This window comes from Colwellia sp. 6_MG-2023 (assembly GCF_030547765.1).
Lineage (GTDB): Bacteria > Pseudomonadota > Gammaproteobacteria > Enterobacterales > Alteromonadaceae > Colwellia.
Map to the genome: position 1 here is coordinate 1 of NZ_JAUOPP010000012.1, position 57,671 is coordinate 57,671.

Below are 57,671 nucleotides of genomic sequence, written 5' to 3' on the forward strand. Positions count from 1 at the left end.
TTTCTTGGTCGAAAGATCGGATCGTGGAACGGGCACTTAGTTCAATTTAATTAATTCTTATCCCGAGCTGAGGTTAACTATCTATTTCATTGAGTGTGGAATAAGTATAAGACTCAATTTATTATTAATAAATTATGCCAAGTAGGTTTATTTTTATATATCACTGATTATTATATTTGATATAGATCAAATAAACCTTTTTTTTCGTTTTGTTAATCGTTAGACTACGCCTGTTTTTTTTCCTATTAAGGGTATCCTCACAATGTCACAGAATGAAGATTTTAAAGATAGTACAGGTTTCGGTTTAATTTCGTTAATTTTAGTAGCGTTTATTGCTTTCCCTCTACTGCCTATGCTTATGGGCTGGTTTACAATGTTACGTTAAATTGTAAAGATGAAAGTAGTCAAAAGGATTGACTACTTCAACCTAATTCCATCTTTCTCTATCGTTAATTTACCATTTTTCAGCAAATTACCCACTGTAGCCTTGAATGTTTTCTTACTTACCCCAAGCGTTCTTTGTATTAATTCTGGTGCACTTTTGTCGTGCAGTGGTAGAAAACCATTATTCTTTTGTAAAGCGTCAACAAGTTTATCTGCAAAGCTCTTTACTGTGTTTTTACTACCACGAGTTAGAATAAGATCTAAGCGACCATCTTCGCGAACTTGTTTGATGTAACCATCTATTTTCTTACCAATACGTAATGGTTGAAAAATTTCATTGTCGTAAAGTAAGCCCCAATGTAAATCGTTTACTATGGCTTTGAAGCCTAGGTCAGTTTTTCCGCCTATAATTAATTTTACCTTGTCACCTTGTTGATATTCTGCGGGCCAAATATCAATAAATTTATCAAGTTTACTTGATGCAGCAACACGCTCTGTACGTTGGTCAAGAAAAATGCGTACTAAGTAATACTTTCCAACTTCCATTTCAGAATGTTGTTGATTATAAGGAACAAGTAGGTCCTTCGGTAATCCCCAGTCCAAAAAGGCCCCCATTTTATTTACTTGTACTACTTTTAAGGATACGAACTCACCTACTTGCCCAAGTACTTTTTCAGTGGTTGCTGTAATTCGCTCTGCCGAATCTAAGTAAATGAAAACCTTAATACTATTACCAATTTTACAATCACTTGGTACATGTCGGTTCGGAAGTAATATTTCACCTAAATCTCCACCGTCTAGGTAAACTCCGGTTGGCGTTACTGCAACAACAGTAAGTGTATTGTATTTTCCTATTTCAACATGAGGTGAGTTGCTAGGTTGTGCTGTTGAATCTGTCATTAAAAATGCCGTTATAAGTAGGGAAAATATTGATGAGTATAATAACCGATTCTCTTACGCATTAATAAATTATTTTGGTGGTAAATCTATTCATTTAGCAAACTGTTCCGCTGCAATTTTAGTTGCAATATATTCACTGTGTCGTAAATGAAGTAAATCAGCGATTTTTCGAATGATATGTTCTTCAATACTTGCTAATTCACCATCAGCATAGGCAACTTTCCATAATAATGACACAATTTCGATCCTATCATCTAAGGAGAAGTGTTGATTTAATTTAGACGTAAATTGATAAAAATCACTAGCATTTTCACTTAACTCAAGTGCTTGTTGTAAAACAGTACTGACTTCTTGCTCATTTAGGTTGAACTGTTTAATTAGGATCTTGCTAAGCGTATCTTGTTCACTTTCAGCAAAAACGCCATCAGCACGCATAACCTCACAAAGTAATACCGCAGAAGCAATTTCTATAGAAAGTTGAGCTTGAGCATTGTTAGTTTCGGTATCGAGTAAGTTATTAAAAAAGTCAGTTATTTTATTAAACATGATTAATCCTTGCTGTATAAAAGTGGTTAATTTAACAGGTATTGTTTGTAAAAAATTAAAAAATGGTGAAATAAGCCAATAAGTAATTGGATTTATCAGTGTTTGAGAGTTTTGTTGAAAATATCCCTTTTAAATTGTTTTAGTAAGATTATGATAAATAATGATTTTTTATTATTTGTTATGTTTTTTTTATTTTTATTACAAATAGGCGTGTTTTTTGTAATAAACAGTAACATGTATGATAAATTTCGTTATACCATATTCGTTATTGTTCATGCAGATCATCAGAGAGTTGATATTCATTTTCTGTATAAAAATAAAATCAGATTATTAAAGGGATAAAACAGTGGCTCGTAAAAAACAAATTATCATACCTATCGCCATTTTAGCTATTGGAATTGGTGCTTATATTGGCTTTTCTAGTATGAAAAAACCACCAGAAGAAAAAGCTGAAGTGGATAATACACCAATCGTTGAAGTTAAAAATATTACTGTCATGCCAATGACGATGAAAGTAAGCTCTTATGGCGTTGTAAAACCCAAATATGAAACAACGATTGTTGCGCAAGTAAGTGGTGAAGTTGTTGAACTAAGTGATACATTCGTTCGTGGTGGTTTGGTTAAAAAAGGTCAATTGTTAGCGCGTATTGACCCTAATGATTATCATGCTGCGCTTATTGACGCTCAGGCAAATATGGCATCAGCACGTGCAGCATTAGAAACAGAAGTTGCACAAGGGAAGGTTGCTGAAAAAGAATGGCAACAAATTACAGATACCTCGCCTACTGAACTAAGTCTACGTAAACCTCAACTTGCACAAGAGTTAGCCAATGTTAAATCTGCACAAGCAGCTATTTTACGTGCTGAGCGAAATTTACAACGTACTGAAATCAGAGCTCCTTATGATGCTATGATTAATAGTCGAAGTATAGGTTTAGGCTCCTTTGTCGGTGTGGGCAGTGAAATAGGTATGCTATTAGGTACGGCTGTTGCGGAAGTTCGTTTACCTGTTGCCGATAATCAGCTGCAATACCTTATTAACCAAGGTTTACAATCTAAGGTAAATTTATCCGGTACATTTGCTGGTGAAGCGATACAGTGGCCAGCGGAAATAGTAAGAAGTGAGGGGGTTGTGGATGACAATAGCCGAATGACCTACCTCGTAGCTGAAATTCAAGATCCTTATTACCTGAATGATCATAATCAAGAATCTGCTCTGCCGTTACGTTTTGGCGCTTATGTAACAGCTAAGATTTTAGGTATTAATATTGAACATGCGAGCATTGTTCCTCAATATTTAGTGGTAAACAACCAGGTTGCTCTTTTAGATAGTGACTCAAAGCTTCATTACGCTGATGTTAATATTGTTCGTCAAGAGGGCGGGAATGTGGTTATCAATAAAGGATTGCTTGATGGCGATCAGTTGATCGTGTCTTCATTAGATTACCCTGTAGAAGGAATGAAATTATCTTTAGTAACTGATGTACAAGACGAACAAAATGATAATAGCAGCACATCAGCAGAAAAAATTGATGTTGTTAATAATGAAAACGAAGGGGAGTAATGATGAGTTCTCTTTCGGATAGTAGCGCAAAAACAGAGAAGAACCCCTCAAAAATTGATGAGTCTATTGATACTAATACCGGTATTATTGCTTGGTTTGCCCGTAATACTATAGCAGCTAACTTGTTAATGGTTTTTATTTTGATTGGTGGCTTTTTAACCATAAAAACTATTGACAAGCAAATGTTTCCACAAGTAAAAATCAACTGGGTTTCCTATGTTGCGCAATATCCTGGCGCAGCCCCGCAAGAGGTAGAGGAAGGTATTACCATTAAAATTGAGGAAGCATTGAAAACAGTGCAAGGCCTTAAACGTGTTATTACTTACTCTAACCGAAATTTTTCTAATGGTTTTTTTGAAGTAGAGCTCGATTACGATCCTCAAGTGGTACTCGAAGAAATTAAATCAGCGATTGATTCCATTTCAAGTTTCCCTGATGGCATGGAACGCATTAAAGTTGAAAGAGAAAAGTATCGTCAAGAAGTTATGTACCTTAGCTTATATGGTGATTTAACGAATAGTGAATTAAAGGAGCTAGGGCGAAAAATTCATCACGAAATTCAACAGTTACCTAAAATTAATATTTCAGAAATTTATAGTGGTTTAGATTACGAAATATCTATTGAAGTCAGTAAAGACAAGCTCAGAGAATACGGTTTAAGTTTTGTTGATGTAGCCAATGCTGTACGTGGCTCATCTCGAAATATGTCCGCTGGGCAAATTCGTGCCGAAAATGGTTATATAAACCTTAGGGTAGAGAATCAAGCTTATCGTGGTCATGAGTTTGAACAAATCCCTATTATTACATTGGCTGATGGTACTAAAATATTATTAGGGGATGTTGCTACAGTGATTGATGGCTTTGAAGAAGGCATTCAATACTCTAAGTTTAATGGTAAGAACTCAGTTACTTTATTTGTTGGTGCTGCCGATAATCAAAGTATTACCGATGTTGCTCAAGTAATTAATACTTATGTCAAAAATAAAGATAACGAATTACCTAAAGGTGTAAAGTTAGAAACGTGGGTTGATATGACTTACTACCTTGAGGGACGTTTAAACATGATGTTAAGCAACATGGAAAGCGGCGCGGTATTAGTGTTTATTATGCTAGCACTTTTCTTACGTGTACGTTTAGCGTTCTGGGTGATGATGGGCTTACCGGTGTGTTTTTTAGGTACCTTATTAGTAATGCCAATGGAATTTGTTGGTGTCACCATTAATATTATTAGCCTATTTGCTTTTATTCTTGTACTCGGGATAGTTGTAGATGATGCGATTGTCATGGGGGAAAGTGCGCATGATGAAATAGAAGAGCATGGACATTCAACCGAAAATGTTATTCGTGGTGTTAAGCGTGTCGCTATGCCCGCTACCTTTGGGGTGTTAACTACTATTGCGGTATTTGTCCCTTTCCTTTTTGGTGAAGGGCCTTCTTCTGCATTTGGGAAAGCGATTGGTGCGGTTGTTATACTTTGTTTAATTTTTTCTCTGATTGAATCAAAACTTATTTTACCTGCACATTTAGTTAAAATGAAAATAAAGACATTTAACCCTAAAAATCCGCTAGATAGACTTCGTTCTTGGATTGATATTAAATTAAAAGCTTTTATTGAAACAGTGTACCGACCTGCATTAACGCTTTGTATTGAATATCGTTATGCGGTATTAATGTTTTTTATTAGCTTAATGTTGTTAAGTGCCGGCTTATTCGGTGGTGGTTTTGTTCGGTATATTGGCCAACCTCAAATTCCGCACGATTTCCCTAGTGTAAGTCTTGAAATGAATGTTGATGCTGCAGAGAAATCTACCTTGGAAGTATTGTTGAATATTGAGCGTATTCTCTATGCCGTTGATGATGATATTCAAGCACAATATGGCAGTTCGATGATTGCTGATATGCAGGTTGATTTACGTAGCCGCACCAGTGGTAATGTGATGGTTAAGTTAGTTATTCCAAAAGAAAGGGCGATTAATACTTTTGAATTGGCTGATTTATGGCGAAAAGCTATTCCTGATTTCCCTGGTGTTAAATCGTTATCTATCAGTGATAATTTATTCGGCGGTGGTCGTGATGATGGTGATGTTGCTTTTAAATTAGAAAGCACTGACGATGCACAATTACTTGCAGCAGCAAATGACTTAAAAGCTAAGCTTAATTCATTAAAAGGGGTTGGTGATGTTAATGATTCTCGCCAAACCAGTGCTAAAGAGGTTCAGCTAGAACTTAAGCCTTTAGCTTACAGCTTAGGGTTAACCTTGGCTGAAGTAGCGTCACAAGTTAGCTATAGTTTTTATGGTCTTGAAGCACAGCGTATTTTACGTGAAAGTGAAGAGATAAAAGTGATGGTTCGCTATCCACTTGAGCAACGTAGCAGTATTGGTCATGTTGATGATGTGATGATTCAAACGCCTAATGGTGCTGAATTACCACTATCGGAGCTTGCTGATATATCATTAACGGATGGGGTTACACTTATCCGTCGTGAAGGAGGTAATCGTACCATTAATGTCTGGGCGAGTGTTGATTCTGAACAAGTTGAACCATTTGAAATAGCTAAAGATATTAGAGATAACTATATTCCTCAATTGTTAAGACAGTATCCGCATGTTCAAAGTGAACTTTCGGGTACTATTCAGGAAGAAATGGATAGCGCAGATGATCAATTCAGAGATTTCATGATTTCATTAATGGTAATCTTCTCTTTACTTGCTATTCCGTTAAAGTCTTACTCACAAGCGTGTATGATTATGGTGGTTATTCCTTTTGGTGTTATTGGTGCTGTATTTGGGCACTTTATATTAGGGATGGATTTAAGTGCATTATCCATTATGGGAATTTTAGCGGCATCAGGGGTTGTGGTGAATGATTCCTTGGTAATGGTTGATTATGTCAATAATGCGCGTAAACGTGGAGAGCGTTTAAAAGACGCTGTTATCCATGCAGGTACTAAGCGCTTTAGAGCAATAATGCTAACCTCATTAACCACTTTTATTGGTTTAGTGCCTATCATCTTCTTTGAAACCAGTGCTCAGGCGCAAATTGTTATCCCAATGGCAGTATCCTTGTCGTTTGGTGTGCTTTTTGCCACTGTAGTTACGTTAATCTTTATTCCAAGTTTATATGTGATTATTGAAGATTTACGTGGTATTTTTAGTCGTAAAAAGAAACAAAAGTCAGTTAATAATCCGGTTACACAGGCTTAAACAAAGTCTCAACTAGTGTATATATTTTGCTACATTGAGTTTTGTTAGCAAGTTTTAAAGTAAAGCCACTGCATTGTCAGTGGCTTTTTTGTTCTATACTCGTTAATCTTAGCGCATAGGATAAAATCTTAATTAATGATATCAAGCGTTAATTAAGCCACAGTGGCAAGAAGATTAAATCGAGTCGTATGCTTTCCAACTAAAAACATCTTTTGATGACAAATAACTATTTTACTATCGAGCGGTCAGTATGAATTTACAGAAAAAAGCAGAACTATTAAAAAAGGTTACTTTTGGGTGTGTATTAGCATTATGTACTCAAAGTGTATTTTCAACATTGGTTCATGCTCAAGAACCAACCGTGAAAGCTAAAAGCATTTTTCATCAAGATACTAGTTCTGGCTTATTAACGCTCAACACACCAGAATTACAAACCGCTTTGTTTAGTGATGATAAGGCGATAATCATTGCATTACCATTACCTAGCGGCGCACTCGTTAATTTTGAATTAACGCCTGAAAGTGTGATGTCTGAAGGGCTTGCTAAAAAATACCCGCATATTCGAACATTTTCGGGGGTAGCGGTTGATAATAGCAACAATACCGGTCGTTTTGATATTACATCCAATGGTTTTCATGGCATGTTTTATTATAATGGAGAACGGGTTTTTGTTGAGCCTGAAAATATTTATATTGAAGAAAAAGCAGCCCAGTCTTTAGCAAAAACCCAATCATCAATAGTAACTTCAGAAAATTCTTCTCCTGTAAAGGTGCAACGCGTCTTTAATAGTGTGAATGCTAAATATACAAGTTACATTAAAGAAAATAGCCGAGTACAAGATAAAAAATTACTTACCTTTCATCAACCCAAAAATATTACGCAGTTATCTACCGCTTTAGAAAGCTTATCACGAAATAAAATGAGTAAAGAAGAAGGTGCTAACAACACTGAAAGTGTCTTAACAACATATCGTATCGCTATATCTGCAGCGGCAGAATATACAGAATTTAATGGTGGTACAGTTGATACTACTATGGCAGAGATAATCACTTTAGTTAACCGGTTAAATCAAATTTATCAGCATGATTTAGCGATAAAATTAGAGTTAGTCGAAAATAATGATTTGTTAGTTTTTACCGACGCAGAAACAGATCCCTTCAATAATAACAGTGATGATGGCGGGCTAAATACCGGTGTTATTAATAGTATTATTGGCAGTGATAATTATGATATAGGTCATGTGCTTAATACTGATGGTGGCGGTTTAGCTGTGCTTGGTGCTGTGTGCCACCCAATATATAAAGGTGATGGCGTTACTGGCGACTTAAATCCTACTAATGATGCTTTTTATATCGATTATGTCGCTCATGAGATAGGCCATCAATTTGGTGCTGAACACAGCTTTAATGGTACAGGAGGAGCTTGCTCTGGTAATCGTGTACAACGCTCAGCTTATGAAGTGGGTAGTGGCTCAACAATTATGTCTTATGCAGGGCTTTGTGATGATCAAAATCTACAGTCGCATTCTGATGCATTTTTTCATGCAAGATCAATCGATCAAATACATGCTTATTTAGAAAGTAGCGTTGGTGACAGCTGTGGTATTGCTTCTATTGATAGCAATAATGTCGCTATTGTTGACGCCGGTTTGGATTATACCATTCCGGCACGAACACCATTTAAATTATCAGGTACCGCTACAGATGTTGATGGCGATGAGCTGAGTTATAGTTGGCAGCAATTTGATTTAGGGGAAAAAAGTGCTTCGCTTGCCGAGCAAGTGGACGATGGAACACGACCTTTATTTCGAGCTTTTCTACCAAACGATCATGCCACTCGATTCTTTCCACAATTATCAAACGTACTTACGGGCACTCATACTATCGGGGAATCATTACCCACCACAAATAGAGACCTTAACTTTCGTTTGATGGTTTTTGATCAAAATGGCGGTGTTAGTTATGATGAGACTACATTAACGGTTGTTGATTCAGGAGAAGCTTTTTCTCTTAATACCCCATTAGCAGAAGATGTTTGGACAGAAAGTGATAATAATATAAGTTGGCAAGTTGCTCAGACTGATACCTTACCTATTAATTGTGCGGCTGTTGACGTTTTACTTTCAAAAAATAATGGGGAAAGTTTTGATATAACGCTAGCTAATAATATAAGTAATAACGGTAATGCTACGCTATCAATAGACAGTTTTTGTCCGAATGACATTAATACCGCTGAAGCTAGAATTAAGCTTGTTTGTAGTGATAATATTTTTTATGCCGTAAACCAAGGAGCCTTTAATATTAATAAGGCATTAGCTGCTAAGGATCTTGTAATTACTAGCCAACAAGCTATCTCGCTTGTTCAAGGAAACAGTATTGAGTTAACCAATGCATTATTTACTTATGCATGTGAAGCGGCAGATTCAATAACAATTCAAGCGGGTGATAATTATTCTTTCCTAGGACAAACGGTTACGCCAAACAGTGATTTTTCTGGCGAGCTTGTAGTGTCTGTTGTGATAAGTAAAGACAATGTCAGTAGTTCCGTACAGCTGGTTAATCTTACCGTTGAAGCAAAGACAGAGCCTACCTCAGAGCCTGAAGCAGGCAATGATAAATCATCTGGTAGTATGTCTTGGTTATTATTATTCACCTTTGCGTTACTATGGCGTCAAAAAAGGAGTTGTAGCAAATGAAATGGAGCATCCTAACGTTAGTCGTGGCTTTTTGTGCGAGTTGTACAAATCAAACTTTTGTTGATAGAACAGCCACAACTGACACTAATTTAGAAGAAACAATGCAAGAAAGTACACAGGAAAGTAATCAGACACCGGCAAGTATCTTGGAACATACTGATGAAGAAAAGCTAAACCAAGCACTGGCGTTAGCAATAGAAAATAAAGACTATCGGTTACAGACTACGTCAACAAGAAGTATCAATATTCCTGGCGTACACCCTAAAGATTATCAAGCAATGATTGCATTATGTGGAAAAAAATATAACTCTAATACGGGGGATGTTATTCGCTCTGAAGAGGAGCGATTAGCGCGTAAAAAAGAGCTCAATTTTATGCGCCAATATAACGAGAGAATGATAACTATATGTCAGGAAAAGAGCAGCCAATAGTCAATTAATTATTCATCAAAAGAAAATTCAATGTAGGCCTTACCCAGTTCGCCTCGTAGTGCGATAACGACGATAGGTCCTTTGGATTTATGATGAATGCTATGATTTTTTCCAGAAACAACAATAGGGGTTGCCATATCAAAATCAAAGCCCTTTTCACTAAGTAAACGTTTTGCGCCACCAGTAACCATATTAGTGATCTCACCCACTAAATCTGTTATTTCGTCATTTATCTCATCGGGTGCTTCACCAACCATTCCCTTCATTGTTGCTAGTGCTAAAGGAGCATCAAATGTAATAGATAGAGAGCCTTTAGCTTCAGGACTGATCATACCTATTAACCCTGATACATCACCCATCGAGGTTTCATCTTTTTTCAACGTTGGCTTTTCTGGAATTAATTCCATATGTGCCATTGTTGACATTACATTAAGCATTGATGATAAAAATGGGTTAATAAACTCTACTCTCATGTAGCTTTCGCGCCTTTAGTTATTTGCAATAGCTTGATTTTGCACACTTCTGAAACAAATGTAAATCAAACTGGACTATTTATTTATATTAATCGATTATTCGAAAGTAAACATAGCCACTTTTGGCGATTTATGGTGATGTTAGATTAAATATTAGACTCGCCTAGCCTATACCTTATAAAGGTAAACTTGAACGATGCAAGCTCTTTATCGCCATTAAATTAAGAACTAACCTTAGCTCAAGTTTGTATTAAGTATTTAATTAGCCAAAACCATGATGATCATTTACATTAACTAAATGATAGCGTTGTCATTTGAGACAAACTTTACTTTAACTACTTTAGGATTTTGATTTATGACTCGATATCTTGCTCTTGATGCTTTTAGAGGTATCACGATTGCCTTAATGATTTTAGTTAACACGCCTGGTACTTGGGGACATGTGTATGCACCACTTTTACATGCAGATTGGCATGGTGCTACGCCAACAGATTTAGTGTTTCCATTTTTCTTGTTTATTATCGGCTCAGCGATGTTTTTCTCTTTTAAAAAAAGTGATTTTACTGCGAATTCAGAACAATTTTTAAAGATCCTTAAACGTGGCTTTATCATGTTCTTTATTGGTTTTATGCTAAATGTAATACCTTTTGATACGCCACTGGAAGATTTACGAATTATGGGGGTATTGCAACGGATTGGCATAGCATATGTGATAGCCGCCAGTTTAGTCTTATTGTTAAATCGTCGTGGTATTTTTATTTTCTCAGGAGTTATTTTGCTTGCTTACTGGGGCTTATTGGTAAGCGTAGGAGAGGCAGGTTTAACGCTAGAGGGGAATATTATTCGACAGTTCGATTTAGCTATCTTAGGTGCCAATCATATGTATACGATGCGTGATGTTAGTTTTGACCCTGAAGGCCTGCTGAGTACTATTCCTGCAGTAGTGAATATGTGGCTAGGGTTTGAATTAACACGTTATTTAACCAGTATTAAAGAGAAAAAATCGAGTGTTATTAAACTTATTATTATTGGTAGTCTTGCGATAGGGCTTGGCGCTTTGTGGCATCTTGTACTACCTATTAATAAGCCATTATGGACGAGTTCATATGTAATATATACGACCGGATTTGCATGTCTTTTATTAGCCATATTTATTTGGTTAATTGATATAAAAGGTCATGAAAAACTAGTGTCGCCGTTACTTGTGTACGGCACAAACCCTTTGTTTGTTTATGTATTGTCATTTGTATTTGTAACGACTTATTTGATAATACCTGTAGGAGATAGTAGTTTGTATCGTTGGTTATATGAACAATATAAGCTTTTTGCTGAACCTACATTAGCGTCATTTTTGTTTGCATTGTCGCATGTGATTTTATTTTGGTTCGTGTCGTTGAAGCTTTATCAACATAAGATATTTATTAAAATATAAGTTTTGAATTAAGCCTTTGCTTTATCTGAAGTATTAAGGTTAGTATGATTTAAATAAAAGGGATAAAACGTTAGTAATATTATTATCAAGAGAAGTAATAAAGAGTGAAGAAAATTAAATTATCTCAAGATGAGAATTTATCTATTAAAATCAGTCATCAGCTGTCGCCACAGGCGTTACAGCGTATTGATCTTTATTTTTCATTACCTGTTGAAATGGGCATAAGTCCAAGCACTTTAAACGCTGAAGATTATTTCTATAGCAATATTACAAGCCATAGTGCTTATCATTCAGATCAAGTGCATCTCCCTTTAGTGCGAAGTCGTTTTATCAGTCAACGTTTTGAAGGCGAAGATGATGGTCAGAGCGACTATCGCTTGAACCTGAATTTATACTCTTATCAGTTAAAAATAGCGCTTGATACTGACATCAAACAAACCTTGAAATTGAAAAATGCAGAAGAGTTTTATCCCGCAGCTATTGAAGTAGCAGATCAAATCGCAGGTTTAGTGAAAAAGTTACGTCGCTATACCCCCTCTGATACTAAGCTAAGTTCTTTTTTTGAGAATGCCGATAATTACTTAAGTTGGCATATTGAGCAGTCATTCTTAAAATTACTGTCTAAAGGTCCAAAAAGTAGTGAATTTACGGCTGAACGAGAGTATTTATTTGCTTTTTGCCGCGGAGAGAATGCTTACCGTATCGAATGTAAATATAACTCTCAAGTAACACTCGAAGATCCGAATCGTATTACCAATAAAATGAGGTTATTACAGCGTTTAATTGAGTACGGTATTGTATTTCAAAAGAAAACTCGTTATTTGGATTTACATTTAAAACGTTTAGTTCGAGGTACTGTTACCGCTGTGATTATGGCGTTTGTGATGGTATTAGTTCTTAATGCTCGTTCGAGTTTTACAGAAGTAACCGTTGCGTTAATTGCTTTTTTAGGCGTTATTTATGGCTTACGAGAAACATTTAAAGAAGATGTTACCAGTTTAATTTGGCGTAAAATACAAAAAGGCCGACCCAAATGGCAAAACTTATTTCGTCATAGTGTTAACCAAAAGCGCATTTTAAGTCAGATATTATGGCTAGAATATATCAATACCAAAGATTTGCCCAAAGGCGTGAATGAATTACTTCAACAACGTCGGCAACAAAATAAACAAGCTGCGCGTTTACTGCACTTTAGGTGTGATAATAAAGTATTGTCTAAAGAATTTTTGCCCGGTTTTGATGAAATACAGCAGCAAGTGTTTTTTAATTTAACACCATTTGTTCGCTTTTTGAAAAAAGGGGCTGGCCGTTTATATAATTTAGAAGGGCAAAAAATATCAAGTCAGGCCGTTGAACGACGATATCAAATTAACCTGATTCTTCGCAATGTCGATCATGATGGTGAGAATATTCAGCGATTTAAAATTACGTTAAACCGTAGCGAAATTGTCAATATTGAAGCTATATCGGGTTCAGATACCTAAAAAATCTGATAATAAAAGTAAAGGTAGTAGGACGTAATGAAAGCTAATTTTTCTCTTGATGATTTGCGCTGTTTTTGTGCTGTAGCAAAGTTAGCGAGCTTTAAGGATGCTGCAATTAGTCTTGATATGCCTCTATCAACTCTAAGCAGGCGAATAAAACAGTTAGAATCCGATTTGCAATTAAGGTTATTAAACCGCGATGCACATCGGGTAACATTAACCCATACAGGGGAACAATATTTTTTACGCTCTAGTGCTTTATTTGATGAACTTGATGACATTGATCACGATCTCCATAAAGATAAACATCAAGCCAAAGGAAAAATAAGAGTTACAGCGCCTATTTATTCGGGCACACAATTCTTACGACCTATTTTTTATGATTTCTTGCAGGAAAACCCCGAAATTCAATTAGATTTGCGGTTTTCAAACAAATTAATTGATATAGAAGAGCAGGGTATTGATGTGGCATTTAGAATGGGCAATCCGGCACTTGAAAACTGGATTGTGAGACCATTAAAGTACACCCACAATATTTTATGTGCTGACGCCAACTATATCGCTGATGATATTACTCACCCTGAACAGTTATCCAATCACGCAACTATTATCAGTTATCCTTTGATACCTTGGCGATTACAAAATCAAGAAACAAATGAGGAGTTTGATTACCATCCTAATAAATCTGTTCGTTTAGAAGTAGATGAAATTCAAATGGTTACACATGCAGTTAAAGCAGGGCTCGGTATCAGTTATTTACCTGATTATTTAGCACTACCTTTAATAGAGTCAGGTGATATAAAGCGCATTCTTCCTCAGTGGCAGAGTAAAGATCGCGCGTTTTCTATGCTTTATCGTGATCGCAATAATATGCCACTGCGTGTAAGGCTATTTATTGAGTATGTTTTACACAATTTCCATTAAACTTTATTTCTACCAATAATAACGGTTGCTATACCGCCTAAAACGAGGGCACAAGCAATAATCAGCCGCATAGTTACCGATTCAGATAAAAATATAACACCACCAATAGAGGCTATAACAGGCACAGATAATTGTACTACAGCTGCTTCCGTAGCAGATAAACCTGCTAAAGCAATATACCAAAGTGTATAGCCAAGCGCTGAAGCCGCCGCTCCGGATAATATCGCTAAAATAATTCCTTCAGTAGAAATTTGTATATGAGGAAACATCACAAATGCCAGTATTACAACAAACGGGATAGTGTAGCTAAAATTAACCGTAGTATCTCGTAGTGGAGTAATAGAGCCGCGGCCAGTTAACGTGTAAATTCCCCAAGCCACACCTGATATTCCCATTAACACAAAGCCAAATACGCTAGGTGTTGTAACGGTTGGATAAATTAAATAGGCTAAACCAGAAAAAGAAACAATAATGCCGATCCATTCGGTTTTATGTAATTTATTCCCTGAAATGATACTCGCAATGATCATGGTAAGCTGAACAGCACCAAATAATACCAGCGCGCCTGTACCTGTATCTAAAGAGACATACGCCAATGAAAAAGTGATAGCGTAAGTAAATAGCATCAGTGCCGCTTTCCAACTACCTCCCTTTGTTAGTTGTGTATTGTTTTGTTTTTTTGATTTCATATTAAATAAAATATATAAAACGAATAACATTACTGCGCCTGATACCAGACGAATTGCTGTAAAGCTTGAGGCATCAATAGCGCTGTCTTTTAAAGCCATTCGCCCTAAAACTGAATTCGCAGCAAAGGCGATTAACGCTGCTACTGTATACACAATAGTCTTGAGGTTTTTATCTGATATCTTATTCAACTGAGTACCTACTTATTAGAATATAACGTGTTGCTAAATGATAAAATTTTTACAGTCATTATTTTAGCGAAACTTAATTAAATATAGATTAACTTCTTTGTTATAAGACTGCTAGGGCTTTAACGTTTTGTACTTTTAGCTTAAGTGAATTATTAGCACACTAACGTTTGGTAATCTTAAAAGGATTAAAATGTGTATATCTAATAGACCTGTATAGTTTTGATAAATTTCATGAAAAAAATTATAGATAACTTGTTTACGAGAACAATCAACTTTACTAGGCAATAATTATCACAATTATTGCCTAGTAAAGTTATAGCTGAATTTTTTACTCAATTAATTATTGTTATATTTTTGTTTAGCGACCATAAACCCCTTATAATTACTCTAATGTCTGGACGTTATTTTTAACGTTATAATTAAATTTAGATTAAAAGGTTTTATAGTTAATTTCATAGTTTCACATAAACTCTCTGTTGCCCCTATGCTTGATTGGACTGTTTGTATTTTTTGTGTGGGTTGTATGTAGCCTGGTGTACAAATGTAGTCCCACATATAATTTTTAAATCAATTATTAATGCATGTCACTTATTTGATAATTTAATATTATTAGACTAATGTTAAATTATATAGTACTTTATACATTATGTATAAAGTACTATATAAATATTAATAAGCTTCAAATGAGGGGGTTATTATGAATACTGAAGAGGTTGGAATGGTTGATAAAGTAAGTAATAAAATAGCTAATTGGCTAGTTCCGGGACATAAAAAAAATAGTGATAATCGAGAAATTCAAGTATGTATTTCTGATGAGGGGATGTATCTTGATAAATTATCTTTTAAATCTAATCCAGTTGTTCGTTCGCAATTGATTGCAAGTGAAAATTTATTAGAATAAGCATAATTATTCTTCAGAGAAAATTTAAATTATTTCATGATTAAATTACTATCATTACTAATTCTTGGAATAACAATATCGGGATACATTTTTGTATCCCGTTTTCATTTAACTAAACTGATAATAACAAAAGATGCAGGACAACATTTATTTTATAAATCTATTGCGAATGGCATATCCATTTGGATTATTAGTTTTATTTTATTTTTGTTATCTTGGCCACTAACTTCGAAAGCTACATGGATTTGGGATTTTTCATTGTGGTTCATAGGAACTGATAAACTTGAAATTATTGACTTTAGATTAGGTATTATTACTTTAAACTCCATTTTTCTCGCATTCTTCCTTCCTAGTTTTGCATTTTACATAGCAAAAATAATTCTTAAAAGATCAGCTCTGGAATCTTCTAGAGTATTTCGACTTAATCAAATATTAATTAAGTCGAAAAAAACAATAAGTTCTAAAGATAAAAAGAAGTACAAACGTTTATTAAACAGTGTGCTATCAAGTGATGTCCAAATGTTAGTTTTAAGGCGTATCGCACCATTAGATCTTTCTAGCGAGTTTTCTGGGTTATTTATAAGAAGTGCAGATACTGGATTTCCTATTGCTTTTACTTTAACAAGCAGGAAGGTTTATATTGGGTATATTCCAGAATTACCGCTTGGACATGTTAATGATATTACTATTATTCCTTTAATTAGTGGCTATCGTCGAAATGATGATTTGTCACTTATATATGTTACTCCATACAATATGGTTGATGAGGTTATGAATGATGGGAATAAATTTCAAATCACATTGCCTATTAGAGAAATTTTACACGCTAATTTGCATGATGTTAAATTGGCTAAGCAATTCAAATGTGTTGAAACAACATTTAAAAATTCATTAGAGAAACATGAACCTTAAATTAGCTTAATAATCATACTAATTTATTTAATTGATGTATTATATTAGTTTTTATTTATTGACCAATACAGGGGTAAAGTATTTCTGAACACTCCTGTTAGCTACGAATATAAAGGGGTGCAGAGATTTGGATTTTATCGCATTTCTTTTTCTTTTTCATCCCATAGTTCAGTGAATCGTTTTGCTTCACGATCTCTATCATTCAAACATGAAGCAAATTGAGAAGTCGTTTTAGGTTTAATACAATCTTCAGGAGTAACATAATACTTATTCCATTCTTCTTGTTTTTTACCTTTAAACTTTGTTTTCATTTTCACAGGACTATTTTCAAATGGGTTATTTGTTTCTCTATAAGTATAGTATCGTTTGTATTGTTCACTGTTAGTTGATTTTTTTATTTCTTTTGATTTTTTATTTTTATTTTTTCTGCAATTTTGATATTTAGTATGCTTTTCATGCTCCTTTTTTCTTAAATATTCATTACTTTTATTTCTCAATTGAGATTGAATTGATTTTAGTGCATTCCATTCGCGTTCACATATAGAGGTTGAATATACTTTATTTGAAAGTATTAGTAAGATTGATATTGAAATTACCTTTATTAGTCTGATTTCCATATTTTATCCCAGTATCTTTATTGCTGAGTGATTCTTCATATAATATAAGCTTAAACTAAATCCTAGCCAAAAGTATCTTGATTTACAAAAAATTGAAAATGAATTGATATAAAATGTTTTATATTTTTATAACAATATTTGATGATTATTTTTTAGTGATTAAATTTATAAGGGAAAAGTTGCGTATAAACTTGCCATAATATGTTTAAATTTCTATGGCTTGTAATTTGAGCTACTTTTTCAATAGAATAGCTTTATTCAAAGAGTCGACTTGAGGAATTAAAGGAACAATTAGAACCCCATGTACAGGAAGTAAAAGTTTCAAGAGTTTCTTCTAAAGTTAAAATATCGTTTAAAGATGATTATTTTAAGAAGTCAGTTTTTTTTGTAGACTTTTCAATTAAAAATAATTGTGTCTCTTTTCCTTATCAGTTAAATAATATTTTAAATTTAGGTACTGTTGTTTATTTAGACCCTATTGATGAGCAAGGTGATTTGGGGATGGATTTTATAATTGATGAGTTTATGAAATTTTTTAATTCGAGAAAAGATATAATGGAAGAGTATGAAGATATGATGGAAGTTGTTTCTTAAAGTAGGTATGTTTTTTAAATAATTATTGATTCAATATGTTTTTTTATTTTTAAGATTGGACTGTAATTAAATTTTATTTTTAACCTCGTTAAGGGGGCTTGTTTTTATCTGTTTTTAGCCCTTTTCACCTTGTTTTTCCTCCTTTTAAAATAATTAATATTTCGTTTTCTTACAGCCCTTTAAAATCAATACCTTCAAATTAACAACTAAAGTTGGCATGATTTTGTCTGCTCCTAGTTTGATTTTTACCTTGGTTTTTAATTTAGATTTCACATAGCACACCACTTTTAAATTTAAGAATCGTCTTCTATGTAAAATCTGAATAAAAATGTGGGGTTGGGCTCTCATTTTTTAATAATGCTCACAGAGAAAATCGCTCGTTTTTTATGCGAAGCATGCAGCGAAGCGGTAAAAATCTTTGTTCAATCGTATTTCGATTAGCTTGCGACGTTCGGGGAGTTTCTTCAGTTGCAGCACTGGAGAAAATCACGGGCTGATGAGAGTTGTTATTCCACTAAACTATTAATTGTTTCTGTTAGTCTTTTTAAAAATCCGCCCATGTCGTCCTGCTAAGCCGCTTTTGACCTTGTTTTTTTTAGCGAATAGCGACGACGACGGCGAAGCCTGAGCGAGAAGGAGAAGCGAGAGCAAAACCCTCGTCATGTATTACGGGGGTAGAATCCACTAAACTATGCGGCCTTAATTCATTGTCTTTGTTATTAGTGTTTTGTTTAAACATAATTTTCGATTAGCAATACGGATGTAAAGTATTTCTAAATACTCTTATTGGCGTTGAATATAAAAGGTTGTAGCGTGTTGTCTTTTTTAAATGTTTTTTAGTAGGGGACAACTTTACAAACCGTATTGTTTATTATTTTCTTATGATTAACCAATACTATATATAAAACTATACTTGTAGAAAACTAATAACATGTTAAAATCTATTGTAATGCGCTTTGTGACCATTATCTTCTCGATATATCACACAATAATGGATTAAAATATGATTATAGACTTTACTATTCAAAACTTTAGGTCTATCAAAAAAGAACAAACATTTAGCTTTTATGCTCAGAAGTCTCTTAACCATCATACGGATAATATTGCTTATCCTGACGGTGGAAAGATAGGTGTCTTACGAACCTCTGGTATTTATGGTGCTAATGCGTCAGGTAAATCAAATATGCTACTCGCTTTCGAAGCATTACGTTTTATGATTTGTAGAAGCGGTGAATTGAAAGAAGGCGATATTATAGAACCTCATGAACCTTTTCGTCTTTCTAAAGAAACTATAAATGCGCCTACTGTATTTGAAATTGAATTTTTTACAATAGAAAACGTAAGGTTTATTTATAAGATAGAGTATAATTCAACTGAAATTATTTTTGAGTCTTTAGATTTTTACCCTTCGATTAAAAAAGCTAATATATTTACTCGGTATGGTGGATTAAGCTGGAAAGATGTTAAATTTGGTAGTAGCTTCAAAGGAGGTAAGAAGCAGTTTGCTTTCTTTTCTAATAATTCTTATTTATCAAAGGCAGGTAATAGTGCCGACGCTCCGGATATTATCAGAACTGTATATAATTTTTTTAGAAAGAACTTATTACATTTAGAGCCAGACGAAAATTTTCATGATAATGAATGGAAAAATGATGCAGTATTAATTAATAAAATGGCTAAAATCCTCACAAAGGTGGATACAGGAATCACAGGGATTGAGTTAAAAGAGAACTCCCAAGTAAAAGGTTTAGATTTTCCTTCAGGCATTCCTGAAAGCTTAAAAAAACGTATTATTAGTGATTTAAAACTTCAGCCTTGGTTTAATCATAAAACTGAAGATGGTGATGTTGAATTATTTTCAGAAAATATGGAGTCATCAGGCACTAGAAAGTTATTTAATATGCTTCCATTGTTAATGAAAACCTTTGAAAAAGGTAGTGTTTTAATACTTGATGAAATAGATCAAAGCTATCATTCTCATTTAGCGGAATTAATAATTAAATTATTTAATAATCCTTTAATTAATCGTAATAATGCTCAGTTAATATTCTCTACTCATAATTTAAATTTAATGTCTCCTCAAATATTTAGAAGAGATCAGATTTGGTTTGCGGAAAAGTTAAAAGGAGCTACTACTTTTTATTCATTAGATCAATATGACAAAGATATTGTGAAATCTAATAGTCCATTCGGTAAGTGGTATGAGGAAGGCAGGTTTGGTGCGATTCCAAATATTGATATTAAAACTATTGCCAATATTTTGAAAGGAGTTTAGATCGAATGCCTAGACAAAGAGGTCGACAAAACAGATCTATAAAACCTGTATTACATATATATTGTGAAGGTGAAAAAACAGAACCGAACTATTTAAATGCATATTTAGATGACTTTCATTCTGGGAAGCGAACTCTAAAGGTTATTAAAATAACTGATACTAAGAAAAATACACCTAAACAACTTGTAGATGAGGCTATTAAGAAAAAAAAGAGTCATGATACTCCTTCGAGTGATGAGTTTTGGGTCGTTTATGATAGGGAAGCAGTTAATAAGTACTCAAATGATTTGCATGCTCAAAGTTTATTAAAAGCAAATGCTAATGAAATTAATGTTGCATTTTCAAATGTATGTTTTGAAGTTTGGATATTATTACATTTAACAACTAGTGTTGCGCCTTATTCTTCATGTGACGATTTATTATCTAACAGTCCTTTGAAAAGTAAATTTAAAGAAAGAGGGGTTAATCATTATAGTAAAGCTGATTCATCTATATATGACGTTATTTCAAAAGATGTTCATATTGCTAGAGCAAGGGCTAAAAAGATGAATACTGCAACGTTAAGTGCAGCAACTCAAGGGAAGGATGCACCTTATTTATTAAATCCATATACAAATGTTTATGAGTTATTGGATGCAATTGATGCATTTGTTAAATAAAGAATAGTTTTTCGATAAGCTTTATGTGAAAAATTGAATTAAGTCATTTATTTTTGAATTTATCATGTAGTTTGTGAGGAAATAACTGCGTATATACTTGCCAAAGTATATTCAAATTTCTATGGCCTGTTACTTGTGCTACCTCCTCAATCCCATACCCTTTTTCAAATAGCCTAGATGCGCCTTCTCGCCTTAAATCGTGATATCTAAGGTCAGTTATGCCAAGACTTTTTCTAACACGCTGAAAACCTGCTGTTACAGACCTAGAGTTATAAGGAAATATTCTTTCATCCGTTTCTGGTTGTTTTAGTGCTAAATCAAATGAACCGGCTAGTAACGGCACTATCATATGATTACCCTCTTTTTTTCTTGGATCTTTTCTATCCCTTACAATTACTGTTTTATGTTCATGGTTTATATCTTTCCATTCAATTTTACAAACTTCACCTATTCTCATACAGGTAAGTATTGAAAAGTTAAGAATATCGACAAATGGAATATTACTGCCTTGCTTGTCCTGCCTTTCAGTTAATGCGGCTGTTAATTTTTCTAACTCATCTTCTGTAGGTCTACGTGTTCGTTTTTGGCTTTTTCCTACTAGCTTCATTTCAATTAATACGGGTACTGCATCTTCAAATATTTTCCAATTAGCTGTCACATCAAAAACGGGTAGGGCTGTTTTCATTACGCTACGTAAATAAGCCACATCATGATAAATAGTTGCCCCTCCTGCTCCTGCCGCTCTACGCATTTTACAGTGGCTTATTAAATCGCTACTTTTAAGCTCGTTAGATAAAACTTTGGCGATTGGGCAGTCACGGAGCATTTGTATAACGTAGCGTTTTGTTCTGCCAGTGTTAGTCCATAAATCAGCATCATTGAAATACAGGTCTAATAGCTCGCCAATGGTAATTATTTTGTCTTGTTTGGTTATGCTGTTTAGCTCTGCTGCTTCTTTTTGTATTTTTCCCCATGTTTTTGCTAATTCTTTTTTACTGAATGTTCTTGATTCTCTATGTATAATTGCGCCATTCTTTTTTACACGCACAGTGCATCGGTAGCTAAATTCTCCGTTTGCCTTTTGGCGTTTATCAATTGTTACTGATGCCATTGTATTATTCCTTAATCGTCCTACTAAAAATGGGGCTCATTTGGAACACCTTATATGGAAACTCAACGTAAGTACAGGCGATTCAGAGCAGTTCAGGTAATAACTATATGTATGCAAACAAGGCTTTAAAGCCAGTAATTACAAGCAATACAGCGAATCATAAGCTTTCCGTTGCGCCCATGCTCGATTGGACTGATCGTCATTGTCGTTATTTTTATCGTGTTTTGTCGGCACATACCGTGCTTTATACTGAAATGGTGACCACAGGGGCTATTTTACATGGTCGAGGTGATTATCTTTCTTATAACGATGCAGAGCATCCACTGGTACTGCAGCTAGGTGGCAGTAACGTTAAAGATATGACGGAATGCGCTAAAATCGCAGAGCAGTATGGTTACGATGAAATTAACATTAATGTTGGTTGTCCGTCTGACCGCGTACAAAATGGACGCTTCGGTGCTTGTTTAATGGCTGAGCCGACGCTTGTGGGGGATTGTGTTAACGAAATGCAGAATGCGACTAATGTCCCTATTACTGTAAAGTCACGAATTGGCATTGATGACTTAGATTCTTATGAGTTTTTACATACTTTTATTGATGAAGTGGCGAAAGCCGATTGTAATCACTTTATTATACACGCAAGAAAAGCATGGCTAACGGGATTAAGTCCTAAGCAGAATCGTGATGTTCCACCTTTAGATTACGAACGTGTTTATCAAATTAAACGAGACTTTTCTAATTTAAATATTTCAATTAATGGCGGTATTAAATCGTTAACTGAAGCCCAAGAACACTTACAACATGTTGATGGCGTGATGATAGGGCGCGAAATATACAGTAGCCCTTACCTCTTGTCTGAGGTTGATCAGCAAATTTATGGCGTTGATAAACCACTTATTTCTCGTGAGCAAGTTATCAATGCTATGGCTGACTATATAGATGCATATATCAGTATAACGCCTGAACACGGTAGTAATAGAGCCTGGCACGTATTACGCCATATGTTAGGAATGTGTAATGGTTTAGCGGGCGCTCGACAGTTTCGTCGTGATTTAAGTGACTGCTCGAGCAATTCGAACGCTAACGGCGATAGTTTGAAACAGGCATTTGCTAAAGTTGTGCTACCTGAGTAAAAAAATAACTTATTGTTGTCCTACTGATCATTTGTTTGGATCAGTAGGGTGAAGCTCTCCACATTATTTATGATAAATATAGCCTATATTTAAAAAGCCCTTATACCTATTGGTATTTCCGTATAGCTATCATCTCTTATATTGCTAATATTTCTGCTACTTACTTGCTTTAACACCGCTCATTTCTTCGATTTAACATTGGTTATTTAATCGTAATATTGTTTTTTCAGAGCTCAAAATCATTGGGTAAATTATCGACTAAATTATCTAATAAGTCGTTGGTCAATTTAACCAATGGCTAGGTCAATTTGGCTATTTTTTAGTTTGACATATTATGTCTTGTTCTCTGGTGGATTATGGTTGTTTTTGTTAATTCCTTTTAAATCATCATTTTAAGTGTTTTTTATTATTTGGCACGGCACTTGTAATAGTTATTACATGAACACAACCTGACAGTAATTAAAATACGGTTAGGTGTTAATAACATTATTTAACCTGAACTAGGTTTACTTAACAATTACACAACACATAAGAAGGAATTTCAACATGAAACATTTTAACCGTAGAGCTATCAGCGTTGCTTTATTAATCACTTTAGGTGCAGCTTTTAGCGTAAATGCAAGTGCAACAGAGTCGGCTAGTATCGAAAAGTCATTAAGTGAAATGGTAATGCTACAAGGGCAAAAAGTGATGAGCGATCTAACCGTGCAATTACAAGAATCTATCATGGAAGAAGTTAATCGCTTTAGCGCAAGTTTTTCTTTTGATGAATCAATAGAGAAATCTATCGCTTGGTTAACAGAAGAAGAGATCACTAAAAATGAACAGCAGGTTAGCCAGCTAAAAAAACTTTAATAACTGATAATAAATAACTGAAATAGTAGGAGAAAAACAATGGGATTATTTACACGTTTTACCGATATTGTTAACGCTAATTTAAATAGTATGCTTGATAAAGCTGAGCATCCTGAAAAAATGATTCGCTTAATTATTCAAGAAATGGAAGAGACTTTAGTTGAAGTGCGCGCAACGGCAGCAAAAAATATTGCTGAACAAAAAACGCATAACCGTAGAGTAAAATTTGCAGAAGACAGTGTGGAACAGTGGCAAAGTAAAGCTGAATTGGCTATTGCAAAAGATAGAGAAGATCTTGCTAAGTCAGCATTGGCACAAAAGCATAAGTATCAAAATGAACTTAATACCCTTCAGCAAGAAAGTGATGCATTCGCTGAGTTTTCAATAAAAGTACAAGAAGATGCTGCACGTTTACAAGAAAAACTATCAGAAGCACGACGTCGTCAAGAAGCATTTACGCTACGTCAAGAGTCAGTACATGTTCGATTAAAGGTTCGTGAAAACGCTGCAATTTATAATATTGATGAAGCTATGAGTAAATTCGAACGTTATCAGCAAAAGATAGATAGAGCCGAAGCGCAAGTAGAAGCTTATGATTTAATGGCAGCAAGTAAAGAAGGGCAAAGTTTAGATGCTCAATTTGCTGACATGGAGAAAGAAGAAGCGATCACTCAAGAACTTGCAAAAATCAAACAAAAATTATCAGCTGCTTAGTCGTTATAAGAGTAGCGACTAAGCTAAAAAATAAATAGCTGTAGGGCAGTTGGAATCGGTAAAGTTGCTATAGGTTGACACTAATTGCCCTGTATAACAAATCAAATAATAAAGGAATAAACGCATGAAGTATGAAAGAGAGTTCTCAAACAATCAAAACATAGATGACACGTTGGCTAAAGATAGTGTTCATAAAAAAGTATCAGGTGTGTGTGCTGGTATTGCAAAGCATTATGATTTTCCTCGTATTGCTGTGCGTATAGCGACTCTTGGGGCACTGATCTTATTTCCTGTTGCAACTGGTGTTGCCTATGTCGTTGCAAGTGTTCTGTTACCTGAAAGTAAATATAGATAACGTTTGCGTTTGCCAGAGTATAAAAAGAGGATACACAATGACATTTTTTAAATCGTTATTATTAGCAATATTCGCAACCTTATTTTTAACCTATGTGTTAGGTGTGAGTTTTTTAGAGCTACTTGATATTAATGTGTACATGGATGGCGAACTAATTGAGCCATTAAAAGCAATAGGAGTTTCAGCTGTGACTACCGTTATTTTAGTATTAATTGCGTTAGCAATAGTTTTAAGTGTGTTTGGTTCATTGATTTTTGCTGGTCTTTTAATTGTAGGTTCGTTAATTATGGTCGCGGTAGGTGTTTTTTGGCCGGTTCTACTTATTGCTACAATTATATGGTTAATGACTAGAAATCATTCAGGAAAACAATATACTAAGGCTCAATAAAAAAGTTTAAAAAGCATTTTCACACAAGGAATAATCATGCAACAACGGAAAAAACGTTTACCTATGTTAAAGAGCCTAGTACTCACTACCTTAGTTTTAGGTATTAATTTTTCGTTATTCGCGAGTGATAATAGTGAACAGGGTGTAATAGAAGCACTTGAAGCAGGAAAAATTGTCGTAGCAAAAGAGCGTTTTTCTAATTTAACAAAAGTAGAAAAAAATACGATATCAGGAAAAATTTTACATAGCCGAATACTCTTTCGAGAAGATAACACAGAAGATTCCTATGAATTGTTAGAAGCATTAAGTGAAGACAATAAAGATAATGCTGAGGTTTATTATTATTTTGGTCGTAGCGCGATTGTGATGGCGCAAAAAGTTAGTATTTTTTCTAAATTAAGCTATGCAAGTGAAGCATTAGAGTCATGGGAGCATGCTTTAAGTTTAAATCCTGAGCATATTGAAACATTAGAGGGGCTTATTGGCTTTCACTTAGGTGCGCCAAGCATTGCTGGTGGTGATATTGAAAAAGGCTTAGCTTATGCAAAAACATTGCTAACCCTAGATTCTGAAAAGGGCTATGCAAATTTAGCGAAAGTTTACTGGCAACAAGGCAAAAGTGATTTAGCTGAAAAAGCTATTGCTGATGGTTTAGCTATTACCCCTAATAGTGTTGAAATTTATTTTACTCAGGGTAGTGTTTATAGCGGGCAAGCTAAAGAAAATAGTATGCTGTGGAAAGAGGCACGTGTAGCACTGAATAAGGCATTAGAATATGCTAAATCAGCACAAGAAAAACAACATGTTTTGTATCAGTTAGGTAAGATTGCGGTTAATTCAGGCGAAGAAATTCAAGCGGGTATCATCGCTTTAGAGCAGATGTTTGCTTTGCAGGCTGATCAATATCAGCAATGGGGAAGATATCGTTTAGCTCAACTTTACTTGAATAATAATCAACCTGACAAAGCTAAAGATGTTATTGCAAAAGTGGAATATCAAGATGATGATGAGCTAGAAGAGCAAGTTAAATCTTTAGCAAAAAAAATTAAGAAAGCAGTTAAGAAGCAAGCCAAGGTTAGTTAAAGAATTTTCCTAAAATAGCCTTGCATTCAGGTGTGTTAACTAAGCGTGAGAATTCTTGACCTTCGTTTTCTATGACTTGTGATAATTGCGATTGACTCGCTTGGCGAATAAGTTTTCTGCTTGTCATTACTGCATCGCTTGGCAGGTTTGCGATGGTATTTGCAATTTTTTCACTTATTGATAATAGCTCGTCAGGTGAACAAATTTGATTAGCTATACCATATTCTAATGCTTGCTCAGCTGAAAAAGTGTTACCAAGTACCATTAATTCAAAGGCACGATTTTGACCAATTAATCGTGTTAATAAGAAGCTAGAACCGGCTTCTGGGCATAAACCTAACTGTGTAAAAGGGAGTTTGAATTTGGCGTTATTTGCTGCAATAACCATGTCGCAATGTAGTAGTAATGTTGTGCCAATGCCAACAGCATCACCTGCTACTGCGGCAATAATTGGTTTATTAAACTCACTGAGGGTTTTGACAAAATCGAGGGCTACAAGCGCATCACCTTTAGCGTTCTCAATAAAGTCTTGTAGATCATTGCCGGCACAAAAGCATTTTTCATTGCCGCGAATTAAAATGCAGTTGATTTTCTCACTCTTTTTAGCATAGTCAAAGTGTTGGCAAAGCTCTTGATACATTACCTTATTTAGAGCGTTTTTTTTCTCAAAACGATTTAAAATAATAATAAATACACCATTGTTTTCTTTGGTTATAATGAAGTCAGTCATTTTGTTACTTTGCTAAGAGTGATAAAGTTAAACCTTAAGGGTTATCAAAAAGGATGTATAGCATCAAATGAAAAATATTTATTTATTTTGTTTATTACTAGTCTGTGGTTTGATGAGCTTTTTAAGTGCGGCGAACCTTATACCAGAAGATAAAAATTCAACCCTAGTGGTTGAACAGGCATATATACGTGCCACCATCCCTGGAACTTCAATATCATCATCTTATATGGAAATTGAAAATCAAAGCGACAGCACGGTTTCTCTATTAAGTGTTAGCAGTGATATTTCACCTCGTATTGAAATACATCAGCATATTATGACTGATGGTATGATGCGTATGCGTAAACTTGATTCACTTGCTATTGAGTCAAAAGCACGAGTGAAGTTACAACCCTCTGGTTTGCATTTGATGATTTTTGATGTTGCAACACCGTTAAACCCCAAGGAACAGGTTGAGTTAACATTACATTTTTCTAATAATGTATCTGTGACTATGGAAGTACCTGTTTATAGTCCTGTTCAAGAAAAAGCAGCACAAAAAACAATGTTAAAAATGCATAAGCATCATCATTAGGAGTAAAAAATGAAAACAAATTTTTCAGCTAAAAACGTTGGCTATATAACAGCGGGTATTTTCTTACTTTTTTATTTTATTGGTGTGTATTGGAGTTTCAGTGTTGAATCTTTTGATGTTAAAGAAGAAGTAACGATATCGGCAAAGGCAGATAATGTAGTACCTGTTGTTGGTTATACCACCACCACCACGTTGATTAAGGTAGCGACCAGTATTTTAGATAAACCCGGTGGTTATATCTCTAACGATGCATTACCACCAGGCTTATTTCTAGATAATATGCCAGCATGGGAATTTGGTGTATTAGAAATGGTGCGCGATATGGCATTGGTGCTGCGTAAAGATTTTAGTCGCTCGCAATCACAGTCTTTGGAAAACATTCATATTCAAAAAGCGCAACCTCAATTTAATATTGATAATAAAAGTTGGGCGATGCCAAGTGCAGAGTCAGAATATAGAAAAGCAATTGAAAGTTTACACCTATATAGAAATGCATTAGTTGGTTTGAGTAAAATTAAAGATGACCATGCTCAGTTTTATGCGCGTGCTGATAATCTAACCTCATATTTAGACGAAGTTCAAAAACGCTTAGGTAGCTACTCTCAAAGACTAAGCGCGAGTGTTGGCAAAGAAAAAATTAATACTGACCTAGCGGGTGATAATGAAGCAAGACAATCGAGCTATGAAAGCAATCACTCGCAAGTAAGAACCAGTTGGTGGAAACTTGATGATGTTTTTTATGAGTCGCGTGGTGCTGCATGGGCATTACTTCACTTTTTAAAAGCAATAGAAATTGATTTTGAAAGTGTGCTAAAAAATAAAAATGCAACGATTAGCCTGCAACAAATTATTCGTGAATTAGAAGCTAGTCAGCAAACTCTTTGGAGTCCTATGGTTTTAAATGGCGATGGCTTTGGTGTGCTTGCTAACCACTCTTTAGTTATGGCTAATTATATTTCGCGTGCCAATGCAGCATTAATTGATTTAAATGAACTACTAAGAAAAGGGTAATAAGAATGAAAAAAGCAACCATAGCAACCTGTTTGGCGACAGTGCTTTGTGCTACTAGTGTAAAAGCGGATACATTATTAGGGCTTTATATCGGTGGTCAAGTATGGGTAAGCCAAGCTGAAGGTTCATTTGGTGAGGGAGATACAGAGCAGGCGGCTGCTCAGTTTAAAGATCAAAATCAAGGAAGTTACTTTGTTGCGCTTGAACACCCAATTCCTTTAATTCCTAATATTAAATTGGTATCAACCACCCTTGATACATTAGGTGATGCCAATTTTAGTGGCAGCTTTGAATTTGACAATGTTGTTTATGATGGCAATACAAATTTAGCAACGACGTTTGATGCTAGCTATATTGATTATACTTTTTACTACGAAGTATTTGATAATGACCTGTTAACTTTTGATTTTGGTCTTACAGTTCGTGATTTAGATAGTCAGATTAATATTGTTGGTGATGTTACAGCCAATGGCGTGACTACGCCAACAAATAGCCAACTTTCAGTGTCTGGTATTTTACCTTTATTTTATGTTAAAACGATTGTTGGTTTACCTTTTACTGGCTTTAATGTGTTTGCTGAAGGCAATTTTGTTTCATATGACAGCAGTAGTGTACATGATTATCAAGTAGGTATTAGTTATTCAGTACTTGATAATCTTGCAATCGATTTTGATGTAACTTTAGGCTATCGTAACGTTCAATTAGACTTAAATGATATAGACGATTTATATTCTAATTTAACTTTTGATGGTGTATTTGCAGGTGCAATAATTCACTTCTAGCAATAAATAAAGGCACTTAATGATGTAGAGCCTGACTTAGTTTTGGTTAATCTTATCGAGAATGAGAATTGAGGTAATTATAAATCAAACACTTACTTTTACAGATGAGAATTTTAATTCTTGCTAATTCTCGATATAAATGAGAATTCATGATTTCTATCTATTTCTCTCGTCCTATTATAGACCTAGATTCATTCTGACAGACAGCTAAGCCACCAAAACAGTCATCGAGACAATCATTTAACATGGCTACATTCCGGCAAAGCGCCTACAAGCCCAAACTAACATTAATCATAATGTTAGTTTGGGCTTGATGAAATCTATAAATGCTTTAACCCTTTCAGAAGCTGCTGACGATTTATAAAATACAGCATTCACCAACTCGCGATCAGTACCCTGAACTCTATATGAGTCTATCAATGACATCAGTTTACCTGATTCGAGATCCTGATTAACCATAAAGCCAGATAAACATGTTATACCACTTCCCGATAAAGCTAATTGACGGATGGTTTCTCCATTGCTTGCCGTTATTGTTGGTATGATTATATCTCCCCCTCTAATCGGCCATTTATTAAGTGTTTTAATATTTGAAAAACCGATTAAGGTGTGATTTTTCAAATCTGTTGGTGTTTTAGGTAAGCCGTTTTGTGCAATATATTGCGGAGATGCCACAATAAAAAGTGAGCTTTTTCCTAAAGTTTTAGCATGTAATGTTGAGTCATTTAACTTCCCTATTCTAATTGCTACATCGGTACGTTTTTCAATTAAATCGACGATTCCTTCATTAGAATTAAGTTCAATTTCAATACTAGGGTAAGCTTTTTTAAAAACATTTATATGAGGTGCTATTTGATGAAATATAAATGGACTAGCAGCATCAATACGTAACTTTCCTTGAAGGATCTCTCCTTGTACGGTTATATCTGCTTCTGCATTTTGAATGTGCTGAAGACCAATACTTACTGCATCAACAAATTTTTTACCTTCATCTGTCAGCATAACTCGTCTAGTGGTGCGAATTAAAATAGTTGCGCCAAGCTCTTTTTCAATTTTCGTTACCGAGCGTGATATACGAGCAACTTGAATATTCAATGCGTCAGCGGCAGCAGAGAATCCGCCAAACTCAACAACGGCTAATAAAAGCTCTAAATCATCTGATCTTGTTTTTAAATTCAAATTAACCTCATTTATTACAATAGTATTTTGTAAATAACACTGTTTGTTACAACAGTTTATCAGGTAATAATTACGCCAACAAATAGAAGTAAGGGTTTCTTTAACTCCCTAACTTCATACCGCTGTATTAATTAAACTTGGAGATTATGATGCCACTAGCATTACTTGCATTAGCCCTCAGCGCTTTTGCGATAGGTACAACCGAATTTGTGATTGTTGGATTACTACCAACAATGGCACAAGACCTTAGTATATCAATCCCTTCAGCAGGCTTATTGGTTAGCCTATACGCATTAGGTGTAGCGATAGGTGCTCCTGTTTTAACTGCTTTTACAAGTAAGTGGAATAGAAAAAACGTCTTATTATCGGTTATGGGGTTATTTGTTATTGGAAACTTAGTCGCTTGGCAAGCACCTAGTTTTGAGGCATTGATAATAGCTAGAATACTAACAGGTTTGGCGCATGGCGTATTTTTCTCTATAGGCTCTACCATTGCTACAAGTTTAGTGCCGAAAGAAAAAGGAGCAAGTGCTATTGCTATTATGTTTACAGGCTTAACTGTTGCTTTAGTAACAGGGGTTCCATTAGGTACATATATCGGTCAAGTTTTTGGTTGGGAAGCTACCTTTTTAACGGTATCTATTTTAGGTTTATTAGCCATGATTGGCAGCGCTATACTCGTTCCGAGCAATTTAAAGCAAGCTAAACCCACTAATCTTGCTGCACAGGTTAAAGTGTTAACACATCCAAGGTTACTATTAGTTTATGCGATCACAGCGATTGGTTATGGCGGAACTTTTATTGCTTTTACTTATTTAGCACCCATTCTGAATGAAGTGACAGGCTTTGAATCTAGTTCGGTAGGTTTAATACTTTTAGTGTACGGAATTTCCGTTGCTGTCGGAAACATATTGGGTGGAAAAATGGCTGATAATCTTGGTCCTATTAAAGCATTAACGATTATTTTTTCAGGACTTGCAGGGATATTATTAGTATTAAACTTTACCGCTTATAACCCGGTTGCAGCTGTGATAACTATTTTAGTGTGGGGAGCATTTGCTTTTGGCAACGTACCAGGCTTGCAAGTTTATATTGTGAAACTAGCTGAAAAATACACACCTGATGCGGTAGATGTTGCATCGGGTCTAAACATCGCAGCTTTCAATGTAGGTATTGCAATAGGAGCATGGGGAGGCGGTATCATTGTTAAAGAGCATGGTTTAATGAATACTCCTTGGGTTGGCGCTGTTATTGTTTTAATTGCACTTATTCTCACTCGATATAGTGGAATGCTAGATCGAAAGGGACAAGCTCAGAAATTAGTTAAAACCATAGCCTAAACTTGAAGCTCTGCTTTGATATCTCAAAGCAGAGCTTATGACATCATAACTACCTATAAACATTTACGACTGTTCAGGCTCAAAATTAACATATAGTGGTTTAGGGGCTACGGCTGCAATGAGCTTGCAGGAGTCATAGCTGTCGTAACACACCAAATCCGATTGAACAACGCAGTGATTGGTTCCTGAGCGACCAAGGCGGTCAGTTGTTTTTGGAATATTAACGATCCCTTTGTACGCTAAGCGGAAGTTAGCTTCAAAATATTTGCGATATATTTTCTAATTAATTATGGGGGGCTTATTACTGATAAGTCTCTATAATAAGTGTTATGTTGCTCTACTTTCTTTTTATTTATTCTCGTTGAGGCGTTAGAAATTATTTATGATTTTTAATCAATATGTTGGTTTTTTAGATGAGTTTTCAGTTAATGTTGAAGTTTTTACTACATCAGGTACTGCTGTTGGTAGTGGAAATCTATCAGTTAAAAAAAATCGTTCTCCTCAAGTTAATTTTGATTTAAATACAGATATATTTAAATATGCAAAACAAAAAGTGTTTATTTGTAAGTCTGAAAAGTATCAGTACCAATTGTTAGAGTGTGACATATTTGATAATACCATTTTTCCAAGTATCTTTATTAGGGGGAAGGAAAAGCGAGCTAAATTTAAGAAAGTTTACCTTCTTCTCCAAGGACTATCACAATGGATGGATAGTAATGGAAGTTTTGAGCTTACTGATAGTGAAATCATTAGAAAAAGAGACACTAGAACTTTTGATGTTGAAATCAATTTGGGCGGTAAAAAGATTTCTTTAAGCAATGAACATTGGTGTGATACTAAGCATGTTAAAGATAATAATTACCAACTTAACCAATACTCACTTCTAAGGATCGAATCTAAGAACTCCTCTTGGTCTATTACTGAATTGATTGCAATAATTAACGATATAAGGACATTCTTTACATTACTACTTGGTCATTCGATTGGTGTCGAGTATGTACTGGATGCAACCGCAAAAAACACAACGCAGTCAGTATATTTTGTAAACGCTACAAGGGATACAAACGAAGCCATCTTGCCTGAAAAGTGTTTCGTTTCTTCATCATTCTTATTTAAAAAAAATAAATGGGAAGGGTTATTACAAGGCTACTTCAGTGGTTGTAATGAGCAATATAAAAATGTTTGGGCTAGAATTTCTGGGATGCTTTCATATGAAGGTTTTTGGGAATATAGAATATTAGCATATATTAGTTTAGTCGACCGATACGTAAGTATCTTCGCAAAAAATGAAGAAAGTTCTCTATCACCAGGGCAGTTTAGGAAACACCGAAGAGTTGCACGTATCTCATTGGAAAATCTGAAATCAGAATGCAAACTAACCAATGAAGATAAGGAAAAATTCAATGCTGTGATAGACAGCATGTGCACACAGGTTAGTGAGAATATTCATAACACTTCTATTTCCTCATTTAATGACAAATTCGATTTGAAGGTGTCCAGAACTAATCTAAATATAATTGAAGTTTTGGGATTTAAAGATGTTGATTTTACACACTTAAAGCAACTTAGAAATTCTGTTGCACACGGTGATGAGCCTAAAATACAAAATGAATCGAATATTACATACGAAGTAACAGTTACAAATAAAGTTGTTTTGTTACTCCGTTATTGGACTTTCATTGATATTGGTTTCACACATTCAGAATTTATTGGTTTTTTAAGAAACTGGATGTATCCAATTACACAGCAAGCACAAATTAATAAAGTTTCGCTTGATGTTGCCGCGGGCAATTACTTATTTCTTAAAACAAATAAAACAAATTTTTTGAAAGCTAAAAAGTATAATTTTAAATGTTTAATTTTAGATTATGTAAAATCAAGTGATACTTTTAGAGTGAATGATAAAGCGACTGAGCATGTAGGTGCTTGGCTCTTTAATCGAGATAAAACAACTCGAACTGTTGAAGAAGAACTTATGGCTTTTGTAGATACTACTAAAGTTAAAAATGTCGCATATTTGGGCATTTCTTATCTTAAATATAAAGATGAGTTAGTTAACCTTTCTTCAGGAGCTTGTATTTTGAATTGCCCTGAATATATATCCTCGCATGGACAAGTAAAAGACCGATTGAGAGTCTTTGATGATTTCAAAAATACATGGCTTCCTTCCGAGTTTGAAAAGCGCATTGGGTTTCTATAGTCCCGAACAATGCAACTTAGTTTCAAGTTAGGAGTGCGACAAAAGTAATAATTCATGAAAAGGCGTTATCGATACAAAACCTAATCCGAAGTATCAATTTTCTTTAAAAGCTAATATTTTCTATGTTACAAACGTTAGTTTCTGACATGGGAGTCGACTGGCGGGTATGAGCTTAAAACAGACTGTCAAAGTTTTAAAACGGAACTTACTAATAGAGGGGCGTTAATGATTAATACTCTTGAGGTACAACAGATGATGAATACAGATATAGTTTTCTACATGATTCGTTGATAGTAATAGCTGGCGAGATACCTTGTTGCTTAAGTGCTCTTTTTTCGTCCCCAACATGACTACCAGAAAAGTAACAGAGACGGTTTATACTAGTATATTTATTAACGATGCTTTCAAATGAATCTGAGTTAACTAGTTGAGCTGTTGAACCGCTTGCCTTCCAAAAGTTATCTATATCGATATAGCCTTGTTCATAAAGGCCAAGAATATTTTCAACTGATGTATGAAAAATAGCAGCTAAATCATCAGTAGTCCTGTTATTTGATTCTTTTAACATTTCGTTATGAAGTGCAGTAAATGCCGTTTCCTCATCTATAAATTGATTCATAAAGCCATTAGCTTGTTTATTGTAATAAAGTGGTATTTCTTTACGTATCACTAGCTCAATAGCTGCATGCTTGGGTAGTGAAAATGCTTTGAATTTTTCGCATGATGTAAATTCATCGAGCGTCATATATTTTGATGATAAGAGATGAAGACTAGACGCTGGCGTAAGAAGCTCCGCTATTCCATTAAGATAGAAAAAGTAACGATGAAGCCTTTCAATGTTATTGCTAGGTTCAAGTGCGCCAAGCTTTACAAGTGTATCAATTGATTCATATGGGATATTTAATAACAGTGCTAGACGTTCACCATCAATTTGCTGTTTAAGGTTTATCTCTTCAATATCAGGTTTTGAGTTGTTTAAACGAGCAGGCGCTACGCCATAATATTCGGCTACTTTTGCGGCTCTATCTATCTCACTTTTCTTTATTTTGTCTATATCATTTGATGGCGTAAATGGCACATCTAAGGTGTTTTTCAAGCTATGGCATGGAAATATATCTTTTAGCACAAAATATGGTTCTAAAACCGCTTTTTCAGAGATACATTGGAACTCTTGTCTAGTTGCGTTAAGCCAATCAATATACTCTTCCCTATAACGCTCAGAGCAAAGAAAGCAGGATACTCTTGTTAATAGCGGTATTACCTCTGAAAGTGGCATTTTCTGTAAATGAAGTGAAGCAAACATATTATCGCCCAATCGATGAATACGATTACTAACAACTAGCACTTTTTCTATCATGAGAGGGTGATGTTCGTTTACCAGTTCAGCTAATTTTATTAGGGGGCTGTTCTTAGGTATTTGGCTGACAGGATAGTCACTGTATAGTGCTTCGCAATGGTGACATCTATCTAAAAATCCACCTTGCCATGTGATTTGCTTTTTGCAATTTGGACACTCATCTATTAGATAACAGCCATGTTTTTCGCAGTGGGTTGTTAAAGTAAAATCCCAATCTGCATTATAATATCCATCTTCTTGTAAGCACGAAGGACATAATCGGCAATGTTGGCTAAACAATCCCTGTAAATACTCGCGCTTACTCTGATAGATATTCCATGCCCAATGTGAATTAAAGTAGCGTTCAAGTTTAGCTGACTCTGTAAATAGAGCAGGCGCTAATTGGTCGATAAGTTCTTTTACAAATTCACCTTCACAAAAGTGATTGTAATTAAACCTAAAGAAATTAAACTTTCTTTTAAATATTCTTATTCCTTTGAAACCATTCAAATCAACAATTCGCAGTAAGTAACCACGAAAGGATTCATTAAAAAATGGTGCAGGGTGGCTATTAATAATAAAATTACCCATTCATATACTCCTTTGTATCCATTATTTCTAAATCCTTTGTAAGCGTCTTTGTCGTAAATGGTTTAATAATGCGACCTTTTTTAGTCACCAATTCTTTTCTTCGTACATAATCGTAAGCTGTTTGATAATCCACTAGGGTTATCTTTTTAGTGCTATCGCGATGAGTAGCAAGTACTTCAGACAGTAAATACTCTAACGCTCTTAGATTTCCACCCGTAGCAAGCATCACGCGATAAGGATTTTCTCCTTCGGATAGGTCAACAGTTTTAAGTGGGAATCTACGCATTAAATCAGTAAGGTATACTCTGAAGTATTCAAGGGCAGAACCGCTTTCACATGACATTAGTTCAAGCTCACCTGCGCATATGAATCTAGTACGTAACTCGTCATAAAGTTCAAATAACTTTTTCCCTTTCGGAGTGCCCAATAGGACCACAGGGACACCCGTGGTATCGATTAAGTTTTTGATGAAATTGCAAGCATTACGGTTAACATCTCTGTCGTACTTCCTGACCAAATGCTGAAATTCATCAAATATAATCAACTGCACGCCACAAGCCTTAAGCTGTTTTTCCAAAAGCACCCTAAGTTTTCTACCAGAATAACCTGACGAATCTACGCCTAGTTTATCCAAAATGTCCTTTCGAACTTCATCAGGCAGAGTACTATCTTTTAACGTTACCATTACGACTGAAATAATATTGGCGTTTGGATCAGGTTCAGTGTTGGTAATAATTTCATTGTAAATTGTCTTACCTAAAGTGCTTTTACCAACACCTGAATCTCCAGTGATGTAACAACACGCAGGTCTTCTTCCAAAACTATCGAAAGCCTTATGAATGTGTTTATATGCTTTGGTAAATGTAGGGTGATAAATTGGCTCTGCCAAGTACTCGTTAATTTCTTTATTTGTTAGTTTTGTTTGATTCATATTAATCCTTATTGGTTTTAGAGAATAAATTTGGTTTTCCCCAACCTTTGCTTGGGTCAGCAGGGGTATCAGAATCTACATAGCTTTTTTCCTGCTCATTATCTTCAGCTTGCTCATTGCCTTCTGAGTCATCAGGAACACTTTCGCTTGGCTCTTCATCAAGAGACTGTTCAGCAATTAACGCTTTCAGGATTTTTGTATCTTCTGCAATGACGTCATCAAGTGCTTTAGAGTCCTTTGCACGTTGACGTTTTTTATCCTGCTTAAAACGAATTATTTTACGTTTGCGTTTTTCCGCAGCTTCGATTATTTCTTCATTGGTCATTGCTGCCAAAATTTCAATACGCTGTAAAGACGCTAGTTCGGCATAAAATTCGCCATCACCTACATAATGAATTTCTGTATCTTCATCATCCTTAACACGAGGAACAATCAATACTTCATCTCTAATAGGGTTAACAACACGGATATTATCTGGGAAAAAATCTGAGCGATGATAGACAACTTCATCAGTCTTATTTATCTTTAAGAGTACGCGTCTAAGTTTTTGTAGTTTGTCAGAATTAAACGTATGAGGCGTCCCTCTTACATGAAATTCAATCCCAACAGCTTTACGAATTTTCTTTGTGTCACGCATGCCCATATAGTTAATAAGCTCACCTGGATTATTTGGCATGCGAGGAGGAAACAAGCCTGCTTCATGGACCCACTGTTCATCTCGGTAAAAGCCTCTACGTTTATCAAAACCATGATTGAAGTCATCACAGATAAAACGATTAAAAAGTACCTCATGCTCAAGTGTTGTTAGTACGGCAAATGTTGAATAATGTTTCGGGTCGATATAGTCTTTTTGTTTATCGTCATAGCTGCCTGGCAGTAGCCAAGTAAACGCTCTTTTAATACTGTAATTCCCTGTTTCAACGAATGCTTTACCTTTCGCATCTTGTGTTTTAGCAAGACCAGAACAGGTATTTGAAAACGCGATATAATCTGCACATGCGTTAGCGGTAAAAGCTAGGCCGCCATCGTGGAAAATTTGATAGGGTTTTAAATATTGTCTAAATAAATTTTTAGTTCCGTACATTATTTGGAAATCTGGCTTTGGGAAAAACATGCGTTTATAAAGCTCAATCACATTGCTACTGTTCTCACTTTTATTTTTGTAATCAGTTACTGTCGATACGTAGCAACCTGTATGACATTCCATAGCTAGATAATGAATGGGTCTTACGCCAGTTGGTTTAAATGTTATCGGGTCAAGTAAAGCAATTGGTTCGTGATAACCATCAACTTCAACACGACTAGTAAAACCGTCACCAGAAAATTTTTGGTTTTTCGATAACTTTGTATGCTTAGCCGCTACTCTGCCTTGCTGCGCGGCAACCACCTCATCAGGGTCTATGTATTTATCTTTATATACGTAAAAGGTCTTCTCGCTGATGGGGTCAAATCCTAACTCTAGTTTGAGAAATGCAGGCAAAAAATGTTTGTTATAAATATGCTTATAATTCGGTCTACCGCGTTTAAGGATTTGAGGCTTCGCATAATCTTCAAAAACTGCACGATTTGCTTGTGTTTTGTTTGAATACATTGTGATTTACTCCGCACGTACATTTGAACGATGGTCCATAAGTGATATGGATTGACAATCACTTGCTCGATACTTGGTCAACCATCTGCGCACCGTTGACTCACCAGGGGTTTCTTTCTCAGGAATATCAAGCTCTGCTGCAAGTAAAATAATTTCGTCTTGAGCATTATCTACTGTGACACCTTCACGCAGTATGCATTCGATGAACTGCATACGTGTATTAATCACTCTTTGTTGGCGTAAGCTTAAATCTGAAAGATACACATGATTCTCAGCTTCCAATTCAGGAATAACTGCATTTTCAGATGTAACGTTTCCACTCATATATGCCCTTTCTAATTCAGGTATCGTTTTTATAATTGATTCTTTAGTTCCTTTGGGGCGGAGTACTATAATATTTTCATCTACGTAGGAAATTCGCCACGTTTGAGCTTCCCAAATAATATTTTCGTTAACTTTAAACTGCATGATTTTGACTCCATAAAATTGAATTATTACAGATGTATTTTTCTAAATTGGTTTGAATAATCTTGTGTGCGAGGCAGTACCATACTGGTCGCATACCAATTCCTTCATCCTCAAGAATATTTCGTAGTTTTTTAAGTGTTATTTGAGTATGACTTTCGACCTGGGTGATTATCGTTTCTATGGTCGAATCATCAGGTCGCGGCATCGATAGGTATATGTAGAGTTTTTTTAAATTGGGAATAAGGTAACCGGAACGAACTTGGTCTTCTGTTACCACCGAAAGCTTACTATCAGCATCGGCATACTCTTTCTCTAACTCTTCAAACTTTTTGATGTTTTTAGGTTTTTCCATCGACTTTTTATCTTTGTTATCGATGTAACAACCACCATCTTCTTTAATGATGAAACTGTCTGCGGTATATCTACGCTCTTGAGATTCACTGTTTATAGAGTCAATGCTGGTTTTGATCGCTAGAACACTTGGGTCAAAGAAGCATTTGAGCACGAAGTCATGTTCAATAAGCGCTTCTACTCGGTGCGCCTCACCTGTTTTTGGGTCTGGCAATACAAACGTTTCATAAATCCAATTAGTTTTATTTTCTTTTTTTGCTTTGTAGCTCAAAGGTAAGCCAGCTTTTTTCTGATTAAATTTGTCCATATTCTTATCCTTTTAAGTGATTTTTGAGCGCAAGAGTCTGTAATAGCGATTAAAGCGCTAAATACTTCTTTCTTTTGGGGGAACTTGCTAAATATTGCGTGCAGAAACCTAAGGAATAAAGAATAGCTTTATCTAAAGTTCTCTTTAAAAGGCAACAGGAGTATCAGTCGCTGTTACGCACGCGGCTTAGCTAGAAGGTAAACCTTGTCGGCAGCTCTGTATTATCGATAAAAGATGATATTTTCGGTGACAAAAAACCGTGAATATCCGATGGCATTATGTGCCAGCAACAAGGATTCACAGATTTTGTAGCATTGAAGAAACTCAATGTGAGTTTATTGTGACATTTTATTGATACCAGCGAATTTCCCAGGGGGGTAGGTGCAATTGATGGCTTTTGGTGTGAGTTAAGGCACTCAATATCTCTATTGCTGCCTGAAACGAATGTTTTTTTCGTTTTAACGGCATTGTTGTGTTTAATATGAAAACAACTGCTTAATAATGTTTCATTGATGCAATGATGTGTAAATAACAAATAATTAACCTCCAATCTTCTCAGCTCATTCTGTAAGATTAAAAGAAGTATATACACACTTATTAAATTCTGCAATAAATAAATCACACTTTTATCATTCTGTGATATGGTGGTTATCACTCAAAATTAGTTGAAATCTAGCTATGACGCTTAGTTCACATGTAAAAATATCATCAGGAAGAAGTTTTCGTGGTGCGATAAAATCGACACCTAACGGACCTCATCATGTTATTCAGCTACGAGATATCGAAAGTGATGGTGATGAATATTGCATTAAAACGGATGATTTAATCAAAACGGAAATCAAAACTAATCGAAAGATCCCTTTTCTGAGCAATGGTGATATTTTAGTGTCTTCGAAAGGTTCTACATTAAGAGCATACATACTTAAAAATATCCCTGAAAGCACGGTATGTACTCAGCATTTTTTTTTATTAACACCAGATAAAGCAATCCTGCCTGAATTTATCATTGCTATTATTAACCTCCCGACTAGTCAACGTTATATCCATCAACATAGTTCTGGTAGTTACCAAAAAATGTTAACGCTGACGACACTCTCAAAAATGCCATTTCCTGAGATGTCGTTAGCAGAGCAGCAACAATTTATTGAGCTGTGTAATAAGACAAAAGAAGAGAAACTCATCATGATGCGAATGATTGAAAACAGAGAAAAACAACTGGCTAGTTTAGTAAGTGAGTATACCCATGATGACTGATAAAGATCTGATAACCTGTGTTAATAGGCTTATACAGAACTATAAAAGTAATAGTCTAAAATTAACTGACAATTATGTAGAGCAACGTGACTTTTATTTATTTCTCCTGTTTTGGTATTTGCACGAAGCGAATCAAAAAATAGCTTATGGACAACAACTGAATTCCTCAAGTTACGATGAATTCTGTGCTCTCTTAAAATCAGTGAAAAATAAGTATCCTGCGACTCACTCATTATACCAAGCGGTTGATACTGTAATGCTAAAGGTGGCTACTTTTCGAAAAGATGATTTTCCAAAATTCATCGCTGAAAGTAACAGAGGATTTACCAAGTCATTTAGCGGTATAAGTAGCGATTCATTTGATGTGCAAACGTCAATGTCGCTATATCAAAGCTTATTAGGTCGTTTAGAATCGATGAACCCTATTGACCATTTTATGGTTGAAGAAGACGATTACCAAGAGATACCACAAGACTTTATCGAGCTTATCACTCGACTCGATACAGCTAAGGAACGAAGTATTAAAACAGCTTATTTTCCGTTTGAAACGGTAGGTGAGCAATGTGTTTACTTCGCAAAGCGAAATCCTAATTGTCATCTACGAATTGAATGCCTGTTAATTAGCCCTCACCTTATGCGTATGCTTGCATTAGTTGGCGCAAATAGCGTGGAAATTACTTTTTCAAATTCACTTGCGGTTGACGCAAATGTTAAAGCCAATACATTTGACCTCGCCTATACATTATTGCAACCCCAAAATGTTAATGAAAAAGAGAAAGTTGAGGGGGGGAAAGAAAAGAAATATATTCCCATAAAAGGTGGCTTCGACCCTAAGCGATTGAACCCAGATAGTGTACCTGCTAGATATAAAGAGAACGGTTATCTTCAACATACACAATGGACGTTGAGTAAACATGGCGTAGCATACATGATCATGGGGAAAGGCTTCTTATTTAGAGATATCGAAGCCCAAGCAAGAGAAATACTTATTAAGAAAAATGCTATAGATAGTATTATACAATTACCGCCTAATTTAATGAGCTTTTGTCCATTACCTTTAGTATTAATTATTCTCAGAAAAACAAAGCCGACCAAAGATATTTTCTATTTGGATGCTACAGAAGGTTTTACTGCTGATGCTAGTCGGAATAGATTTTCTGGTTTTGAAAAAATAGTCAAGATGGTTACAAAAAGAGAAGTAATTCTTGGTGTTAGTGCTTTAGTTTCTCCTGACAAAATTAAAGAAAACAAGTACTCACTTAACCCGCAGAATTATTTAGTTGAACTAGATAATGTAAAGGAAAGTAGTGAACAGCTTGATGCTGAACGCCAAGAGTTAACTGAATTGTTGATGAAGAAAAAAAACAGTATCGATAATTTATTTAAACATCTCAGCAAAAAAATCTGAGTTATTGTTTCCCAAGTTATTCTGTTATTTGCTCAAAGTAATAGATACGAGCAAGGTCAGAATCACCATGGTTGTTCAAAACATATCGCAACTCATCTAGCGTGATATCTTGCGGCATCAGATCATGGGTGCTCTTTTGACAATTGAAGTTGGGCCGTTGGCCTTCTGTTTTTTAATAGTGAGTTACTGTGAAGGCTTTATTAATAAGCCTAGTAAATATATTTTAAAACAACAAACATCATTCTATTCTCATCAAAATTATTGCTATTTCATGAGAATATGAGATAAATGTACAACTAAATGTATTCGATGACGTATAAGGAAACACGTTTTGAAGGATAAGGAAAAAATTGCGTTGTTTATTGATGCTGATAACGCCCCTGCCGCCAAAATAGATATCATACTTTCTGAGCTTGCTCGCTATGGTGTTATTAATATTCGTAAAGCATATGGGAATTGGAAAAACCCATGTATCAAGTCTTGGGAAGATGTCCTTCACGAATACGCCATTCAATCTATTCAACAATTTGATTTGGCCAAAGGCAAAAATGCCACTGATATTGCGCTTGTTATTGATGCAATGGATATTCTCTATACAAAAGATGTTGATACGATTTTTCTTGCCTCATCTGATTGTGACTTAACACCTTTGGTAACACGCGCATTAGCTGACGAGAAATTTGTTATTGGGTTTGGTGAACGTAAAGCGTCTATGGCATTTGTTAATAGTTGTTCCAAATTTCTTTATCTAGATGATATTGAAACAGAAGAGAAAACAGTTCAAAAACGCAAGCCAAGTATTAAAAGTGACACAAAGCTAATGAACATGCTTCGCCAAGCTATTGAGGCTTCCGAAGATGATGATGGTTGGGCAAATTTAAGCTCTATTGGTAATCATATCTCAAATCATAAATCTTCTGACCAACGATATTATGGGTTTAAAAAATCAGCGATATATTCGCTGCTATAGATTTATTTGAAATGAAGCAAACTCATGGCTCGGCAACATGGGTAAGAGATAAGAAAAAGGTAAAACAAAAAGGAGTTAGTCGATAATGATATTTGGAATTGATGTGAAAGTTATTGCGTCTTTAATAGCGTTATTTGGCGTTCTGCTAGCTTCAGCTTTAAGTGCAGGGGCTTATTTCTATAAGGTAAGAGCTGAGGCAAAAAAAAGTGCTAGAAAATCACTCTATTACTTATTAGAAATTCGATACTTTATTCTAACTTCATTATTTAATCCTGAGCGGGAAACTGAACTTTACCTTGAGCACTATTGTAAACACTTTACAGAGAAAGGTATAAAGTTATCAAAAGATGACTTTGACGAAGGATTAGTTGATTTAATTCAGGGACATTTTGAAAACATCGTTTCGACAATAAAAACTAAGGCAGAAGTTGATCTAGTAAAACCATATGAAGAATCACTCTTAGAGCTTGCAGGCGTAAACCCTGTTTTATCATATAGCCTAAAGGGTAAAGAAACTTTAGCAAAATTAATTAGTCAAGCAAACCAATATAGTGAGTCTGTTCCAAATAAAATAGAGTTACCAGAAGGCATGGAGTGGATGAATGATCTTGTTATTGAAATATCCAATGACATGTCGGACAAGGCGATTGAGGATTCAATCTCTCAATTAGAAGAAGATATTATAGCTCTTGCTCAAACTTGTGGATCTAAAACACATAAAAACACTAAAATTGTATTAGAAAACCGTCCAAGCCTAAATAATAAAGATATGTTTATTGAACTTGATTCTTATATGGGGCAAGTGATTGAAAAAATGATGTCTGCGTATAGAAATCAACTCCCTGAAAATCAGGCTTTATGAGGATAAAACCATTATGGCATTGCAATCTTATGAAAGTGTAATTGAATACCTTCATAAAAAGAAACGTCAAAAACACTTGTTATTAGGTAATGGTTTTAGCATGTCCTATGATCCTGAAATTTTCTCATATAATGCACTTAATCGCTTCATTGAAGAATTAAAAAACCCACTTATTACTAAGTTATTTAATATAATTAATACCAAAAATTTTGAGTTAGTTATGCAGTCATTGGATAACTTTTGCGAACTAGCCAATGCATTTAGCTCAGATCAAGAATTCATCGTACAAATAGAAGAAGCTAGTAATAGTTTAAAGCACAGTTTAATTGATGCAGTGAAAGCTTTGCACCCAGAGCATGTCTTTAAAATTTCAGATGATAAAAGTCAACAATGCGCATTATTGCTAAAAGAGTACCTCACAGAAGGGGGAAATATTTTTACAACAAACTACGATATTTTACTCTATTGGGTGCTTATGCGAAATAAAGTCCCCAATGCTATTGATGGATTTGGGCGTGAAGTAGATCAGCTATCATATAATGTGGAAGAAATTGAATGGTCCGAATTGATATGGGGCCCAAATAAATCAAGACAAAATGTCCATTATGTTCATGGTGCGTTGCCGTTGTTTGATGCGGGACCTCGTGTAATTAAAGAAGAATATAATGGAAATTATATTCTTGAAAATATAAATAAGCGGGTTGTAAATAAACAATACCCGATATTTGTTACTGCTGGAAATGCAGAAGAAAAGTTATCACATATTTTACATAACCAATATTTAACTCACTGTTACGACAAGCTTACAAATATTACAGGTTCTTTGGTGACATTTGGCTTTAATTTTGGCGAATATGATGATCACATAATAGAAGCAATCAACTTAGCTAGCTCCTTTAATAGTGAACGTAATGGTAAGCTATTTAGTATTTATATCGGTGTATATAACTATAATGATGAGAAGCACATCAATAAAATAAAGCATAAATTTAAGTGTAAAGTTAATTTGTTTGATGCAAAAACAGTGAAGTTTTGGTGATCATAAATACCTAATAATGTATAGCTTTAGGTAACTTTCAATTTAGGAGTAAACGCCCCTTTGATAAACAAACAATCTCTCTCCCAGTATAAAGTTTATTGGAAAGCTAAATCGATTATTAAATATTTCATCTTTAATATAAAACTATTTAAGTATTCTGTAGCTAATTATCTTCGATCTAAACTTGAGTTGTTTAATTCGCTAAGCAGATTATTTCAATCAGTATTAAGCTATTTTTTACCGCCAATGTTAGTAGCATTTACTCTTCAATATTTTCAGCCAGCAGCACAAGAGTTACATTCTAAAATTGGAGGGCATTTATTAAATGTCAGTGAATATGGAACTTTCTTAGCTACTATTACTAGTATCTGCGGTATATTTATTGGTCTGTACTATGCAGCAATTACTTCTATTAGTGGTGCGATATACGCCAGAGTTCCTCAAAATATAAGAAATTTACTGTTAAGAGAGAAAATGGGAAATGCGTATATGCGCTTTCTAGCAATGTTTACTTTTTTAGGAATTATTCTCTTAGCCTTATATATCATGGGTGGAAAACCAAACCCATTTACACCTTCAATTATAGCTATTTTTAGTGGGTTAGCTGTTTATTCTTTTATATATATAGGAATGAAAGCTTTTACGTTATTTGATCCTACTTCTTTAGCAACAGATGTTGTTTTACAATTAAAAAAATCGTTAATTAACGCTGTTGCTGGTGCTACCTATTGGGACTCTCCTGAGTTTCAAAATCATGAACGTATTAAGGCAGAAAACTATATTGACACGTTAGAGGTTTTGGCTGATATTGCTGAAAAAGAACGCCATCTAAGTGGGCAAGTGTTAGTAGAATTTTGTGAAAAATTAATATGGTTCTTACAATGGAACGAACTAGAAAAATCTAAAATACCAAGTGACAGTCACTGGTTCGAATCAAAACTCAAACACCCAAACTGGTATCAAACAAGCGATAGTGAAACGAGTATGATGAACCTGGCAGGGGCGAGTTTGTCGGCTAAAGTGATTAAAGATCATGATTGGATTGAAAATCGACTTTTAGATATTATTTTAAACAGTTTAAAACTAAACCTAAAAGAAAATCGTTTTGTGTTAGTACAAAAGTTGTATGACTTACTCAACAAGTATGTAGCAACATGTGCGTACAATGGAAGAATATCTTATGCACTTGAGCTGATTAATAAAACCTCAGCAATTAGCGAAGAACAAGTTATAGGAACTCTTGCCCACACCAAAAATAAACAATCATTAGAGTTAATTGCTGTATGTGATGCAGTAGCTATGCTACCTATCACTGCTTTGTTATCTTTTTCTCGATCAATTGAAACAAAGAATAGTGATTCAAATCACTTCGAACTATTCAATAAATTTAATTGGAAGTTATCTAAAGATATTTATCATCTAGGTTTTTCACCCAAAACTGTAGAGAATTTAGAATGGCTTCAAAAACGAATTAAATTTGAAATTGAAGTTGAGAAAAAACTCATCACTCCAGATTGGTATATCAACAACATTGTTTTCAAGTCTGAAGCTGAAAGTTTTTGTCGATGTGTAACCGTTCTGTTTGAAGATATTACCAAATTGTATGCTGGCTGGAGCGCTAAACTTTCATCTACTGATAGATACTGGTTGGCAGCATCTTGCGTCACGCGAGAAAAAGAATTTATATTCAAGTTAAATAAGCATTTGAGTATTTTTGAAACATATTGGAACTCTATAATAAAGTACAAAAAACATGACGAGTATTGGCCTGAATTTAAACTAGATACATTAATCTTATCTCAAGAAAAGCGAATTGAGAAAATAGACATCATGTCAGGAGATATTGCTTCTTCGTTGATAAGTGAAGAAAAGCCTGATGACTATCCAGACTTCGCAGGACAATTTTTACACTCATTAAGTGAGGCTGTCTTTAAGGCTAGTTTAGATAACAACAATGAAAAACTCTTAACTCTTTTTCATCTTTGTTTCACCACAACTTTTGCTCAGGCACAAAAGTTAATGCCATTAGATGTAAAAGAAGAATGGGTCAGGGAAAACCTTACCAAAGTAGCATTTACACCAATTATAGATTTAATCGACTTATCAGGCTATTGCATATTAATGTCGGAATATTATGGCAACACCGAAATACGCAGGATAGTTGATGTATATTGGAATGGTTATTTTGGTAAGGTTGGAAGTTTAAAAAGTGCTCAAGTAGAAATTATTTTCGCAACCATAGCTACGTTTGATCAAGCTTATGAAATACCACACCGAAACCAATATAGGTCCCGTTGGGAAAGAATAATAAATAATAAACTTAATCAAAATGTAGAATGCAAATCAGTAATAGGAAATCACCGATTTAACGAAGATATAATTAGGTTACATGATAGTCCTCTGGTACGTATCTTCTCTGAAGATAAAATAGCTTTAAGGCATAATGGAATTGATGTTTTTTATACCTATATATTAAAGCCAATGTTATCAGAAGCACAGTGTAATCTGATTAATAGAAGAAGAAATCTAGCAGATGAACTACAGCGCGAAATAGAATTCTATGCCAAATATAATGAAGGGAAAGAGTAAATGTTAAGCAACCCTTTTAAGTATTCAGAAAAACCACAATTTTGTCGTTTTTTCAGGAGTTTGAGTGAATCAAAACGTCAAAAAATCTATAGAAATACTAGTGTTCATATTTTTGTCGAAGAAATTCATCTTGGCATTATGCCAATCGGTGGGAGATCTCGTAGTCACCCAGACTTCTCAATTAATATTACAGGTGATGTAAAAAATAAAGAGAAGGCAAAAGAGTTACTGAACTCTTTAGCTTCTAATAACCGATTATCTACTAATGAATTGGTGTGTGATGCAGTAGATAATATAGTAAAAAGTATGCTTTATAGCGGGAAGGCATATTATGAAATTACTCAAGATACACCTGACTTCCTTAAACTCGATAACTTTACTTCGGATAAGCTAGTAAACATTTTTGGGCTATATTTCCAGTTTGTTCCTGAAAAAGATAGAAAAATGTGGAAAAAGAAACTTGTAGTTAAAGTATCAAATTCAATATGGAAAATTGAAATACCAAAAGAATTAGGAGGAAGTTCTGGTTATAGAAAACTAATTCATAGTTTGGGAAATAATACAGAAATGTATCCAAAGTGCTATGATATTGAGAAAATAGTGACTCAATCTAGTGACTTCAACTTCAATGAATATATAAATCAAACTAAAGTCTATCAGTATCGGCTTCTTGAACTTTGGGGTGGAAATTTACGTCATACATCTACTGAATATGCCAATGAGTATTATCTTATTCATAGAATTGTTAGGTTCAATCGTGCTCAAGCAATATTAAGAGAACATGTGATCAATCAATTAAATATTCTATTAAATAGAAAAAAAATAAAGTCTATAATAGAAGTAAAAGGTCTCCCTACAGTTCAATCTATAGATGAACAGCTCAAAAAATTAGAAGAAGGAGAGGCTAAATTTGTTGAAATAATCAATACTACAAGAGTTTCTTGAATAAAGTATCACAACGTTTTTACCTAAAACGTCATACTTATCTTTATTGGTATGTTGTAATCAAAATCAAAAGGCGTTAAGAAAACTCATTCATTGATTAATAATCTCAAACATTATGCGTAGTCACAGAACTACACATATCAATTCATAAATATAATGTTAATATTATTAGAGTATACACTTTGCTTATCTAGATAAATTACTCAAAAGGGCTGCAACAGACCTTTCAGTTCAGAAGTACTTTTTACATTTAATAATCCGTATTTACTTAAATCAGCCAAATGGTATGAATTTAACTTAACTATTACGACAAAGAATCTAGACGTCTTCCGCATTCATCACTATAATTGAGAATTCAGCTATAGATGAAAATTTAGCCATAAATGAGAATATCGAGAATATTCTCATTCCCGATAAGATTAACTAGTTTCAGGTTCTATTAACTTTTACTATTCCTATATTCTTTTTTGGAATAATAAACGTCTATCTATTCTTTTTGGTTTTATTTGTTTTTGTCTATCATTTACTCATATATTGTTATGGGTGAATATTCTTATGCCACAAGAGCAGCAAAATTCAAATACAGTATCAAGTTCACTTGATGCTAATCAACTTGTTTTACTACAACAAGCTACATCTGGTTATTCGTCATTACAACTTGCTTGGGCAAGTGGTTATTTAGCTGCAAAAAGTGAGCAAGGTGCAAACGCACAGATTTCACCGGTAGCGCCATTGGCTGCTGTTGCCGCGAAAACCTTAACTATTTTATATGCTTCACAAACTGGTAATGCTAAAGGTGTGGCGAGTAAACTTGCCGCTAGCGCTAAAGCAGCCGGCATTTCTGTGGTATTAAAAAATACTGCTGACTATAAAGCTAAGTCATCATTAAAAAATGAAACTCACCTATTAATTGTTGCCAGTACGAATGGTGAAGGTGAAGCACCTGACGACGCTATTGAATTCCATGAATTTTTATTAGGTAAAAAAGCACCTAAATTACCTAACTTAAGCTATAGCGTATTAGCGTTAGGTGATAGCAGTTACGAATTTTTCTGTCAAACAGGTAAAGATTTCGACGAACGTTTACAGGCTCTCGGTGCTAAGCAACTTGCTCCTCGTGTCGATTGTGATGTTGATTACGATAGTGATTGTGAAGCTTGGACTTCAAGCATTATTGAATCATTAAAAGACGAGCTTACTCAACCAGCTACAACGACTACTGCAAGTCTTGGTGGCTTTGATAACTTGCCAACAGCGGGGGCTGCAAGTCAATACTCTAAACAAAACCCATTAGCGGCAGAGTTTTCATTAAGTCAAAAAATTACTGGCCGCGACTCAGCTAAAGATGTCCGTCACATAGAAATTGACTTAGGCGAATCTGGCTTAACTTATCAAGTAGGTGATGCGTTAGGTGTATGGTTTGAAAATGATGAAGCACTTGTTGATAACTTATTGAGTGAACTTAGTTTCTCAGGCGATGAGAAAGTGTCGCTAAAAGTATCAGGTGAAGTACAAGAGTTTACCTTAAAGAATGTCTTAATCAGTCAATTAGAAATTACACAAACAGCGCCTGCGTTTATTGAATTTTGGGCTCTACAGTCTAAAGACGCTAAGTTAACAGAAGTTGCAAGCGATAAAAATTCAGCGCGTGAATTTGCCGGCGAACATCAAATTATTGATGTAGTGAAAATAGCTAAGGCGGATGTTGATGCACAAACCTTTGTTGATGCATTACGTAAAATTACGCCACGTTTATATTCTATCGCCTCAGCACAAGCTGAAGTTGAAGCAGAAGTTCATTTAACTGTTGGTGTGGTTAATTTTGATGCTAATGGTGAAAGTCGTACTGGTGGTGCTTCAGGCTTCTTAGCAAACCGTTTAGAAGAAGGCCAAAAAGTACGTGTTTTTGTTGAGCATAATGACAACTTCCGTTTACCAGAGTCTGATGACACGCCAGTAATTATGATTGGCCCAGGTACAGGTGTCGCACCATTTAGAGCTTTCATGCAGGCGCGTGAAGCGCGTGATGCTACGGGCGATAACTGGATGTTCTTTGGTGATCAAACATTCACACAAGACTTCTTATATCAAGTTGAATGGCAGAACTATTTAAAATCTGGCTTACTTACACGTATGGATGTTGCTTTTTCTCGTGACCAAGCAGAAAAAATCTACGTACAAGATAGATTAAAAGAACAAGCTAGCGATGTTTTTGCTTGGTTAGAGCGTGGTGCACATTTATATATTTGTGGCGATGCTAACCGTATGGCGAAAGATGTTCATCAAACCTTGATAGAAATTATTGCAGAGCATGGCAAATTAAGCACAGAACAAGCCGAAGATTACTTAAAATCACTTAGATCTAATAAGCGTTACCAGAAGGATGTTTACTAATGAGCAACGATTTCACAAAAGTTGAAAACCCTGTACTAATTGTTGAAGGTAAGCAGGCTGATAACGAACGCTTAAAAGCGGAAAGCGATTACCTTAGAGGTACAATTGTAGAAGATCTACAAGATAGAATTACTGGTGGTTTTACTAGCGATAACTTCCAGTTGATACGTACTCATGGAATGTATCAACAAGACGACCGTGATATTCGTGCTGAGCGTCAGAAACAAAAGTTAGAGCCATTACATAATGTTATGCTTCGTGCGCGTTTACCTGGCGGTATTATCAAGCCAAGCCAATGGTTAGCGATTGATAAATTTGCTGATGACTACACTTCATACGGCAGTATTCGTTTAACTACACGTCAAACGTTTCAGTTTCACGGAGTATTAAAGCCAAACATTAAGTTAATGCATCAAACATTAAATAGTGTCGGTTTAGATTCAATTGCAACGGCTGGTGATGTTAACCGTAACGTGCTTTGTACATCTAACCCGGTTGAGTCTTCATTACACCAAGAAGCGTATGAATGGGCAACAAAGATCAGTGAACATTTGTTACCAAAAACGCGTGCTTATGCTGAAATTTGGTTGGATGAAGAGCGTGTTGAAACTACTGAAGATGAAGAAATAGAGCCTATTTTAGGTAGTAATTATTTACCACGTAAATTTAAAACAACGGTTGTTATTCCACCAAATAACGATATTGATGTTCATGCCAATGATTTGAATTTTGTCGCTATTAGTGAAAATGGTGAGTTGATTGGTTTCAACGTACTTGTTGGTGGTGGCTTAGCCATGACTCATGGTGATAATGCGACTTATCCACGTTGTGCTGATGATTTTGGTTTTATCCCAAAAGAGCACACGTTAGCGATTGCGGCTGCTGTTGTGACTACGCAACGTGACTGGGGTAACCGTGTTAACCGCAAAAATGCTAAAACTAAATACACGTTAGATCGTGTTGGTGTTGATACATTTAAAGCTGAAGTTGAACGAAGAGCGGGTGTTAAGTTCTCAGATTCACGTTCATATGAATTTACTCACCGTGGTGATAACTTTGGCTGGGTTGAAGGCATTGATGGTAAACATCATTTAACCTTATTTATTGAGAATGGACGTATTCTTGATTTTGAAGGTACGAATGTTAAAGCATTAAAAACAGGTATGCGTGAAATAGCACAAATACATAAAGGTGATTTCCGTTTAACTGCAAACCAAAACCTTATTGTTGCCGGTGTAGATGCAGCGGATAAAGCAATTATTGAACAGTTAGCACGTGATCATGGCCTAATTAATGATGGTGTTTCTAAGCAACGTAAAAGCTCTATGGCATGTGTTGCCTTTCCAACGTGTCCATTAGCGATGGCTGAAGCAGAGCGTTATTTACCTGGTTTAGTAGATGATGTGGAAAAAATTCTGACTAAAAATGGTTTGCAAGACGATAGCATTATTTTACGTGTTACGGGTTGTCCAAATGGCTGTGGACGAGCGATGCTTGCTGAAATTGGTCTTGTTGGTAAAGGTCCAGGTAAATACAACATGTATTTAGGCAGTGATTTAGCAGGTTCTCGTGTACCTAAGCTTTATAAAGAGAACGTTGATGAAGCCGGTGTATTAAGTGAAATCGATGGCCTCAGTGCTCGTTGGGCTGCAGAGCGTAACGAAGGTGAAGCTTTTGGTGACTTCGTTATTCGTGCCGGAATTGTTGAGCAAGTAATCGTTAGTTTTAGAGATTTTCATCATGCTTAAAACAGCACTAGCCACCGAACTTGAGTTTCCTGATCCAGCATTAGCTCAGTGGAACATTGCACTTGAAAAACAAACAGCGCAAGAACGTGCTGAATGGGCAATGCAAAACTTGCCAGGTGCATTTGTGTTATCATCAAGCTTTGGTATTCAATCGGCAGTTATGTTGCATTTATTAACGCAGGTGGATAGCAATATTCCTGTATTAATAACTGATACAGGACATTTATTTCCAGAAACGTATCAATTTATTGAGCAGTTAACTGAGCGCTTAAACTTAAACTTGAAAGTGTATCAAGCGAAAGAAAGTGCTGCGTGGCAAATGGCTAAATATGGCGAAGAATGGGCATCGACGGATGCAGCGTTGAAAGCTTATAATCGTCGTAATAAAGTTGAACCACTAGAGCGTGGTTTAACTGAGCTAAATGCACAAACGTGGTTTTCAGGTGTTCGACGTCAACAATCAGAACATCGTCAAGGTTTAGGTGTTGTCGGTACATTACGTGGTCGTTATAAAGTGCATCCAATCATTGATTGGAGCAATAAAGACGTTCATCAGTACTTAACTAAGTATAACTTACCGTATCATCCATTATGGGATCAAGGTTATGTGTCGGTAGGTGATGTCCATAGTACAAGACCATTAACCTTAGGTATGACTGAAGAAGAGACACGCTTTGGTGGTGGACAACGTGAATGTGGTTTACATACCGACGGTGACGGAATTTAAGTAAGATTAACTACTACTCACTACGTTAAAGTGGTGGGTTAGTTGTTGTTTTAATATAGAAAAAAATTCTTTGTTTGGTTTATCAATAATTAAGTTTGCTAGTTCGGCACCAATAGCTGTGAATTTATAAAACTGCAAGGCAATATTATTCTTCTTACTGCTTAGCGTGAGCGGCTCGCCATTATAATAAAAATTAAGTACTTCGCCACTTTTCATCATGCTTGATTCACTTTCTTGTTTAAAAATTAACTTGTTATCCGCTAAAGATAATATATCAGCATAATTTAAACCAAAATGACTTAAATTTATGTACTGCTGCCTTTCCTGATTAAAAAAATTGAATAGTCCTGGTTGTTGATAAGAGCCGGAAATAATACGAATATTTTTCTTACTATTATCTTTTACCGCTAAAGAACAAGCTTTTGCTAATAATTTAGCGTCTACAATACTCATATCTCGAAAAACTTTTAATGCTTTCAGTGAATATAAGCCTGGGCGAGCTAATTCTCCGGCAAGTATCTTGGCCCATAAATCTTGCATTGTGGCGTTACTAATATTTTCAGCTAAGCTAATGTATTGATTAAACCAATCTAAATCGGGTCTTTTATCTATTGGTTTATTTGCACAAAATGCAAAAGTTTTTACCATGATCTCTTCAATATTTTCTTGTTTTCGCAGGCTTGCTAATCTTTGACGCTTAGTACTACGATCTTGAAGTGGCATTTGTTTTTCAGGGGGGAGTAAAGGGGCTTCTACACCGAATAATTGAGTTATTTTAAAAAACTGTTTATGTGCTGGTGTTTCAATGCTATTACCAATTGTAGTTTCTTCAATCGGCAAGTTGCGTTGATTATCTTCAGTTTGTTCAATGACAACAACATCTGATGTATCTGGTTTCAAGTTAATACTCCATACTAAAAAATATTTTAGTAATATCAATATAAGTGTAGGTTTTACCGTTATTTATTGATATAAAATAATATATGACCATGCATATAGCGATATAAATATAATTTTATTGTATGGGTTTATTGAAATTTGTCAAAATGACTTTTATTATATAATTTTGTGCTAGATTTGTATTTATTAACTATCTGAAAAATAAGTTAATAATTTCTGTATTATCTTAACGACTTTATTATTAATTTGTCACAATAGATAGGTTTTTAACAACTAACGTTACGTGAAACCTATTAAAATATGTGCAACAAAAAGGAATATTTAGCTAAACTAACATTGTTCGAATGAAAAAAACGAAAGAATGCTTCAAAAAAGTAGCAATAAGGTATAGTTCAGTTATAGTTATAGAATACCTAAGTACAATGATAAATAATTGATAGAAATTTAATTTTAATTAGCCACAAGCTAATTGCTTAAGGACAATATGCACGCATCAGACAACTCACAAGACGACTTTCTATTTATCGATGATAGTGATGAAGAAGAGGTTTTAGAAGGCACTGGTGATGAAGTCTGGCAGGTTCTGATTGTTGATGACGATCCTGAGATTCATTCAGTTACTCAATTAGCCTTATCAGATTTAATAGTGCTAGGCCGACGTTTAGAGTATTTTCATGCTTATTCCGGTCAGGATGCCTGTCAAGTTATTGAAAGTAACCCCGACATCGTTTTGGTATTACTTGATGTAGTCATGGAAACTGATAGTGCTGGTTTAGCGGTTGTTAAATATATTCGTGAATCACTAAACCGCCAAGATATACGTATTGTTTTAAGAACAGGCCAACCAGGTTACGCACCTGAAGAAAGTGTTATTAAAGAATATGATATAAATGATTACAAAACCAAAACAGAGTTAACACGGCGTAAGCTGGTTACTACTGTTTATGCCGCTATTCGTTCTTATCAACAAATAGCAACGGTTACAGAAGGCAGTCTAGGCCTAGAGAAAATCGTGTCAGGCTCTTCTAGCCTTCTTGAGTTACATTCTATAGTAGAATATGCGCAAGGCACGTTAAAGCAATTAACTCAGCTGATAAATCAAGATGTTCAAGGTCTATTTTGTGCTAGAGGGCAGGGTATAATAGACAATACCGATGACTTAAGTCTTTATATTATCGCGCAGCAAGATTTTTCTTCCTCTTTACCTAATCAAAAATTAGCGACTCTGGATAACGAACAAATTAATCAACATATACAAATGTGTTATATGCAAAAAGAGCATCTATACTTTAATGATTCTCTTTGTTTATATATTGCCAGAGGTGGATGTCGTGCTGTTGCCTATTTAACCTTAACGGAACCACTTAGAGATATTCAAAGACAATTATTAGAAGTATTTGTAACAGGTGTTTCTATAGGTTATGAAAATGTACATTTGTTTCAAAAGCTTAAAAGTGCAGCGTATAAAGATTGGCTAACTAATTTACCGAATAGGTTAGAATTTGTTCGTATGCTGGAGACTTTTAGTAAAGATGCACCTAATGATTATGTTGCTGCACTTATTGATTTAAATCATTTTAGCGATGTTAATGACGCTTTAGGGCAGAATATAGGTAACCAATTACTATCTGCGGTATCTCAGCGACTGCAAAGTTTATGCAGTAACTGTCAAGTTGCTCGTGTGGGCGCCGATGTATTCGGTATTATTGGCTCTCAAACAATGGTAACGCCTGATGCTTTATTGGCGTTATTTGAACACCCATTCACTGCTGGTGAGCAAAAACTGCCGATAAATGCCTGTTTTGGTTTCTGTACAAAAGAACATGCCAGTAGTAGTGGGGTAAAAGTACTTAATCAAATTAATATTGCTTTAAATCTGGCAAAGAAAAAACGTGAAACACATTTTGCTTATTATAATCCTGAGTTAGAAGATGAAACGCAATGGCGTTTAAATATGATTAGACAACTGCGAAATGATTTTTCAGAGGGACGTCTTGAATTATGGTATCAACCACAATTATCATTAAGCTCAGGTAAAGTTATTGGTGCTGAGGCCTTGCTTCGCTGGCGCACAATTGATGGTAACTTTATTTCTCCCGCAGTTTTTATTCCATTAGCGGAATACTCAGGTTTGATTGTTGAAATTGGTGAGTGGGTTATTAATCAAGCTTGTTCGCAAATTAAACTGCTAGAAGAAGAAAAATTCAACAATATTACTATCTCTGTAAATGTGTCTATACCTCAATTCAGGTGTTGTAATTTTGTGGATATCGTTCTAAATGCAACGCAAAAACATCAAATACTGCCTTGTAAACTAGAGTTAGAAATTACCGAAAATATCTTAATGGATGATCCTGAAGTAGTCATTGATGCGCTAGTTAAATTGAAAGGGCAAGGCATTAGTATTGCACTTGATGATTTTGGTACTGGTTTCTCGTCAATGAGTTATTTACAAAAGCTTCCTTTAGATCGTCTTAAAGTCGATCGTGCTTTTATAGGTGATATAGCCCAAAAAGATCAGTCGGTAATTGCTGAAACAATTATCGATTTAGGTAAAAAGATGAACTTAAAGGTAATTGCGGAAGGGATAGAAGAAATTGAGCAGCAAGAAAGATTAATTGAATTAGGTTGTGATGAAGTACAAGGTTTTTATTACGCCAAGCCAATGCCTTCTGATGAATTTTTAACGTTTCTTAAAAGCCATACTTAACCATTAAACTGATATTACAGTTAGTTTAAATATCAGGTTCCATATGAATTAAAACGCAAAGTTAGTAGCCCTAAATAATGCGACTATTAACTTTACCTAATAATTCAAGACTCTTCATTTTTTGTCATTACTTTACCTGAGCGTTACTCGCTATACGTATTTCATTCCCTTGTGCTGGTTCGTCTGGAATTAGCATAGCTAAGCATAAAGAGCATAGTGC

The 57,671-nt window shown here is 35.0% G+C and carries 49 protein-coding genes and 2 pseudogenes (1 of these 51 running past the window's edge); 34 read left to right on the forward strand and 17 right to left on the reverse strand.

Annotation, left to right across the window (positions count from 1 at the left end):
- Nucleotides 1–262 precede the first annotated feature (262 nt).
- Nucleotides 263–385, forward strand: a complete 123-nt coding sequence (locus Q4503_RS09165) for a hypothetical protein (RefSeq protein ID WP_289847522.1) — start codon at nt 263–265, stop codon at nt 383–385.
- Between the two features lie 32 nt (nt 386–417).
- Here the strand turns inward: Q4503_RS09165 and Q4503_RS09170 are convergent, their stop codons facing one another.
- Complete coding sequence (locus Q4503_RS09170; protein WP_303602066.1) at nt 418–1,284, reverse strand: S1 RNA-binding domain-containing protein; 867 nt, start codon at nt 1,282–1,284, stop codon at nt 418–420.
- Between the two features lie 90 nt (nt 1,285–1,374).
- Nucleotides 1,375–1,830 carry a TerB family tellurite resistance protein gene (locus tag Q4503_RS09175; protein ID WP_303602067.1) on the reverse strand — a complete coding sequence of 152 codons (456 nt, stop codon included), beginning with the start codon at nt 1,828–1,830 and terminating at the stop codon, nt 1,375–1,377.
- A 346-nt stretch (nt 1,831–2,176) separates the two neighbouring features.
- On the opposite strand from Q4503_RS09175, the gene Q4503_RS09180 reads away from it, so the two are divergent.
- From Q4503_RS09180 to Q4503_RS09195, 4 genes are all read left to right on the forward strand, one after another.
- Complete coding sequence (locus tag Q4503_RS09180; protein WP_303602068.1) at nt 2,177–3,394, forward strand: efflux RND transporter periplasmic adaptor subunit; 1,218 nt, start codon at nt 2,177–2,179, stop codon at nt 3,392–3,394.
- Nucleotides 3,394–6,600, forward strand: coding sequence for an efflux RND transporter permease subunit (locus Q4503_RS09185; protein ID WP_303602069.1), 3,207 nt, complete (start codon nt 3,394–3,396; stop codon nt 6,598–6,600). Before Q4503_RS09180 ends, Q4503_RS09185 begins: the two co-directional genes overlap by 1 nt.
- A gap of 250 nt (nt 6,601–6,850) precedes the next feature.
- Nucleotides 6,851–9,295, forward strand: a complete 2,445-nt coding sequence (locus tag Q4503_RS09190; RefSeq protein WP_303602070.1) for a reprolysin-like metallopeptidase — start codon at nt 6,851–6,853, stop codon at nt 9,293–9,295.
- Nucleotides 9,292–9,726: a hypothetical protein gene (locus Q4503_RS09195; RefSeq protein ID WP_303602071.1), complete on the forward strand. Its 435-nt coding sequence runs from the start codon at nt 9,292–9,294 to the stop codon at nt 9,724–9,726. Before Q4503_RS09190 ends, Q4503_RS09195 begins: the two co-directional genes overlap by 4 nt.
- Nucleotides 9,727–9,734: 8 nt before the next feature.
- Here Q4503_RS09195 and Q4503_RS09200 read toward each other — a convergent pair whose 3' ends face one another.
- On the reverse strand, nt 9,735–10,199 hold the full coding sequence (locus Q4503_RS09200) for a chemotaxis protein CheX (RefSeq protein ID WP_303602072.1): 465 nt from the start codon (nt 10,197–10,199) through the stop codon (nt 9,735–9,737).
- Nucleotides 10,200–10,554: 355 nt separating this feature from the next.
- Between Q4503_RS09200 and Q4503_RS09205 the strand changes: the two genes are divergently transcribed.
- From Q4503_RS09205 to Q4503_RS09215, 3 genes are all read left to right on the forward strand, one after another.
- Nucleotides 10,555–11,631 carry an acyltransferase family protein gene (locus tag Q4503_RS09205; protein WP_303602073.1) on the forward strand — a complete coding sequence of 359 codons (1,077 nt, stop codon included), beginning with the start codon at nt 10,555–10,557 and terminating at the stop codon, nt 11,629–11,631.
- A 104-nt stretch (nt 11,632–11,735) separates the two neighbouring features.
- On the forward strand, nt 11,736–13,115 hold the full coding sequence (locus Q4503_RS09210; RefSeq protein WP_215972168.1) for a hypothetical protein: 1,380 nt from the start codon (nt 11,736–11,738) through the stop codon (nt 13,113–13,115).
- Nucleotides 13,116–13,151: 36 nt separating this feature from the next.
- Nucleotides 13,152–14,039: a LysR family transcriptional regulator gene (locus tag Q4503_RS09215; protein ID WP_303602074.1), complete on the forward strand. Its 888-nt coding sequence runs from the start codon at nt 13,152–13,154 to the stop codon at nt 14,037–14,039.
- Here the strand turns inward: Q4503_RS09215 and Q4503_RS09220 are convergent.
- Entirely contained in the window at nt 14,036–14,917 is an 882-nt protein-coding gene (locus Q4503_RS09220) for a DMT family transporter (protein WP_215972166.1), read from the reverse strand. The two genes, Q4503_RS09215 and Q4503_RS09220, sit on opposite strands and share 4 nt — an antisense overlap.
- 697 nt (nt 14,918–15,614) lie before the next feature.
- Here Q4503_RS09220 and Q4503_RS09225 point away from each other — a divergent pair.
- Together Q4503_RS09225 and Q4503_RS09230 are read left to right on the forward strand one after the other, a co-directional pair.
- Nucleotides 15,615–15,818 (forward strand): hypothetical protein, encoded by a 204-nt coding sequence (locus tag Q4503_RS09225; protein WP_303602075.1) that lies wholly within the window; start codon nt 15,615–15,617, stop codon nt 15,816–15,818.
- A gap of 36 nt (nt 15,819–15,854) precedes the next feature.
- On the forward strand, nt 15,855–16,730 hold the full coding sequence (locus Q4503_RS09230) for a hypothetical protein (protein WP_303602076.1): 876 nt from the start codon (nt 15,855–15,857) through the stop codon (nt 16,728–16,730).
- Between the two features lie 134 nt (nt 16,731–16,864).
- On the opposite strand, the gene Q4503_RS09235 is transcribed toward Q4503_RS09230, so the two are convergent.
- The 3 genes and pseudogenes from Q4503_RS09235 to Q4503_RS09245 form a co-directional block, all read right to left on the reverse strand.
- Nucleotides 16,865–17,347, reverse strand: coding sequence for a hypothetical protein (locus Q4503_RS09235; protein WP_303602077.1), 483 nt, complete (start codon nt 17,345–17,347; stop codon nt 16,865–16,867).
- Between the two features lie 152 nt (nt 17,348–17,499).
- Nucleotides 17,500–17,622, reverse strand: a pseudogene (locus tag Q4503_RS09240) (site-specific integrase); the annotation flags it as partial.
- 914 nt (nt 17,623–18,536) lie between these two features.
- On the reverse strand, nt 18,537–18,680 hold the full coding sequence (locus tag Q4503_RS09245) for a hypothetical protein (protein ID WP_303602078.1): 144 nt from the start codon (nt 18,678–18,680) through the stop codon (nt 18,537–18,539).
- A gap of 264 nt (nt 18,681–18,944) precedes the next feature.
- Here Q4503_RS09245 and Q4503_RS09250 point away from each other — a divergent pair, with 264 nt between their 5' ends.
- Both Q4503_RS09250 and Q4503_RS09255 read left to right on the forward strand, forming a co-directional pair.
- Nucleotides 18,945–20,216: an ATP/GTP-binding protein gene (locus Q4503_RS09250; RefSeq protein ID WP_303602079.1), complete on the forward strand. Its 1,272-nt coding sequence runs from the start codon at nt 18,945–18,947 to the stop codon at nt 20,214–20,216.
- 5 nt (nt 20,217–20,221) lie between these two features.
- Entirely contained in the window at nt 20,222–20,875 is a 654-nt protein-coding gene (locus Q4503_RS09255) for an RloB family protein (protein WP_303602080.1), read from the forward strand.
- Between the two features lie 43 nt (nt 20,876–20,918).
- Here the strand turns inward: Q4503_RS09255 and Q4503_RS09260 are convergent, their stop codons facing one another.
- Nucleotides 20,919–21,986: a site-specific integrase gene (locus tag Q4503_RS09260; protein WP_303602081.1), complete on the reverse strand. Its 1,068-nt coding sequence runs from the start codon at nt 21,984–21,986 to the stop codon at nt 20,919–20,921.
- A gap of 107 nt (nt 21,987–22,093) precedes the next feature.
- On the opposite strand from Q4503_RS09260, the gene dusA reads away from it, so the two are divergent.
- The 6 genes from dusA (at nt 22,094) to Q4503_RS09290 (ending at nt 26,514) form a co-directional block, all read left to right on the forward strand.
- Entirely contained in the window at nt 22,094–23,119 is a 1,026-nt protein-coding gene (dusA, locus tag Q4503_RS09265) for a tRNA dihydrouridine(20/20a) synthase DusA (RefSeq protein ID WP_303602082.1), read from the forward strand.
- Between the two features lie 546 nt (nt 23,120–23,665).
- Complete coding sequence (locus Q4503_RS09270; RefSeq protein ID WP_303602083.1) at nt 23,666–23,974, forward strand: hypothetical protein; 309 nt, start codon at nt 23,666–23,668, stop codon at nt 23,972–23,974.
- 39 nt (nt 23,975–24,013) lie between these two features.
- Nucleotides 24,014–24,688 carry a phage shock protein PspA gene (gene pspA / locus Q4503_RS09275; protein WP_303602084.1) on the forward strand — a complete coding sequence of 225 codons (675 nt, stop codon included), beginning with the start codon at nt 24,014–24,016 and terminating at the stop codon, nt 24,686–24,688.
- Between the two features lie 124 nt (nt 24,689–24,812).
- Complete coding sequence (locus tag Q4503_RS09280; RefSeq protein WP_303602085.1) at nt 24,813–25,043, forward strand: PspC domain-containing protein; 231 nt, start codon at nt 24,813–24,815, stop codon at nt 25,041–25,043.
- 37 nt (nt 25,044–25,080) lie between these two features.
- Nucleotides 25,081–25,431: a hypothetical protein gene (locus tag Q4503_RS09285; RefSeq protein ID WP_303602086.1), complete on the forward strand. Its 351-nt coding sequence runs from the start codon at nt 25,081–25,083 to the stop codon at nt 25,429–25,431.
- Between the two features lie 36 nt (nt 25,432–25,467).
- Nucleotides 25,468–26,514 (forward strand): lipopolysaccharide assembly protein LapB, encoded by a 1,047-nt coding sequence (locus tag Q4503_RS09290; RefSeq protein WP_215972160.1) that lies wholly within the window; start codon nt 25,468–25,470, stop codon nt 26,512–26,514.
- Here Q4503_RS09290 and Q4503_RS09295 read toward each other — a convergent pair.
- Nucleotides 26,507–27,244: an enoyl-CoA hydratase-related protein gene (locus Q4503_RS09295; protein ID WP_303602087.1), complete on the reverse strand. Its 738-nt coding sequence runs from the start codon at nt 27,242–27,244 to the stop codon at nt 26,507–26,509. The genes Q4503_RS09290 and Q4503_RS09295 overlap by 8 nt on opposite strands.
- 67 nt (nt 27,245–27,311) lie before the next feature.
- Between Q4503_RS09295 and Q4503_RS09300 the strand changes: the two genes are divergently transcribed.
- The 3 genes from Q4503_RS09300 to Q4503_RS09310 are packed head-to-tail and all read left to right on the forward strand — an operon-like array spanning nt 27,312 to nt 29,611.
- The gene (locus Q4503_RS09300; protein WP_215972158.1) at nt 27,312–27,818 is read left to right on the forward strand and encodes a copper chaperone PCu(A)C; all 507 of its coding nucleotides are present in this window, start codon (nt 27,312–27,314) and stop codon (nt 27,816–27,818) included.
- A gap of 9 nt (nt 27,819–27,827) precedes the next feature.
- Nucleotides 27,828–28,829, forward strand: coding sequence for a DUF2333 family protein (locus Q4503_RS09305; RefSeq protein ID WP_215972157.1), 1,002 nt, complete (start codon nt 27,828–27,830; stop codon nt 28,827–28,829).
- 5 nt (nt 28,830–28,834) lie between these two features.
- Nucleotides 28,835–29,611, forward strand: coding sequence for a TIGR04219 family outer membrane beta-barrel protein (locus Q4503_RS09310; protein ID WP_215972156.1), 777 nt, complete (start codon nt 28,835–28,837; stop codon nt 29,609–29,611).
- A 291-nt stretch (nt 29,612–29,902) separates the two neighbouring features.
- On the opposite strand, the gene Q4503_RS09315 is transcribed toward Q4503_RS09310, so the two are convergent.
- Complete coding sequence (locus tag Q4503_RS09315) at nt 29,903–30,790, reverse strand: LysR family transcriptional regulator (protein ID WP_303602088.1); 888 nt, start codon at nt 30,788–30,790, stop codon at nt 29,903–29,905.
- 149 nt (nt 30,791–30,939) lie between these two features.
- Between Q4503_RS09315 and Q4503_RS09320 the strand changes: the two genes are divergently transcribed.
- Both Q4503_RS09320 and Q4503_RS09325 read left to right on the forward strand, forming a co-directional pair.
- Complete coding sequence (locus Q4503_RS09320) at nt 30,940–32,130, forward strand: MFS transporter (RefSeq protein ID WP_303602137.1); 1,191 nt, start codon at nt 30,940–30,942, stop codon at nt 32,128–32,130.
- Between the two features lie 382 nt (nt 32,131–32,512).
- Nucleotides 32,513–34,330, forward strand: coding sequence for a HEPN domain-containing protein (locus tag Q4503_RS09325; protein WP_303602089.1), 1,818 nt, complete (start codon nt 32,513–32,515; stop codon nt 34,328–34,330).
- Between the two features lie 229 nt (nt 34,331–34,559).
- On the opposite strand, the gene Q4503_RS09330 is transcribed toward Q4503_RS09325, so the two are convergent.
- The 5 genes from Q4503_RS09330 to Q4503_RS09350 form a co-directional block, all read right to left on the reverse strand.
- Nucleotides 34,560–36,257, reverse strand: a complete 1,698-nt coding sequence (locus tag Q4503_RS09330; protein WP_303602090.1) for a TniQ family protein — start codon at nt 36,255–36,257, stop codon at nt 34,560–34,562.
- Complete coding sequence (locus Q4503_RS09335) at nt 36,250–37,188, reverse strand: TniB family NTP-binding protein (RefSeq protein WP_303602091.1); 939 nt, start codon at nt 37,186–37,188, stop codon at nt 36,250–36,252. The genes Q4503_RS09330 and Q4503_RS09335 overlap by 8 nt, the downstream gene beginning before the upstream one ends.
- Before the next feature lies 1 nt (nt 37,189).
- Nucleotides 37,190–38,779 (reverse strand): hypothetical protein, encoded by a 1,590-nt coding sequence (locus Q4503_RS09340; protein WP_303602092.1) that lies wholly within the window; start codon nt 38,777–38,779, stop codon nt 37,190–37,192.
- 6 nt (nt 38,780–38,785) lie between these two features.
- Nucleotides 38,786–39,103 (reverse strand): hypothetical protein, encoded by a 318-nt coding sequence (locus Q4503_RS09345; protein ID WP_303602093.1) that lies wholly within the window; start codon nt 39,101–39,103, stop codon nt 38,786–38,788.
- 133 nt (nt 39,104–39,236) lie between these two features.
- Complete coding sequence (locus tag Q4503_RS09350; protein ID WP_303602094.1) at nt 39,237–39,869, reverse strand: hypothetical protein; 633 nt, start codon at nt 39,867–39,869, stop codon at nt 39,237–39,239.
- 714 nt (nt 39,870–40,583) lie between these two features.
- Here Q4503_RS09350 and Q4503_RS09355 point away from each other — a divergent pair.
- The 10 genes and pseudogenes from Q4503_RS09355 to Q4503_RS09400 all read left to right on the forward strand — a co-directional run bounded on the left by Q4503_RS09355 (nt 40,584) and on the right by Q4503_RS09400 (nt 53,841).
- Nucleotides 40,584–41,159 carry a restriction endonuclease subunit S gene (locus Q4503_RS09355; protein ID WP_303602095.1) on the forward strand — a complete coding sequence of 192 codons (576 nt, stop codon included), beginning with the start codon at nt 40,584–40,586 and terminating at the stop codon, nt 41,157–41,159.
- On the forward strand, nt 41,149–42,567 hold the full coding sequence (locus tag Q4503_RS09360) for an N-6 DNA methylase (RefSeq protein ID WP_303602096.1): 1,419 nt from the start codon (nt 41,149–41,151) through the stop codon (nt 42,565–42,567). The genes Q4503_RS09355 and Q4503_RS09360 overlap by 11 nt, the downstream gene beginning before the upstream one ends.
- A gap of 331 nt (nt 42,568–42,898) precedes the next feature.
- Nucleotides 42,899–43,623: pseudogene (locus Q4503_RS09365) on the forward strand (NYN domain-containing protein).
- Nucleotides 43,623–44,399, forward strand: a complete 777-nt coding sequence (locus Q4503_RS09370) for a hypothetical protein (RefSeq protein WP_303602097.1) — start codon at nt 43,623–43,625, stop codon at nt 44,397–44,399. Before Q4503_RS09365 ends, Q4503_RS09370 begins: the two are co-directional and overlap by 1 nt.
- Nucleotides 44,400–44,412: 13 nt before the next feature.
- A complete protein-coding gene (locus tag Q4503_RS09375) occupies nt 44,413–45,438 on the forward strand; it encodes a DUF4917 family protein (RefSeq protein WP_303602098.1) in 1,026 nt (341 codons plus the stop codon).
- A 60-nt stretch (nt 45,439–45,498) separates the two neighbouring features.
- On the forward strand, nt 45,499–48,027 hold the full coding sequence (locus Q4503_RS09380) for a hypothetical protein (RefSeq protein ID WP_303602099.1): 2,529 nt from the start codon (nt 45,499–45,501) through the stop codon (nt 48,025–48,027).
- Nucleotides 48,028–48,972, forward strand: coding sequence for a hypothetical protein (locus Q4503_RS09385; RefSeq protein ID WP_303602100.1), 945 nt, complete (start codon nt 48,028–48,030; stop codon nt 48,970–48,972).
- 555 nt (nt 48,973–49,527) lie between these two features.
- Nucleotides 49,528–51,366 carry an assimilatory sulfite reductase (NADPH) flavoprotein subunit gene (locus tag Q4503_RS09390; RefSeq protein WP_303602101.1) on the forward strand — a complete coding sequence of 613 codons (1,839 nt, stop codon included), beginning with the start codon at nt 49,528–49,530 and terminating at the stop codon, nt 51,364–51,366.
- Nucleotides 51,366–53,114, forward strand: coding sequence for an assimilatory sulfite reductase (NADPH) hemoprotein subunit (gene cysI, locus Q4503_RS09395; RefSeq protein ID WP_303602102.1), 1,749 nt, complete (start codon nt 51,366–51,368; stop codon nt 53,112–53,114). Before Q4503_RS09390 ends, cysI begins: the two co-directional genes overlap by 1 nt.
- Complete coding sequence (locus Q4503_RS09400) at nt 53,107–53,841, forward strand: phosphoadenylyl-sulfate reductase (RefSeq protein WP_303602103.1); 735 nt, start codon at nt 53,107–53,109, stop codon at nt 53,839–53,841. The genes cysI and Q4503_RS09400 overlap by 8 nt, the downstream gene beginning before the upstream one ends.
- 6 nt (nt 53,842–53,847) lie before the next feature.
- On the opposite strand, the gene Q4503_RS09405 is transcribed toward Q4503_RS09400, so the two are convergent.
- On the reverse strand, nt 53,848–54,741 hold the full coding sequence (locus Q4503_RS09405) for a TIGR03899 family protein (RefSeq protein ID WP_303602104.1): 894 nt from the start codon (nt 54,739–54,741) through the stop codon (nt 53,848–53,850).
- 484 nt (nt 54,742–55,225) lie between these two features.
- Between Q4503_RS09405 and Q4503_RS09410 the strand changes: the two genes are divergently transcribed.
- On the forward strand, nt 55,226–57,451 hold the full coding sequence (locus Q4503_RS09410) for an EAL domain-containing protein (protein ID WP_303602105.1): 2,226 nt from the start codon (nt 55,226–55,228) through the stop codon (nt 57,449–57,451).
- Nucleotides 57,452–57,578: 127 nt separating this feature from the next.
- Here the strand turns inward: Q4503_RS09410 and Q4503_RS09415 are convergent, their stop codons facing one another.
- Nucleotides 57,579–57,671: the 3' end of an MFS transporter gene (locus Q4503_RS09415; RefSeq protein ID WP_303602106.1), read on the reverse strand. It continues 1,098 nt past the right edge of the window; 93 of the gene's 1,191 nt are visible here — the last part of the coding sequence; its start codon lies beyond the right edge, outside the window; it ends in the stop codon at nt 57,579–57,581.

Coding starts and splice junctions, on each gene's coding strand:
- Q4503_RS09385 (WP_303602100.1), top strand. CDS start 48,028: ATGTTAAGCAACCCTTTTAAGTATTCAGAAAAACCACAATTTTGTCGT.
- Q4503_RS09320 (WP_303602137.1), top strand. CDS start 30,940: ATGCCACTAGCATTACTTGCATTAGCCCTCAGCGCTTTTGCGATAGGT.
- cysI (WP_303602102.1), top strand. CDS start 51,366: ATGAGCAACGATTTCACAAAAGTTGAAAACCCTGTACTAATTGTTGAA.
- Q4503_RS09305 (WP_215972157.1), top strand. CDS start 27,828: ATGAAAACAAATTTTTCAGCTAAAAACGTTGGCTATATAACAGCGGGT.
- Q4503_RS09325 (WP_303602089.1), top strand. CDS start 32,513: ATGATTTTTAATCAATATGTTGGTTTTTTAGATGAGTTTTCAGTTAAT.
- Q4503_RS09170 (WP_303602066.1), bottom strand. CDS start 1,284: ATGACAGATTCAACAGCACAACCTAGCAACTCACCTCATGTTGAAATA.
- Q4503_RS09185 (WP_303602069.1), top strand. CDS start 3,394: ATGATGAGTTCTCTTTCGGATAGTAGCGCAAAAACAGAGAAGAACCCC.
- Q4503_RS09165 (WP_289847522.1), top strand. CDS start 263: ATGTCACAGAATGAAGATTTTAAAGATAGTACAGGTTTCGGTTTAATT.
- Q4503_RS09230 (WP_303602076.1), top strand. CDS start 15,855: ATGATTAAATTACTATCATTACTAATTCTTGGAATAACAATATCGGGA.
- Q4503_RS09355 (WP_303602095.1), top strand. CDS start 40,584: ATGACGCTTAGTTCACATGTAAAAATATCATCAGGAAGAAGTTTTCGT.
- Q4503_RS09360 (WP_303602096.1), top strand. CDS start 41,149: ATGATGACTGATAAAGATCTGATAACCTGTGTTAATAGGCTTATACAG.
- Q4503_RS09300 (WP_215972158.1), top strand. CDS start 27,312: ATGAAAAATATTTATTTATTTTGTTTATTACTAGTCTGTGGTTTGATG.
- Q4503_RS09290 (WP_215972160.1), top strand. CDS start 25,468: ATGCAACAACGGAAAAAACGTTTACCTATGTTAAAGAGCCTAGTACTC.
- Q4503_RS09205 (WP_303602073.1), top strand. CDS start 10,555: ATGACTCGATATCTTGCTCTTGATGCTTTTAGAGGTATCACGATTGCC.
- pspA (WP_303602084.1), top strand. CDS start 24,014: ATGGGATTATTTACACGTTTTACCGATATTGTTAACGCTAATTTAAAT.
- Q4503_RS09175 (WP_303602067.1), bottom strand. CDS start 1,830: ATGTTTAATAAAATAACTGACTTTTTTAATAACTTACTCGATACCGAA.
- Q4503_RS09190 (WP_303602070.1), top strand. CDS start 6,851: ATGAATTTACAGAAAAAAGCAGAACTATTAAAAAAGGTTACTTTTGGG.
- Q4503_RS09195 (WP_303602071.1), top strand. CDS start 9,292: ATGAAATGGAGCATCCTAACGTTAGTCGTGGCTTTTTGTGCGAGTTGT.
- Q4503_RS09245 (WP_303602078.1), bottom strand. CDS start 18,680: ATGTTTAAACAAAACACTAATAACAAAGACAATGAATTAAGGCCGCAT.
- dusA (WP_303602082.1), top strand. CDS start 22,094: ATGTATGCAAACAAGGCTTTAAAGCCAGTAATTACAAGCAATACAGCG.
- Q4503_RS09215 (WP_303602074.1), top strand. CDS start 13,152: ATGAAAGCTAATTTTTCTCTTGATGATTTGCGCTGTTTTTGTGCTGTA.
- Q4503_RS09280 (WP_303602085.1), top strand. CDS start 24,813: ATGAAGTATGAAAGAGAGTTCTCAAACAATCAAAACATAGATGACACG.
- Q4503_RS09390 (WP_303602101.1), top strand. CDS start 49,528: ATGCCACAAGAGCAGCAAAATTCAAATACAGTATCAAGTTCACTTGAT.
- Q4503_RS09295 (WP_303602087.1), bottom strand. CDS start 27,244: ATGACTGACTTCATTATAACCAAAGAAAACAATGGTGTATTTATTATT.
- Q4503_RS09400 (WP_303602103.1), top strand. CDS start 53,107: ATGCTTAAAACAGCACTAGCCACCGAACTTGAGTTTCCTGATCCAGCA.
- Q4503_RS09335 (WP_303602091.1), bottom strand. CDS start 37,188: ATGAATCAAACAAAACTAACAAATAAAGAAATTAACGAGTACTTGGCA.
- Q4503_RS09255 (WP_303602080.1), top strand. CDS start 20,222: ATGCCTAGACAAAGAGGTCGACAAAACAGATCTATAAAACCTGTATTA.
- Q4503_RS09340 (WP_303602092.1), bottom strand. CDS start 38,779: ATGTATTCAAACAAAACACAAGCAAATCGTGCAGTTTTTGAAGATTAT.
- Q4503_RS09330 (WP_303602090.1), bottom strand. CDS start 36,257: ATGGGTAATTTTATTATTAATAGCCACCCTGCACCATTTTTTAATGAA.
- Q4503_RS09375 (WP_303602098.1), top strand. CDS start 44,413: ATGGCATTGCAATCTTATGAAAGTGTAATTGAATACCTTCATAAAAAG.
- Q4503_RS09235 (WP_303602077.1), bottom strand. CDS start 17,347: ATGGAAATCAGACTAATAAAGGTAATTTCAATATCAATCTTACTAATA.
- Q4503_RS09370 (WP_303602097.1), top strand. CDS start 43,623: ATGATATTTGGAATTGATGTGAAAGTTATTGCGTCTTTAATAGCGTTA.
- Q4503_RS09310 (WP_215972156.1), top strand. CDS start 28,835: ATGAAAAAAGCAACCATAGCAACCTGTTTGGCGACAGTGCTTTGTGCT.
- Q4503_RS09270 (WP_303602083.1), top strand. CDS start 23,666: ATGAAACATTTTAACCGTAGAGCTATCAGCGTTGCTTTATTAATCACT.
- Q4503_RS09410 (WP_303602105.1), top strand. CDS start 55,226: ATGCACGCATCAGACAACTCACAAGACGACTTTCTATTTATCGATGAT.
- Q4503_RS09225 (WP_303602075.1), top strand. CDS start 15,615: ATGAATACTGAAGAGGTTGGAATGGTTGATAAAGTAAGTAATAAAATA.
- Q4503_RS09250 (WP_303602079.1), top strand. CDS start 18,945: ATGATTATAGACTTTACTATTCAAAACTTTAGGTCTATCAAAAAAGAA.
- Q4503_RS09260 (WP_303602081.1), bottom strand. CDS start 21,986: ATGGCATCAGTAACAATTGATAAACGCCAAAAGGCAAACGGAGAATTT.
- Q4503_RS09285 (WP_303602086.1), top strand. CDS start 25,081: ATGACATTTTTTAAATCGTTATTATTAGCAATATTCGCAACCTTATTT.
- Q4503_RS09200 (WP_303602072.1), bottom strand. CDS start 10,199: ATGAGAGTAGAGTTTATTAACCCATTTTTATCATCAATGCTTAATGTA.
- Q4503_RS09345 (WP_303602093.1), bottom strand. CDS start 39,103: ATGAGTGGAAACGTTACATCTGAAAATGCAGTTATTCCTGAATTGGAA.